The 52700-nt window shown below is 57.0% G+C and carries 44 protein-coding genes and 1 tRNA gene (1 of these 45 cut by a window edge); 27 read left to right on the forward strand and 18 right to left on the reverse strand.

Translation table 11 applies throughout. The features are described 5' to 3' along the window. The 6 genes from VO84_RS16070 to VO84_RS16095 all read right to left on the reverse strand — a co-directional run. Window positions 1-964: the 5' portion of a hypothetical protein gene (locus tag VO84_RS16070; RefSeq protein ID WP_058188572.1), read on the reverse strand. The gene continues 815 nt to the left of window position 1, outside the view; 964 of the gene's 1779 nt are visible here — the first part of the coding sequence; its start codon is at window positions 962-964; its stop codon lies off the left edge, out of view. Window positions 965-1064: 100 nt separating this feature from the next. Next, window positions 1065-1466: a type II toxin-antitoxin system death-on-curing family toxin gene (locus VO84_RS16075; protein ID WP_058188573.1), complete on the reverse strand. Its 402-nt coding sequence runs from the start codon at window positions 1464-1466 to the stop codon at window positions 1065-1067. Further along, window positions 1463-1687 carry an AbrB/MazE/SpoVT family DNA-binding domain-containing protein gene (locus VO84_RS16080; protein ID WP_058188574.1) on the reverse strand — a complete coding sequence of 75 codons (225 nt, stop codon included), beginning with the start codon at window positions 1685-1687 and terminating at the stop codon, window positions 1463-1465. Before VO84_RS16080 ends, VO84_RS16075 begins: the two co-directional genes overlap by 4 nt. A gap of 82 nt (window positions 1688-1769) precedes the next feature. Next, window positions 1770-2450: a zf-HC2 domain-containing protein gene (locus tag VO84_RS16085; RefSeq protein ID WP_058188575.1), complete on the reverse strand. Its 681-nt coding sequence runs from the start codon at window positions 2448-2450 to the stop codon at window positions 1770-1772. Continuing rightward, window positions 2447-3166 (reverse strand): RNA polymerase sigma factor, encoded by a 720-nt coding sequence (locus tag VO84_RS16090; protein WP_231737990.1) that lies wholly within the window; start codon window positions 3164-3166, stop codon window positions 2447-2449. The genes VO84_RS16085 and VO84_RS16090 overlap by 4 nt, the downstream gene beginning before the upstream one ends. 116 nt (window positions 3167-3282) lie before the next feature. Next, window positions 3283-4233, reverse strand: a complete 951-nt coding sequence (locus VO84_RS16095) for a quinone oxidoreductase family protein (RefSeq protein ID WP_058188576.1) — start codon at window positions 4231-4233, stop codon at window positions 3283-3285. A gap of 69 nt (window positions 4234-4302) precedes the next feature. Between VO84_RS16095 and VO84_RS16100 the strand changes: the two genes are divergently transcribed. After that, window positions 4303-4956 (forward strand): TetR/AcrR family transcriptional regulator C-terminal domain-containing protein, encoded by a 654-nt coding sequence (locus VO84_RS16100; RefSeq protein ID WP_058188577.1) that lies wholly within the window; start codon window positions 4303-4305, stop codon window positions 4954-4956. Window positions 4957-5006: 50 nt separating this feature from the next. After that, a tRNA-Ala gene (locus VO84_RS16105) sits at window positions 5007-5082 on the forward strand. Window positions 5083-5236: 154 nt separating this feature from the next. Here VO84_RS16105 and VO84_RS16110 read toward each other — a convergent pair. Together VO84_RS16110 and VO84_RS16115 are read right to left on the reverse strand one after the other, a co-directional pair. Beyond that, window positions 5237-6481, reverse strand: coding sequence for a tyrosine-type recombinase/integrase (locus VO84_RS16110; protein WP_058188578.1), 1245 nt, complete (start codon window positions 6479-6481; stop codon window positions 5237-5239). A 124-nt stretch (window positions 6482-6605) separates the two neighbouring features. Then, complete coding sequence (locus VO84_RS16115; protein WP_058188579.1) at window positions 6606-6926, reverse strand: helix-turn-helix transcriptional regulator; 321 nt, start codon at window positions 6924-6926, stop codon at window positions 6606-6608. A 264-nt stretch (window positions 6927-7190) separates the two neighbouring features. On the opposite strand from VO84_RS16115, the gene VO84_RS16120 reads away from it, so the two are divergent. The 18 genes from VO84_RS16120 to mobF all read left to right on the forward strand — a co-directional run bounded on the left by VO84_RS16120 (window position 7191) and on the right by mobF (window position 26131). Further along, window positions 7191-8141 (forward strand): LysR family transcriptional regulator, encoded by a 951-nt coding sequence (locus VO84_RS16120; protein WP_058188580.1) that lies wholly within the window; start codon window positions 7191-7193, stop codon window positions 8139-8141. Between the two features lie 121 nt (window positions 8142-8262). Further along, window positions 8263-8607 (forward strand): hypothetical protein, encoded by a 345-nt coding sequence (locus tag VO84_RS16125; protein ID WP_058188581.1) that lies wholly within the window; start codon window positions 8263-8265, stop codon window positions 8605-8607. A 9-nt stretch (window positions 8608-8616) separates the two neighbouring features. After that, window positions 8617-8880, forward strand: coding sequence for a VirB3 family type IV secretion system protein (locus tag VO84_RS16130; protein ID WP_058188582.1), 264 nt, complete (start codon window positions 8617-8619; stop codon window positions 8878-8880). Next, the gene (locus tag VO84_RS16135) at window positions 8861-11230 is read left to right on the forward strand and encodes a VirB4 family type IV secretion system protein (protein ID WP_058188583.1); all 2370 of its coding nucleotides are present in this window, start codon (window positions 8861-8863) and stop codon (window positions 11228-11230) included. The genes VO84_RS16130 and VO84_RS16135 overlap by 20 nt, the downstream gene beginning before the upstream one ends. Window positions 11231-11259: 29 nt before the next feature. Continuing rightward, the gene (locus tag VO84_RS16140; RefSeq protein WP_058188584.1) at window positions 11260-12090 is read left to right on the forward strand and encodes a TrbG/VirB9 family P-type conjugative transfer protein; all 831 of its coding nucleotides are present in this window, start codon (window positions 11260-11262) and stop codon (window positions 12088-12090) included. Window positions 12091-12092: 2 nt separating this feature from the next. Continuing rightward, complete coding sequence (locus tag VO84_RS16145) at window positions 12093-13430, forward strand: TrbI/VirB10 family protein (RefSeq protein ID WP_058188585.1); 1338 nt, start codon at window positions 12093-12095, stop codon at window positions 13428-13430. Window positions 13431-13456: 26 nt separating this feature from the next. Then, window positions 13457-13687, forward strand: coding sequence for a hypothetical protein (locus VO84_RS16150; RefSeq protein ID WP_058188586.1), 231 nt, complete (start codon window positions 13457-13459; stop codon window positions 13685-13687). 23 nt (window positions 13688-13710) lie between these two features. Further along, entirely contained in the window at window positions 13711-14496 is a 786-nt protein-coding gene (locus VO84_RS16155; RefSeq protein WP_058188587.1) for a hypothetical protein, read from the forward strand. Between the two features lie 12 nt (window positions 14497-14508). Continuing rightward, on the forward strand, window positions 14509-14757 hold the full coding sequence (locus VO84_RS16160) for a hypothetical protein (protein ID WP_058188588.1): 249 nt from the start codon (window positions 14509-14511) through the stop codon (window positions 14755-14757). 17 nt (window positions 14758-14774) lie between these two features. Beyond that, complete coding sequence (locus VO84_RS16165; RefSeq protein ID WP_058188589.1) at window positions 14775-15692, forward strand: type IV secretion system protein; 918 nt, start codon at window positions 14775-14777, stop codon at window positions 15690-15692. 164 nt (window positions 15693-15856) lie between these two features. Next, entirely contained in the window at window positions 15857-16663 is an 807-nt protein-coding gene (locus tag VO84_RS16170; protein ID WP_058188590.1) for a VirB8/TrbF family protein, read from the forward strand. Next, window positions 16660-17628: a CpaF family protein gene (locus VO84_RS16175; RefSeq protein WP_058188591.1), complete on the forward strand. Its 969-nt coding sequence runs from the start codon at window positions 16660-16662 to the stop codon at window positions 17626-17628. The genes VO84_RS16170 and VO84_RS16175 overlap by 4 nt, the downstream gene beginning before the upstream one ends. A gap of 531 nt (window positions 17629-18159) precedes the next feature. Then, window positions 18160-18534 carry a single-stranded DNA-binding protein gene (locus VO84_RS16180; RefSeq protein ID WP_058188592.1) on the forward strand — a complete coding sequence of 125 codons (375 nt, stop codon included), beginning with the start codon at window positions 18160-18162 and terminating at the stop codon, window positions 18532-18534. 104 nt (window positions 18535-18638) lie between these two features. Next, window positions 18639-19583: a DNA-primase RepB domain-containing protein gene (locus VO84_RS16185; protein WP_058188593.1), complete on the forward strand. Its 945-nt coding sequence runs from the start codon at window positions 18639-18641 to the stop codon at window positions 19581-19583. Window positions 19584-19608: 25 nt separating this feature from the next. Beyond that, on the forward strand, window positions 19609-19935 hold the full coding sequence (locus VO84_RS16190; protein ID WP_058188594.1) for a hypothetical protein: 327 nt from the start codon (window positions 19609-19611) through the stop codon (window positions 19933-19935). A 197-nt stretch (window positions 19936-20132) separates the two neighbouring features. Further along, window positions 20133-20525, forward strand: coding sequence for a hypothetical protein (locus tag VO84_RS16195; RefSeq protein ID WP_058188595.1), 393 nt, complete (start codon window positions 20133-20135; stop codon window positions 20523-20525). After that, window positions 20522-22570, forward strand: a complete 2049-nt coding sequence (locus VO84_RS16200) for a type IV secretion system DNA-binding domain-containing protein (protein WP_058188596.1) — start codon at window positions 20522-20524, stop codon at window positions 22568-22570. The genes VO84_RS16195 and VO84_RS16200 overlap by 4 nt, the downstream gene beginning before the upstream one ends. 6 nt (window positions 22571-22576) lie before the next feature. Further along, entirely contained in the window at window positions 22577-26131 is a 3555-nt protein-coding gene (gene mobF / locus VO84_RS16205; RefSeq protein ID WP_058188597.1) for a MobF family relaxase, read from the forward strand. 204 nt (window positions 26132-26335) lie between these two features. Here mobF and VO84_RS16210 read toward each other — a convergent pair whose 3' ends face one another. The 4 genes from VO84_RS16210 to VO84_RS16225 all read right to left on the reverse strand — a co-directional run bounded on the left by VO84_RS16210 (window position 26336) and on the right by VO84_RS16225 (window position 30845). After that, on the reverse strand, window positions 26336-27787 hold the full coding sequence (locus tag VO84_RS16210) for a hypothetical protein (protein ID WP_058188598.1): 1452 nt from the start codon (window positions 27785-27787) through the stop codon (window positions 26336-26338). After that, on the reverse strand, window positions 27784-29427 hold the full coding sequence (locus VO84_RS16215) for a VPA1262 family N-terminal domain-containing protein (protein WP_058188599.1): 1644 nt from the start codon (window positions 29425-29427) through the stop codon (window positions 27784-27786). Before VO84_RS16215 ends, VO84_RS16210 begins: the two co-directional genes overlap by 4 nt. 96 nt (window positions 29428-29523) lie before the next feature. Further along, complete coding sequence (locus VO84_RS16220) at window positions 29524-30141, reverse strand: RES family NAD+ phosphorylase (protein WP_058188600.1); 618 nt, start codon at window positions 30139-30141, stop codon at window positions 29524-29526. Next, window positions 30138-30845, reverse strand: coding sequence for a hypothetical protein (locus VO84_RS16225; protein ID WP_157439923.1), 708 nt, complete (start codon window positions 30843-30845; stop codon window positions 30138-30140). The genes VO84_RS16220 and VO84_RS16225 overlap by 4 nt, the downstream gene beginning before the upstream one ends. Before the next feature lie 365 nt (window positions 30846-31210). On the opposite strand from VO84_RS16225, the gene VO84_RS16230 reads away from it, so the two are divergent. After that, the gene (locus VO84_RS16230) at window positions 31211-32125 is read left to right on the forward strand and encodes a hypothetical protein (protein ID WP_058188602.1); all 915 of its coding nucleotides are present in this window, start codon (window positions 31211-31213) and stop codon (window positions 32123-32125) included. Window positions 32126-32198: 73 nt separating this feature from the next. Here VO84_RS16230 and VO84_RS16235 read toward each other — a convergent pair whose 3' ends face one another. Then, window positions 32199-33602, reverse strand: coding sequence for a hypothetical protein (locus tag VO84_RS16235; protein ID WP_058188603.1), 1404 nt, complete (start codon window positions 33600-33602; stop codon window positions 32199-32201). A gap of 272 nt (window positions 33603-33874) precedes the next feature. Between VO84_RS16235 and VO84_RS16240 the strand changes: the two genes are divergently transcribed. Next, the gene (locus VO84_RS16240; protein WP_058188604.1) at window positions 33875-38971 is read left to right on the forward strand and encodes an NACHT domain-containing protein; all 5097 of its coding nucleotides are present in this window, start codon (window positions 33875-33877) and stop codon (window positions 38969-38971) included. 231 nt (window positions 38972-39202) lie between these two features. On the opposite strand, the gene VO84_RS16245 is transcribed toward VO84_RS16240, so the two are convergent. Further along, a complete protein-coding gene (locus VO84_RS16245) occupies window positions 39203-39469 on the reverse strand; it encodes a DUF3108 domain-containing protein (RefSeq protein ID WP_058188605.1) in 267 nt (88 codons plus the stop codon). 496 nt (window positions 39470-39965) lie between these two features. Between VO84_RS16245 and VO84_RS16250 the strand changes: the two genes are divergently transcribed. Further along, a complete protein-coding gene (locus VO84_RS16250; protein WP_150132874.1) occupies window positions 39966-40829 on the forward strand; it encodes a hypothetical protein in 864 nt (287 codons plus the stop codon). A 117-nt stretch (window positions 40830-40946) separates the two neighbouring features. Here VO84_RS16250 and VO84_RS16255 read toward each other — a convergent pair whose 3' ends face one another. After that, window positions 40947-42689, reverse strand: coding sequence for a hypothetical protein (locus VO84_RS16255; protein ID WP_058188607.1), 1743 nt, complete (start codon window positions 42687-42689; stop codon window positions 40947-40949). Window positions 42690-42863: 174 nt separating this feature from the next. Between VO84_RS16255 and VO84_RS16260 the strand changes: the two genes are divergently transcribed. Continuing rightward, window positions 42864-43133 (forward strand): hypothetical protein, encoded by a 270-nt coding sequence (locus tag VO84_RS16260; protein ID WP_157439924.1) that lies wholly within the window; start codon window positions 42864-42866, stop codon window positions 43131-43133. Between the two features lie 285 nt (window positions 43134-43418). On the opposite strand, the gene VO84_RS16265 is transcribed toward VO84_RS16260, so the two are convergent. Both VO84_RS16265 and VO84_RS16270 read right to left on the reverse strand, forming a co-directional pair. Continuing rightward, window positions 43419-45164 (reverse strand): S8/S53 family peptidase, encoded by a 1746-nt coding sequence (locus VO84_RS16265; protein WP_157439925.1) that lies wholly within the window; start codon window positions 45162-45164, stop codon window positions 43419-43421. Between the two features lie 2 nt (window positions 45165-45166). Next, window positions 45167-45844 (reverse strand): hypothetical protein, encoded by a 678-nt coding sequence (locus tag VO84_RS16270; protein ID WP_197414060.1) that lies wholly within the window; start codon window positions 45842-45844, stop codon window positions 45167-45169. Window positions 45845-46200: 356 nt separating this feature from the next. Between VO84_RS16270 and VO84_RS16275 the strand changes: the two genes are divergently transcribed. The 3 genes from VO84_RS16275 to VO84_RS16285 all read left to right on the forward strand — a co-directional run bounded on the left by VO84_RS16275 (window position 46201) and on the right by VO84_RS16285 (window position 50463). Next, entirely contained in the window at window positions 46201-47019 is an 819-nt protein-coding gene (locus tag VO84_RS16275; RefSeq protein WP_150132876.1) for a hypothetical protein, read from the forward strand. Between the two features lie 24 nt (window positions 47020-47043). Continuing rightward, window positions 47044-48213, forward strand: coding sequence for an AlbA family DNA-binding domain-containing protein (locus tag VO84_RS16280; RefSeq protein ID WP_058188612.1), 1170 nt, complete (start codon window positions 47044-47046; stop codon window positions 48211-48213). Window positions 48214-48351: 138 nt separating this feature from the next. Continuing rightward, window positions 48352-50463, forward strand: a complete 2112-nt coding sequence (locus VO84_RS16285) for an RNA-directed DNA polymerase (RefSeq protein WP_058188613.1) — start codon at window positions 48352-48354, stop codon at window positions 50461-50463. Between the two features lie 518 nt (window positions 50464-50981). On the opposite strand, the gene VO84_RS16290 is transcribed toward VO84_RS16285, so the two are convergent. After that, entirely contained in the window at window positions 50982-52103 is a 1122-nt protein-coding gene (locus VO84_RS16290; protein WP_058188614.1) for a hypothetical protein, read from the reverse strand. Between the last annotated feature and the right edge of the window lie 597 nt (window positions 52104-52700).

A 52700-nucleotide genomic window follows, 5' to 3' on the forward strand; every position in this document is an offset into this window, starting at 1 on the left:
TATCCATGGTGCGGGCTTCGATGGCCTTGATGAGGCACTCGATGGTCAGTGCGACGGTGTCAGAGCGATAGCGGAACTCGAGCGGCGCGTCACGGATGACTTTAAGAATGGGCTGGGAGCGCTCCATCGCGTTGGTGCGCGAGTAGAGCAGCGGGTCAATCATGTAATGCAGGTAGGTGTGGCGGACATCGTTCATGCGAATCTTGCCGTTGACGGCCGAGGTGACCACAACATAATCGGGACCGTAAATGCGCGCGTTGACGGTGCGCGGCGAGAGCATGGGCTCCATGACGACGACGAAGCGGCGGCCATCGTAGGTGGATGCCGGCATCTTGAGATAGAGGTTGGTGCCGACGATCATCTGTGAGAGTGGATCGTGGATGGTGTTGATTTCGTCATCGTAGGAGCGGTGCAGAGTGAGCCAGATTCCATGCAGATCGACGGCGGCTGAGAAATCCCTGAGGAGCGGCACGAATTCCGCGACCTGCGTGGCATCGGGCGGCATCTCAGTGAGCTCGACGGTGGTTTCAAGCTCGGGGGGCGGGCTGAGATAGAGTGCCAGCGAGATGTACTGCGAGATGTCGCGCTCTGAACCGGTCATGCGGTGCTGGGCGATGTAGAGGCAGGCGGCGTCGCGCTTCTTGCGGGCGTCTTCGCTGATGGCGAGCGCGCCGTTGATCTCGTCGCGGACCTTCTTGCGGACGGGAGAGCTTTCTTCGAGACCTTCATCGTAGCCGCAGGCGTTGAGCGCGGAGGCCATGACGAAGACCGGCTCAGAGCTGATGAGCGAGACGGTGGGGCCTGCAGGATCGACGAGCGAGGGAGCCTTTTCACGCTGGAGCGGGGGCCCGGAAGACGAGCTTTGCTGAGAGCTGGATGATTGCGCGTGCGAGAAAACGGGAACGGCAATGAGCGAGAGAGCGAAGGCGAGCGCAGCGGAGAGCGAAGACGGACTAGAAAGCATGAATGATCCCTGCCTGAAGTGTATATTTAGACGCTCCAAGGGGGTCAAGCGGGAGGATTCTGGCGTAGGACTGCATCGACTTGTGGGGGGATTCATCCGGTCAGTTGTCTTCCAGGGGCTGAATCCACCTTCGGAACCAGGCTGCCAGTTCGGCTTCGGCCATGCTTCCATCTGCCACGCACAGCATGGTTGTTACACCTTCCGCATCGCCTGCAGTCAGCTCATAGCCATTCTTGAGCAGGAAGGTTTCCGCGACCACCCATGCTGTGCGCTTGTTGCCATCGAAGAAAGGGTGATTGCGCGCTATTCCGACGGCGTAAGACGCGGCAAGATCCGCTATGTCCGGCTCGCCGTAGATTGCAAGGTTTTGGGGGCGTGCCAGCGCAGACAGTAGCAGCGATGTCTCACGGACCCCTGCCAGGCCGCCGTGCTCGGCAATTTGCTCATCGTGCATAGCAAAGACCGAATTTTCCGCAATCCAGCGCCAGGTCGGAGCGGTCATTTTGCCAGTTCCCGCAAGAGATTGCGCCGCTTGCGCATTACTTTGCGGGCCAGCGCCATGTCTTCTTCAAATTCCGCGTCGTAGGGGGTAATGCGATAGCCGTCCGGCGCTTCGGTCAGAAAGATAGTGTCGCCCTTGGCTACCTTAAGCCTGGACAGCACTTCCTTCGGGAAGACGACTCCGGTGGAACTGCCAATTGTGGTCAATTTCAGCTTCTGCATAGCTCCCTCTCAATGCCGAAATTATAACATTGATTATAATGGAAGCTTAGCTGCGCACTGAATCTATGGGTAGCTTTTCCGCTTATCCGCGGACGGAGACGCCTGAGAAGGAAAGCACGGCGAGGCCGCGGACGGGTTGGCCGAAGAAGCGGGCGGGCTCGAACTTGCTGACCAGCAGGAGGTTCTGCACGGCGGCGCGGGTCTGGGAATCGTTGGGGCCGGAGACGATGCGGAAGTCGTAGACGGAGCCCTGTCCGTTGACATAGGCTTCCACGACCACCGGGCCGGAGAGCGCGGCAATGTCGTTGTTTCCTGAACCACCGATTGAGTAAAGCAGGCGCGGTGCGGTGGAGTTGCCGAGCGGCTCGTCACCCGCCTGCGCCATGGGCGGATTGCTGACGATGCCGACCATGACGGCCACTGTGCCGAGCAGCAGCACAGCGGAGGCGAAGCCCGCTGATGCCTGCAACAGGAATGGTCCAACTGTGTTCTTCCAGGTGAGCGAGAGCCATTGGAAGCGGCTCTGACGGCTGCGCGCGCGCTCCTGGCTGACGGCTACGCGGATGCGGAGCAGGAGATCGTCCGGTTCCTGCATGGAGCCGAGCGCCGAGAGCGAAGACTGGAGGTTGCGCAGTGAGGTCCACTCTGCGCTGCAGTGGAGGCACTGATCCAGATGAGAGGAGATGCGCTGCATCTCGACGCCGGTGAGACGGCCGTCGAGATACTCGGAAAACTTTGCCTGCATGGCAGAGCAGCCGTTCATTGCGCCTCCTCTCGTAGATTCAACTGAAAGCTTGCGGCGTGGGTTGGAACATTAGACCGGGTCAGGATCTGCTTGAGACAAGCGCGTCCGCGGACCAGCCGGGATTTGACGGTGCCGAGGTTCACTCCCTGCATCTCGGCTACTTCCTCGTACACAAAGCCTTCAATGTCGCGAAGGATGAGCGTGGTGCGATACGGCTCGGGAACCTGGGCCAGCGCGGCTTCTACGCGGGCGCGAGTTTCTGCGTGCAGGACAGCGTCAAAGGGCGACTCCGCCGGGTCGACGAGCATTTCTTTCAACCGGATGGGCGCGGAGGAGTCGCTTTCGTAAATCTCCTGCTCGATGGGTACTTCCTGCTGCTTGTGCCGCATCCACCAGCGGCGCTGGTTGGAGGCTTCACGCAGGGCAATGCGGTAGATCCAGGTGCGGAGCGACGATTCACCGTGAAAATTGGAGACTCCACGGAAGACCTTGACGAAGACTTCCTGCGCGAGATCGGCAGCATCCGCGCGATCCTGCACGGTGCGCGCCAGCAGCGAATAGATGGGCTGGTGGTAACGCGAAATGAGCCACGCAAAGGCCTCGTCCGAGCCGGCTTGCAGCTCAGCTACGAGAGCTGCTTCATCAGAATGGAGCGCCAATGCGCTGGCCAGATTGCCCATGGTGAGGTCCGTCTGCAAATCCAGTTTCCTCCACATTACTACAGCAATCTGCATGTTCTGCAGGAATCAGTTTGTGCTCTATGGCACATTTTTTTAACTTCCTGATTCCTTAGACACCGCAGCGGAGGAAAGTGTTCCTGAGGGTTTGACGACGGACCGGGCGCAAGGTTTCATACCGTAAGAACGATGCGGCGACCCTTGTCGGCGCGGCTCCAGGCCGCTTCCACGTCGGAGAGTGGAATGGGATCGACGTCAATTTTGAGCGCTCCGCTGGCTGCCAGAGCGAAAAGCTCCGGGATCGCGGCGAAGATGCGATCAATGGATACCGCGCCGAATCCGCTACCGAGGATGGTGAGATCGATACTGCGAAGGATGGCGGCAGGCAGAGTGATGTTGGGTCCGGCGCTTGCGCCGACTTCCACGAGGCGGGTGCGGTGCGTGGCGGTGGCTTTGAATCCCTTGGCGAGAGCTTCCAGGAGCAGCTCAGTTGGCCGACCCCAGAGATAATCAATGACCACATCGATGCCGGCGACGGCCTCTGCGATGAAGGCCTTACGAAGGTCGTCTTCGGGCTGGTTGAGCGCAATGATTTCATCGAGGCCTGCGTCGCGGAGTGCATCTATATTGCGGCCTGCGCCTACGATCCGCTTGGCTCCCATCTGGCGGGCGACTTGGATGGCAAGCTGGCCGGCCACGCCGGTGGCGCCGAGAATGAGAACGGTTTCACCGGGAAGAAGGCCGGCGCGATCTTTGAGCGCGACCCAGCCAGACATGCCTGGATTGGCAATGGCCGCGGCGGTGACGTCGTCGATTTCATCGGGGAGAGGAATGTACATGGACCGCGTGACGGCGGCGCGCTCGGCCATGGTTCCCCAGGGTTTGCGGGCTCCGCCAAAATAGACGCGTGTTCCATCTTCGAGCGTACCGACGCCATCGATGCCGGGAATCATGGGGCCTGATCCGCTGGCGGAATAATGCGCGCCGGAAGCGATGGATTTCACGACAGGATGTACGCCTGCGGCGCGAACGCGGACGAGAACTTCGCCTTCCTGCACGGTGGGCTCATCGAAGCCCTGATATTTGGGCATTTCACCGGGGGTATTTACGACAGCAGCTTTCATGGGAAAACTCTCCTTAACATTGTTAAGTTAAATTTAACACCGTTAAATAAAAAATGCTAGACTCTTTTTATGCCACTTGATCGACAGCTTATTTTGCACCATGCCTTCGGAGTATTAAATGAAGGCGGGCTGGAGGGGTTGACGCTGCGAAAGCTGGCGGCGCGGCTGGAAGTGCAGGCACCTGCGATTTATTGGCATTTCAAAAGCAAACAGGACCTGCTCGATGAGATGGGAACTCAAGTTTTACTGAAAGCGATTGAGGACGAGCCGAAGTGGCGCGAACTTGAAACCTGGCAGGAACTGGCGTTTGTGTATTGCACAAGCCTGAGAAGAACGTTTTTGCGTCATCGCGATGGGGCAAAGATGGCCAGTGGAACTTATTTGACCGATACGAAGATGTACGAGGCGATGGAGATGAGCCTGCAGAGATTTACTTCGGCGGGCTTTTCACTGCGGCAGGCTGTGGTGGCGCTGACCACGCTTTACAGCTACACGGTGGGGTTTGTGATTGAGGAGCAGGCGACGCAGATTGCACCGGGAATGCCGAATGAGCAATATGCCTTGAATGCGCGGGACCAACGCGTGAACAAGGATCTCTACCCGCTTGCGGCCGCGGCCGGGGCAGAGATGTTTACCAATCACGATTCCCGATTTGAAGAAGGGGTAAGGTTGATTGTGGCGGGAATTGCATCGGCTCTGTCGCTTGCAAGCAAGGCCGATTGACGAATCGAGTGCGAACAGCGAAAATAGAAAAGTTGCATCCTTCCTAATGTGGGCCTGTGGCGCAGCTGGGAGCGCGCTTCCATGGCATGGAAGAGGTCATCGGTTCGATCCCGATCAGGTCCACCAAATATCTCAACAACTTAGCGGAACCCCTCCCAAACGTTTGGCAGCAAATTGGCAGCAAATTTCAAACTGCCGTGCAGCCAAGCCATGTCAGTCGTCTCCATCTCCTCTCTGAAGCGCCACGCTTCGGCTGACTTTCTCTCTAAATTCCTATCCATCAATGCACCATCGCCACAGATTCGGCAATGGCTGGCGGCCGCATCTTGCCCTTCGCCCCGAGCTTCTTCATCGTGCCCTGCAGCTCCCGGTGAATGGAGTCCACAGTGGCGCGAACACCTTCCGGCATCTCCTGCATATAGACGTCGGTAGTCGTCGCCACACGCGAGTGCCGCATCATCCCCTGCACGTCCTTCACTGTGCCCTTCTTCTGGGCCAGCGTTGCGATCGTGCGTCGGATGACCTGGAACGTGAGCTTCGGTAGACCGAGCTCCGTTGCCAGCTTGTGAAGGACCCGCTTGCGGTAGTTGCTTGGGTCCATGAAGGAGCCATCCCGATTCGGAAACAGAAACGCTTCCTCATCCTCAGGCGGCAGGCCATGCTTCTTCTTTTTCTTGTCGTACTGCTCCTGACTGACTTGCCTCCAGGCAACGAGATCGTCGGAGAGGTCCTTCGCAATCGGCACCTCGGTGAGACTTCCTTTTGTCTTTCCGTAGGACCGGATCTTCCCCTTGTAGATCGTCTCCACAATGGTGAGCGAGACCGCTTCCACGCGATGACACTTCCACCTGAACGCGAACAGCTCGCTCGGTCGAAGTGCATTCGTCATATCGAGCTTGAGCAGAATCCGGTCACGCAGACCGAGCCTGGCCAAGGCCGCTGCGAGTTGTTCCCAACTCAGCACCGTCTTGTCCGTCTCCCGCAGGTTCGCGGGAGTCTTCAGCGTGCGCGCAGGATCTTTCGGGAGAAAATCCTGATCGACCGCTTCAGCGAAGATCGCCTTGATGTATGCCCGAATCTGCAAGACTCTGTCTCTCGACCGCGTCTTGGCCAGCTTGTTGAGGTGAGTCTGAAGCGTGAACTTGTCAAAGTTTTCGAGCCGCACATCCCCGAACTCGTCAACGAGATCAGCCTGGATGAGGTGCTTCTTCACTTTGGCAGTTTCATCGCGCCAGTCCGCCTCTTTCAGCGGCAAGTAGCGGTGCAGTACGAACCATCCGAAGGTGACAGCTCCATTGACCATGGACTTATCACCGTTGAGTGGCTGTTTCCCCAGCTTGGCAATCTCGCCTTCCAGCTTCTCTCTGGCCTGCGATTTCGACATCTCGCTCTTGAATCCAAGAATCACTTGAGCGACAGCCGGTTTGGGTTCACTGGTAGATGGATCGATCTCCATGCGTCGGAAGTATCCGTACCACTTCTTTCCGCGTAGCCTGACCCACCCCTTCTGATACGAGGTTCCCATGTATTCCTCAATTTCTGTGGGCGGAATAACGGGCTAGGCCCATTTTATCCTTTGTTTACGCGGATATTCGACAAGATTAACTGCCCTTGGGGATCGCGGCGGGGAGTGCTTGTGAAGCGTGCAACTATGCTCTACGACGCAATGCCGATCTGCGTTCCTGTTCATCCACGAACGCCTCAATCCCGCTGGGCCGGTAGCGCAAGGTACCGTCTCCCATCCGTATGACCGGCAAGAGCGGCTTGCGACGGGAGGAATGATCCCACACCCAATCCGTGCTGACATTGAGGCGCTTGGCTACCTCATCTGCTGTTAACAGGGGTTCGACTTCTGCGACACTCCGCGGCGGTTTGCGAAGGCCGAGAGCGAGCTGAGTTTCGATGGACTCATTTCTTACACCCGCTGCAGAATGATTGGCGGTAAGAACGGTTTCGGACGAGCTATTCATAAGCACCTCACGCGAACGATTCAGAGTTGAGCGTGAAGCGGGAGCGAGTTTCAGTCCAACACTTTTTTCCGATTTCGCCACAGTTTTTGTCTATGGCTCCAGCGAAGCTGAATCTGCAGATGGTTACCTTGAGGAGGCCGGCCACCGCGCGGAGCCTAATTGACATTTGCGATTTGTTACCAACAATGGATTTAAGCGCAGGTTTTCCACAGCCGATGCTTGGGCCTGTGGGATCGACGAAAGCCAAGTGGAGTACCAAGGCCGATGTCAGATTCCCTTACATTCCGTCTCCTCCGATACATCAAGGCGGCCGCAGAGACGCTGAACTTTACCCGTGCCGCCGAGCAAGTCTTCGTTGCACAATCGTCACTCAGTTCTCAAATCGGAAAGTTCGAAGACACCGTTGAGCTTCTGCTGTTCGCCCGTTTGCAGAATGGTCTTAAGCTCACCTCGGCGGGCCGCATCGTTGCGACCTTTGCAGAGAACACGCTGAAAGAGTGGGACCAAACTCTGGCAATGGCCCTCGCTGTCCAGCGCAATGAGGTGCCACCGTTGCGCCTCGGCTTCTCCTCTTTCATCAATGCGAAGCTCCTTGAGAGATTTCGAGAGAACTATGAAGGGATGTTCCCCGGATGCGCCATTCAACTGTGGAGCGGCGATCCTCTGCTGTGCCTGCAACGACTCGATGCCAGGGCGCTCGACTGTGCGATTATTCCCCTGCCAGTGGATGCGACTCTCTACAACGTTCAGCAGATCGCTCAGTCTCCCTTAGTGGTTTGCATGCGGTCCGATGATGTACTCGCTGATCGCGCGCAACTCGACATTCATGAAGTAGCGGAACGCATCACAATATTCCGCGACCCAGAGCTGCATCCCTCGGCACATACACGACTGGTAGAAATGTTCAAGGAAGTAGGCATCCCGATTCATTTAGCCTGCGCCGCTCGCACTCCCTCAGAGATTCAATGGATGGTGAAAGAGCGCTACGGTCTTGCGCTGATCGACCAGCTAACGCCTCTTGATCCTGGCTTAATTACGCGACCGATTGCAGGTGTCAATTGGACGGCAGATACCGCCTTTGTTCATGCGAGCCACATGGATCATGTTGCGCTCCCATTCATCGAACGATTCTTTCAGCAGACCTGGTCAGCTTCGAGGAGAAGCAAGCGTCCGTCGAAGACGCGACATCCCGAGCAACTAGAGTTGCTCGGTTGAGCCCGTGACCGTAGCCATAGACAAAATGTGTGGCGAAATAGATAGGAACTGTTGGACGAGGAGATGAAGCGGCTTTAGGTTTCACTCATGGCGAAGCGAATACGCCATCAGGAGAATGCCAATGCCACTTCGTTCATGCTTCCGAACACACAATCTTCATCGAAAACTACTCCACGCAGCGCGTGTGATGGGGCCAACGCTTGTCGCGTGCGCCTTCGCAGGTGTTGCTCACGCCCAGGGAACGATGGACTTCTCAGGAGCGCAAACGCTCATGGGAACGTTTAAGACCTTTGCAATTTATGCGGGTGCCGTTATCTGTTTCGGCGGTCTGATTTTCGCCGGAATCCGCATGATGTCTGGGCGGTTTCAGGATGCGATTCCTGGGCTCTTCGGCGCGCTGTTTGGTGCTGGTGTCCTGGGATGGGGTGCGGGCTGGATCGGCAGTTTAACCGGACAGTCCATGTGAGGTGCGCCCATGACCAAGCGGGGAGAGCCGTTACCAATCAATCAAGCGCTGAATCGACCGAGGGCCAAGCTTGGTCTCGATCTTACAGCATGGATGGCGATCGTATTCGTCTGCGTAACGGTTTTCCTCGTTGGTTTCCGCCTGTTGGCGATGTTGGCCTTCCCGACGCTTGCGGTCGGCGCATGGCTCATCGTCCGTAAACACCCGAAGATGTTCCAACTGTGGGGCCTCAGCCTCAACCAGAAGAGCTATTATGACCCGCGTAAACACTGAGCAGCTCAAACATACTCCGTGGTTCGCCAAGGCAGGAGCGGCGTGCAGCATCGTTCCGATTGCGCGCTTTGTCGGGCCAGACATCTTCGCCCTCAAGGGCGGCGGTTACGGATGCCTGTTCGCTCTCACCGGCATCGACGAAGAGGGCTTGACCGACCAGGAGCTTGAGTCGCGAATGCGCTCCATCGAAGGCTCGTTGCGCGGCCTGCCCGAAGGCTCGTGCCTTTATCAATACACCCGTGTGATGTCGGGGTTCGATCTTCCGCGTCAGGCCAAGTACGCGAACCCCGCCACGGAGGTGTTCGCGAGCGACCGTCTCACGTTCCTTGAGAACACTGCGGGCTTCCGCCGTATCGACCTGCACTGGTGTCTCACGCTGGAGCCGTCGAAGGTGAAAGCCTTCGAGCGCAAACCGCAGGAGAATGCCGCCGACACGTCGCGAATGCTAGCAGACCTTGAAAAGACCGCAACCATTCTTCAGAGTCATCTTGGCAGCGCCATTGGCTTGCGGCTTCTGGGTAAGGACGAAACCTTCCAGTTCTTCAGCTATTTGTTCAACCTTGAGGAGTGGGCAGAGCGTGACCAACTGCGCAGCGATACTGGCGTGGACCGGCAGATCGTGAAGACTCCGGTTGCATGGCATAGCGATTACCTCCAGATAGGCAAGCGCCATGTGCAGATGTTCTCGCTGAAGACCACACCGGAGGCGTCGAGGCCGTGCCTCTTCTCCGGTCTGCTGAGGCTCGATTGCGATAGTGTTCTGTGCTCGACATGGAGGGTGAAGTCTACCTCTTCCGCCCGCAGCGAGATCGACGCGCAAGAGAAGTTCATCTCGTTCTTCAAAGTCGGCGTACTGACCCGCGTGATGAGCGGGCGCGACACCGCGTCGCTCGAAACCGGCGCTGGCGCGAAGGCCGCCAACAACAATGTCGATGACCTGAGCGAAGTCATCCGCTCGCTCGATAAGAAGGCCCAAGGGGAATACTCGCTGCGGCTCCTGCTGGCAGCCCGCAACCAGGAGCAGCTTCGCAACACCGTCCCCGCCGTGCATCGCATCTTCGTCGATGCACGAGCGCAGGTGATGGAAGAGACACTGGGCACTCTCTCAGCCTTCTACGCGATGTTCCCCGGCAATCACAAGTTCAATGTCTTTCCGCTGTGGCTCGCGGAGGACCATCACGCGCGACTCTCTTCTGTGTTCGCTCCGCACATCGGCCATCCCCACTCGGAAGACCTCGACAACGAGTACCTCAATATCTTCGAGACCCGCACCCGAACGCCGTTCTTCCAGGACGTTTATGTGGACGGCGTGAGGGTCATGCTCATCATCGGTCCTACAGGGTCAGGAAAAAGTGTGGTGGGTAACGCCACCGTCGCACTGGAACAGAAATACGGCGGGTTTACCTACATCTTCGACATCGGCGGCAGCTATGAAAGCGTGGTGGAGCTGTACGGCGGCAAGGTTGATCGTGTGGGCAAAGACGGGCCGCGAGTGAATCCGTTCGCCCTGGAGCCGACCGAAAGCAATATCAAGTTTCTCTACTCGTTTATCAAACTCCTGCTCACCAATGGCGGCGCGGAGCTGGAGCCGGAAGACGACGATGTGATCCATAAGGCCGTGCAGGATATGTACCTGCTCGACCCAGAGAACCGCCGTCTGTCCAATCTGTTTCTGCCGAAGAAACTCGACCGTTATCTGTCGAAGTGGGTTGGGAAAGGCATCTATAACGCCGTCTTCGACAACGTCGAAGACAGCCTCTCGCTGTCGCGTCTGCAATGCTTCGACTTCCAGGGCGTGAACAACGAGCAGTATGCCGACCTGATCGAGCCGCTGATGGTATGGCTCCTCCGGCGTATCAATGACGTTCTCTACAACCCCGCCAATCTGGGCGTTCCCAAACACATCCTCATCGAAGAGATCTTCTCTTCGATGAAGAACAAGCAATTGCTTGACGGGGCGCTTGCTTCGATCAAGACCGTTCGCAAGAACCTTGGCGGCGTCACTATGATCGGTCAGTCCGCCGACGACCTGGGTGCCAACGCCGACAGCATCGTCAATTCCTGCACATCGTTCCTGTTCCTGAAAGACGCGACGTTCAACCGGAAGCGGTATGCCGAGCTGTTCAAGATGAACGAACAGCAGATTGCGCTATTCGAGAGCTTGCAGGACCGCGAGGCGCTGTATATGCGGCGCGACGGCATTATCAAGGTCGTGACGTTGAACCTCGATAAGCGTAGCTACGCCACGTTCTCCACCAAGCCGAAGGACCGGGTGCGCCGGTCGAAGCTGATCGAAAAGTATGGACTCACCGAGGGCATCGATCGCTTTGCCCAGGGAGAGTCTGTGTAACCGATTCCCAAACCAGAAAGGCCAGTGCTATGAAACCACTTATCCCCATCGTCGTCTCCGCCGGACTCGCGCTGGCCTCTGCCCAGTGCCATGCCGCCGATCCCTATCCTCTCCAACCGAATGCGCCTCGCACCGTCACCGTGTCCGAGGCGGACACGCCTCCTGTGATTCGCGCCGGCCTGCTGCAATCGACACTGATCGTCCTTCCCGCAGAGGAGAAGGTCGCCAATGTCTTTGCCGGTGACACTGTCGATTGGGTCTTTGACGGAGGCCATGTGGCCAGCCGCTTTATCAGCGTCAAGCCAAAGGTTGCCAACGCATCGACGGACATTCACATCGTCTCCGACCACGGGAACGAGTACACCTTGCAGCTCCATGAAATCTCCAGCGAGCCTGACACTCACTTCGATTCCAAGGTCTTCATCGCTCCCGGCGACCAGGCGGCAAGAGATAGGCTGACACAACTTCCAGTGTTTGTACCTGCCGCAGAACTGGATAAGGCCAAGCAGGAGGCCGCTACCGCCAAAGCTGCCCAGGCAGCAGAGCTGAAGGCCGAAGAGACGAAGGCCGAGCAATATCGGAGCCAATATCCCAGCAACCTCCACTTTGATTACACATGGGATCAATCGAAGGGTAAGGCTCTTGGCCTCCAGCAGATATGGCGCGACGAGAAATTCACCTACCTGCGCGGTCAGTTCCAGGAGACGCCTGCCTTGTATGAAGTCAAGGACAAGAAGGGCTCGCTCATCAACTTCGATTTCAGCAATGGCCTGTACACCGTACCGAAGCAGTTGGACAACGGCTATCTCGCCATCGGTAAACAGAAGGTGGACTTTCACCGCGTGGGAGGGGCGAACTAGCCATGACTGACCCTAATCAGAACCCGCCCGCAACCGTCCCTGAGCAGCCGGAAGCGAAGTCACCACTCAAGAAGGGTATGCCGGTGGTGATCGTCCTCGTAGTCATCATTGCTCTCATTGGCGTTGCTAATGTGTCGAGCCTGTTGAGCGGCAACAAGAAAGCAGCACCTGCAAGCGCGATGACCATGCGCCCAGCTTCACCGAATGCTCAACAAGTAAACAGTTTTTCGACGCAGCAGCAGGTGCAGGCACAACGGGACGCCGAGGAGCGGCAGCATCAGCAGGAGTTGGCCGCTGCCATGCAGCAGCTCCGGGCCGAACAGAGTATCCCCGGTCCAGAGGCAGCAGGCACACAGCCAATGACGGCAGCGCAACGCGATGCGATCTATGGCAATAGCCCGAATGCACCGCAACACACCTCGAACATCTCGCAGGCTCAAGCGGAGGCCAAGCAAAAACAGTTAGCGAAGGAAAAACAAGCGCAGGACGCTATCAATAGCGATACGGTCGCTATCGACTTCGCCCATGCGGACGCAGCGCCCGGTGCCGGTGCCGCCGTCCCGTCCCAGACGGCAACGGCTGTATTGGGGGAGCGTGAGGAGGCCCATCCCCAGGCGGTCACGGAGATTTCCAGCAGTCCATCTCCCAGTGGCGCGAGTGACAAGCCCGGTGTTGCGCAGGTTCCCTCCGCGCAACAGGCCAAAGCTGCTTCCAAGACCGACGCGATGGCCGGATACGACTTCGATAGCTATCAAGGCCGTCTCTATCGCGTCTTCGAGGGCACAGTATTTGAAGGAGTAGTCACCAACCACATCGACGGTGGGCTGAGCGGCCCGATCCTGGTCATGCTCACCACGGACTACTACTCGCACGACCATCAGCAGCTTCTGATGCCGCAGGGTACTCGCCTGATAGGCACAGTGCAGAGCGTGGGCAATGCTCAGCAGCGCAAGATGTTCGTCACCTTCCATCGCGCCGTTTGTCCCGATGGGTTCTCGCTTGACTTCGATAAGTACATTGGCCTTGATCCCCTTGGCACGACCGGCCTCGCAACGAAGGTAGACCACGGCTACCTGATGGCGTTTGGCGCGGCGGCTGCCGTGGGCGGTTTAGGTGGCTTGGCGCAGATCGGAAACAACGGAAGTGTCCTTACAGCGTCATCGCAGATACGCAGTGGAATTTCCGAGCAGTCGGCCACCGAGGGTGAGCAGGTGTTGAACCACTTCCTGAATCGCCTGCCTGTCATCACGCTCAAGGAGGGTTCCCGTGCCCGCGTATACGTTGGGCGCGACATCCTCATCCCGTCCTACGCAGAGCATCGCGTTGATCCAACGATGTAAACGCTCTTTTGAGAGAGGGGAGCCGTATGACCATACTCACGACTAAGACACACAGCCGGTCGATCTTGCCAGTTGTTACATCCATCCTGGCTGTCACTCTTCTCCTCTCGCCTGTCGGACGTAGCTCTATAGCCAGCACCTTCGATTGGTTTATCCAGACCGTTGAGACCGTGACGGAGTTTCCTTGCAAGATCGTGACTGACATCCGTCACTTTTCCATGGACAGGTTGGACCCCACCTGCCCGCAGTGCTTCTAGCTTTTTGACCTAAAGGAGGCTGTATGAAACTCGTGATGACCAAACGCAACAAGTATCTTCTAACCGGCGGTCTGCTCCTGTTGACCGCGACGCCCAGTTTCGCTCTGTTCGGGATCGGCGACATCGTCTTCGACCCGACCAGCTACGCCAGTCTCGTCTCGCAGCTCACGACGCTGGAGACGCAATACAAGATGCTCAAGAACAACGTGACGCACTTCTCGCTCAAGCAGCAGTGGCAGACAACCTTGAACGCTATGAAGAACGCCAACGTCGCGAATATGTTTGGCGAGACGAGCGGCATGAGCATCGCGCTCAATACGAACTCGCCCAGCGCATCGTCCACGGCCTGGACTGCCGGAACGATCAAGGTAGGCGGGAACACGACCACCTACCTTCAAGGACAGACGCCGGGGAGCGCACAGCTCTCGCAACTTGCCATGATCGAGGCGTCGGACTCCATCTCTCCCGATTGCCTTACCGCAGTCGGCCAGTACAGGGGCGCGAGGACACAGAACGTTACCGCAAACAACACGCTCGCCTCGCAGCAGCTCGACGGCAGCGATGGCACCAACACTGAAGTCGAGCAGCTCAACCTCCTGAATGCTGCCGAAGCCCAGAAGATGTCGGAGATGCAGTCGCAGGGTGTCTTGCAAGCCTGCCTTGCTTCTCAGATGACCGTCACGAACATGGAACGCAGGAACGCTGCGGCGCAAGATCTCAACACCGCCGCGTTCGTTCAGCAGCAACGTTCGACCAACAACGTGAGTGCGGCGAACGAAAGCAACACTTGGCAGACCTATCTTCCCTGACTCGGAGACGCGATGCTGAAAGCGATCAACACCAAGATCCTACTTGCCATCCTTGCGGCGCTGACGGCCATCGGCAGCGCCGTGATTTACCAGAGTCACGAGGCTCACAAGGCCGCCGCCATCCTTCAACGGCAACAGCACGATGCAGAGGAGAGCGCGCGGCAGGATGAAGCATTTCGCAACAAGGTAGAGCAGGACAAGAAGCGGCATAATTCCGCCGCTGGTAACGAAGGCAAGACCTGGAAGAGCTATATCCCCTGATTTCACCGGAGACCGATATGAGCATCGCCGTCCTCGCACAAGCACTGCCGTCCGCATCGTCGGGCATGGACTGGCTCAACCAGTTCACCAACAATCTAACCAACCTCACCACGCAGAATGGCGGCGCGTTGACCCAGTTCGGTTGGACGGAGCTGAGCTGCATCTCTCTCTTCACCCTTGTGAACATGGTCATCAACTGGAACACCAGCACGATGACGTTCCGGCTGCATCACCATCCCGTGCGTGCGGGCGACCTTACCCACTTTCTGCTCAAGCTCATCGTGTGCAGCTTGCTGCTGAACTATTGGGTGAATCCGTTTCCCGGTGCCAGCTTCGGCATCAATCACTTCTTTAGCTACATCGCACAGGCGATGGTCGCGGCCTTCGATCAGCACTCGCTTGACCAGTTGCTTCAGCTTCTCAAAAACGCTGGCGATGGAACGTCGATGCCGTCCTTCACCGCACCCGTTCAGATCCTCTGCTATGTCCTCGTACAGATCATGCTCGGTTTGGCATCGGCCATCTTGTTCGTCATCAATTGCAGCGCCTTCATCCTCTACGGTGTGACAGCACTCTTTGGCCCTGTCTTTGTGCCGTTGCTCATGACACAGACCTTCAAGGCGAAGTTCTTTCACTTCCTTGATGTGCTCATCAGCTTCGCCATGATTCGCGCTGTTGCAGCCGCTTTCATCTATGTGTGGGCCGGATTCATGAACGGATTCCTTCAGCAGACCTTCAACGGCAATTATTCGATGGATATGTGGATTGCCAATTTGATCCCTTGCTTAATGGTCTTCGTCGCTTTCATCATTAATATGCTGTTCATTCCGAGCATGACGCAAGCCATCTTTGGCGGCGCGGCAGGACTGGCATCGAGGGCTTCGGACGTTGCCGGAGGACTCGCCACAATCGCAGTTCGAGCAGGAGGCGCATAAGAATATGTGGGACTTTCTCTTCGGTTATTTCTTCGGTAGAGCTACAGGCATTTGGCGCATCGTTCGACCCCTCCTGTGGCTTTTCTTGATAGGCGTGATCGTCTGCGGATTCATCTACGCCTATGTCGTCTTCCACGCCGTCTCGGAAAGGAGTCAAGATCCTCATGTCCACACACACAGCACCCATTGATAGCGCGCTCACGCCGGAGCAAGCCCTGCTCACCGACCATATCGGGAATGAGGTCTATGCCTCACACTATGCGGAGCGCAAAGCCCACCGTCTTGTCATCGGTTGCGGAACGGTTGTGTTGCTTGGTTCGATGTGGCTGAACTTCTCTCTGGCACACCGTCCGATTGCGAATCGCTACATCCGCATCGACGAGATGGGCCGCGCCCAGGCCATCCAATACAGCGACCTCAACTACAGTCCGCGCGAAGGCGAGGTGCGGACGTACCTCACGGATTGGGCCAATTACCGCTACACCATTGGCCGGGACACGATCGCGAAGAAGTACCCGCTCAACTACTACTTTCTGTCCCAGACGCTGGCCTCGCAATTGATGACCGCAGACAACGCGAATCATCTTGTCTCACAGGTGGTGGCCGGCCAGGTCGAGACAAGCGATGTGCAGGTGAAGAACGTCACCATCACGTCGATGTCAGATGAGACTGTTCAGGGTACCCGAATCGCCCGTGGAACGGCCCTTGTAGCCATTGACAGGTTCTACTCTGCGCAGAACTCCCGTGAGCCCCGGACAGAGCATTGGATGCTGAGTATTACCTATTATCTGAACCCCAAGCAGGTGAGCGACCAGGCCCGCATCTTCCCGCAGTTCGAGACGATCAACCCGCTCGGATTGACCATCACGGAGTTCCACGAGAATCGTCTTTCCGTCGATCCCGTTGGGCCAGGAGTGAATGCGGCGTTGCCGGCACTCCCGACAATACCTGCGACAGGGGGGACGCGATGAGCTACCACCTCATTCTTCCGTTCTTCCCCGAGGAGTTGCGTGCGCTTTTGCTTGACCCTTCCATCTCCGATCTGATGGTCAATGGCACGACTGGCGTCTATGCGGATCGGAACGGCGTCATCGAGCGTATTCCTCTTTCAACGCCATATACCAATGACCGGCTGCAGGCGGCGATCGAGCGTGTGGCGCGCATCCTTGGACAAGATCTCACGGCGCAAAATCCGATTCTGAATACACGCTTGCCGGACGGCTCGCGTGTCGCGGTTGTGGGTGCTCCATCCTCCATCAATGGGCCGACACTCACCATCCGCAAATTCAACCGCTGGTACACCTCCGATGAGTTGATCGCCGCTGGCAGTTTGCCAGAGCCGGTTCGCGACAAAGTAATCGGCTTTATCAATGAACGAAAGAACGGGATCATCAGCGGTGGAACCAGTTCGGGGAAGACGACCTTAATGAAGGCGCTGCTTGACCATGTTCCGCAGCATGAACGTCTCGTGGTCATCGAGCAGCCAGCCGAATTGAAAGTGAATCACGCCAACGCGGTTCGCTGGGAGGCTGTTGAGGCGATTCCGGGTCAGGTTGCCATCACACCGAGCCAGCTTCTCGCCGCCGCTTTGCGTCATCGTCCCGACCGCATCATCATGGGAGAGATACGTGATGAGTGCGGCTATGACCTGCTGCAAGCCATGAACACCGGGCATGGTGGAACCCTATCTACCATCCATGCAAAGTCGGCATGGGACGCCCTGAATAGGCTGTCGGATTTGGCCCTGAGTGCGCGGGCCAATTTGAATCACGCGTTCATTCGCTCGGAGACAGCGGAGGCCATTGACTTCGTTCTGTACTGCGAGCGCGATGCCACGGGCCGTCGCCGGGTGCGCGAGCTGATTAGCGTCACCGGATACACCCACGCGGACCAGAGCTTCCAGACGGAGGACATCTATCGTGCTTCCGCCGCCTGATCGACAGGCATACAGCTAGAGAACCGAACCCGAATCGAGGTCACTTCGATGTACCGTCATGCTGCCAAATTGGCTGCACAGCCCAACTCGTCTCTAAAAGCGCCCAGCGTGGCGTTCCGGCGTAGCCGAGAGCGCAAGGGAGGGTGCTCTGGGCTGTCCTTCTATGGAGTCTTTGCCGCTCGGAATAGAACTGCGGTTTGGGCGAACATCCACCGCCGAGATCGAGAGTTTGACTTCGGTGCATCGGGGAGCCTTCCGCCTCGTATCCCGTCCTCTGCTCGGGGTCACGCTTCGGGGCCAAACCGGCGCCCTGCGGCTCGGCGTCGTTCTGCTTCGACTATGTCGCCCCTGCGGGGTCTCGGTTCCTCCCAAAAGAAGTTTGAGAGCCGCGGCAAAAGACACCGCGCAAACTTCTTTCGGGCCCCACCAAGAAAGCACTCCTTGGCACTTGGGAGCCGGGCCCACTCGCTGGCTTTGCCAAGTGTGACCCGAGCAGGATACGGGAAATTCAACGAAACGGAGATCACCACCATGTACTCAAACAAAGTCACCCTCATCGGATTCACCGGCGCTGATGCAGAAGTTCGCACCAACAACGACCGCAGCCTTACCACTCTCTCGCTGGCAACCAAGTCCTCCTACAAGAAGGACGGCAAGTACATCGAGCACACCGAATGGCACCGTTGCGTAGTCTTCGGCAAGCTCGGAGAGTTCGCCGCCACGCTCAAGAAGGGCGCTCATATCCAGGTCGAGGGCGAGCTGCGCAGCCGCAAGTACGACAGCACGAAGACCGGCACGGAAGTGACGGTCTGGGAGATTCGGGTCAACTCGATTCTCAAGCTGGACCGTGCCGCCAAAGCGGCAGCGGAAGACGAGGACGAATCCACCGAGGAAGAGGCCGCATAGGCCCTTCCTTCTCTCCGAAGAGTCCGGCATCCAGCCGGGCTTCTTCGGCTGCTAAAGGCCCGTGGCATCGCGCTCGCAGTGCAGGTCGGATTGGAGGTATCGAGATGAATGGAACAGCTCAGGACTTTCTTACCCGTTGCTTCGCTCCGGGTGACACGATCGCTCTCTTGCTTCGCAACGAGAGCACCGCAAAGACACAGCAACGCATTGTTCCTTTGGAACGTGCGCTCGCGCCCCGTTACCGTGGATGGCTCGCTCATGAAAACCACTATGGAGCGAATATCTATGTGGCGGCCAATCCGCTGCTCTACGGCAGCCGGAAGCGCACCAAGGACTGCATCGCTTCCATTCGCCACCTGTACATCGACATCGACGTGAACGGAGAAGCCCGGCTCGCTGCGCTCCGGGCTTCCGAGCTCGTGCCGGAGCCGAATGTGATCGTCTCCACATCGGCAGCCAAATACCAGGTCTTGTGGCGCGTGGAGGAATTCGACTTCTACACGCAGGAGATGACACTCAAACTCCTCGCGATGGCATTCCACGGCGACATCTCCTGCACCGACTGCAACCGGGTTCTTCGTATCCCCGGATTCAAGAATTGCAAGTACGATCCCGCGCAGCTCATCACCGTCGAGTACCTCTCCGATGCGACCTACCAGCCGGATGACTTTCACCTGTATGTCCTTCGCGAAGCCTGCTTGATTCCGCCGATCCCGAAACAGCCCGTACGCCGCGATATGCAGACCAACTCCGAGCATGATTGGGCTTGGATCGTGCGCGACCTTGCCCACGGCAAAGACGCCGTGACGCTCACTCTGGAGCTGGCTTCGCGGCGCTCCGACAAGCCCAATCCCACCTATTATGCCCAGCGCACCGTGGACATGGCTTCGGCCCGTCTCTGGCTGATGGAAGGCAGATCCATCGCGGACGTGATCGCCATGCTAGAGAGGCGCAGACAGCCTGAGATTCCCGCAGCACTTTGCTCCGCTCGTGCGCGGGAGATTGCGGCCACGGCCCAGCGCATGATTGCACGCAGCAAGGTCGCCTGACTTTATCACCCAAAGGAGAGCAACAATGCCACTACTCGAAGTTATCCAAACCCGCCAGGTCAGCGCCTCTATCAGGCTCACTGACTCAACCGCTACGCAGGTCGATCAGTACGCCGCTTTCATCCACGCATCTGCGGATGATGTCGTGGAGCAGGCGCTTGCCTATGTCTTCTCGAAAGATCGGGACTTTCAGGACTTCCTGAAGACGCCACAAGCCAAGCAGGCTTCTTCGACGCTTCGCATCCGAAGAGCGCCTGCCACCGATGCAGCGGAGCCGCCCGCAAAGAAGCCGGTATCCGCTGCATCATCGCCAGCACAAGCACCTGCATTCGTGGCGGGATCGAAGGCATGATCCCACTGCTAAAGCAGTGGCAGAGCCACTACGGTGCTGCGCACCGGAAGAAGATTGACACTCCATCCCTTCCAGGGTGTCGCGAAATGAGCAATAGGGAGCCTATAGGCGACCTCTCTGCAAACAAGCAAGTTACATAAATCTGGTTGCTTATAGGAGACCGCAAGGCTCCTATAAGCAACTTCGGAGTAGACGGCATGGAAGCGGAAACCCAAGGTTCCCATCTCAATTTAGAGACGCGGATTCGCCGGTCCAAAGGCAGGACCGGTCGGACGATCAGTGCCACAGCCAAGGTCACGCGCGACGAGCAGAACGAGATGGAAGCGGCGGCCATGCAAAGAGGTCAGAGCCTCAGCGAGTGGTGCCGTGAGGTGCTTCTAGCAGCGGCCAGAGGCGAGACCATCACGCCGATCTTTACTGAGATCGTGGCTATCCGTCAGCTCCTCAACTCAACTTTGCGGAATGTGGCTTGCGGCGAGGTGATGACACCGCAGGCGTTCCAGACCGAGTTGCAAGGCATTCGTTCCAGCAAGCACAAGGCCGCAGTTGAAGTCATGCAACAGTACGCCAGAACGGAGGTAGCACAATGAATAGCAATCAGCAGTGGGGTCGCAAAGAGACCATTGTTTGGCCGCCGCACGCTCCTGTCTATACCTTCAGCGCGTTGGCGTTGGGTGTTTTCGCAACGCTGTTTTTCGTGTGGCAGTTTCTCCGCTTCACGGAGACGCCGTTGCGCCGGACATATACCCCGACCTATATACAGTCGCTCATCGGTGCGACGTTCAAGCAGCATGGCAAGTATCGACTGCTGTATGTCGGGGGCGGCAAAGCCGCTCCCCGACTGGCCCTGCCAGCCGACTTCGTTCCCGGCGAAACCAAGCTGCCCACCGGTGCTGTCTTTCCTGCTGAATTGTCGGAGGCAACACGGAATCAGGGGTACACGGTTTTCTATCGAGGGCCGGAGAAGGACTACAACGACGTCGCGCTGAGCCGGTGGCTTCGCAGCGTGTATTTTGATGGGCAAGGGTTGCTCGATATCTACGCAACCTCGTTAGGAGAAGGTCTTCTGGTCCTGGTGGTCGCTCTCGCGTTCGCCGGACGCGCCGATGTGAAACGGTTCCGCGAGTTGAAGTACGGACGCCACCTGAAGGGGCCGGTGATGGTTTCCCCGTCCGAGTTCAACAAAGCGCTGAAGGCCGATGGCTTGGCCATTGAGACTTCTAAAAGGCCGTGGTATCTCCGCAAGCCAATACAGCTCCGCATCCCCAGAAGCGCGGAAGCGAAGCACATTCAGATCATGGGCGACACCGGGACCGGCAAGTCCACACTGATAAAACAGCTCCTCCAGCAGGTCGCCGACCGGGGTGAAATTGCCATCGTCTATGACCCGGCAGGCGAGTTCACGGAGAGCTTTTACAGAGAGAGCAGGAAGGACCTGATTCTGAATCCGCTGGACTCACGGGCGCCTTATTGGACGCCATCGAGCGAACTGCGGAACCCCGCCGAGGCGCGGACTATCGCGGCTTCCATGTACCAGCCGCGAGAGGACAAGCGGGGCGAGTTCTTTACGGATACGCCGCAGAAGATCTTCGCCCATCTCCTGAAGTACAAGCCTTCACCCGAAGAATTGGTTGCGTGGATGTCGGACGAGGATGAGATCGATCGGCGTTTGAAAGGCACCGAGCTTGCGAACTTCGCTCCCAAGGATGCGCCCCAGCAGCGGAGTGGTGTACTTGGCTCGCTCGGCCTTGTGGCCGACAGCTTGCGTCTCCTGCCTACCCGCGAAGAAGCCCAGGGCCGGGAGTGGTGCGCGACGGAATGGGCCGAAAAGCGTGAGGGCTGGATCTTCCTCACATCCACGGAAGCCGAGCAGGAGGCGCTTCGTCCATTGCATTCGCTCTGGATTGATCTGCTTGTGTTGCGTCTTCTGACCAAGCCGAAGCCGGAACAGAAAAAGGTATGGCTGGTGATCGACGAGCTGGCCAGCCTCCAGCGTCTTCCGCAGTTCCATACGGCGCTGACCAAGGGCCGTAAGAGCGATAACCCTATCGTCTTTGGCTACCAGGGCAAGGCACAGCTTGAAACCATCTACGGTCATCTTGCCGAGGTGATGCTTTCGCAACCGACTACCAAATTCATCCTCCGCACCGCCGAGCCGAACGCGGCGAAGTGGGCAGCGGAAATGATCGGCGAGGTCGAGATCGAGCGCGTCCGAGAGACGGTTGCGGATGGCAAGCGCCAGGGCAAGAGCTTCACCCTTGACCGGCAGATCGAGCCGCTGGTGATGAAGTCTGAGGTGGAAGGTCTGCCCGACCTCCATACCTTCGTGAAGATCAACAACTACGTCTCACGCTTTTCATTCCCGCCCATGAGCCTCCCCAAGGTGGCAGAGGCCCTAATCCCGCGCGTGATTCCTCCCCACAAGATGTGGTTCAACCCTCTCGCGCCGGTACCCGTGGCCGGTCCACCTGCCGCGCATTCGACCGCGGAGTCCGGCAGCGACCCCGGGAATGCCGCATCAAGCAAAGGCGCTCCGATCAAAGAAGCCGAGGCAATGGTTCCAAAGCTGGAGCTTCCCAAGGCCGTGGTTCCTTCGGCGCAGGCCCAGACTTCCTCCATCTCGCACAACTTGTAGGCTGCCATGCTGACCATTTCGAAAGCCATCAGCTCCGCCCAGGCGCAGACGTATCACAAGCTCGAATACACCAGCGATGCGCAGAGCTATTACAAGCAGGACGACACGGTAAAAGGAGAGTGGCAGGGCAAACTTGCCGCTTCCCTTGGCCTCTCCGGTGAGGTCGCACCGTTGGAGTTCTCCCGTCTGACGGAAGGCATACACCCGCAGACGGAGGCGCAGATGGTGCGGCACCGGGAAGGACAGGAATACACAAACGCGGATGGTTCGGTGACCAAACCCGTCGAGCACAGGGCCGGGTGGGACGCGACCTTCTCCGCTCCCAAATCCGTTTCGCTGACTGCCCTCGTTGGCGGTGACGAGCGCGTGACAAAGGCACACCGAGCTGCCGTGACGACCGCCCTTGATGAGTTGGAGAAGTACACGCATGCGCGGATCGGCGGCAACAATCCCGCCGAGGTGACCGGGAAGTTCGTCGCTGCAAAGTTCGAACATGACACGGCGAGGCCTGTGAACGGCTACGCCGCGCCGCAGCTCCATACCCACGCCATCATCTTTAATGTCACGGAACGCGAAGATGGTTCCACCCGTGCCATCCAGGAACGGACATTCTTCGAGTCGCAAAACTATGCGACCGCCGTGTACCAATCGGTGCTGACGCATCAGCTACGCAAGCTGGGCTATGAGATCGAGCCGGGACAGAGCGGCGCACCCGAAATTCTGGGCTTCACACAGGCATACCTTGACGCCTCCAGCCCTCGTTCTCGGCAGATCAAAGAACAGATGGAACGGACGGGTTTCCAGGGACCAGAGGCGGCGCAGATCGCCGCCCACGCGACCCGTGACCGGAAGCAAACCCTCACGGCGTCCGAAGTGTTGGCGGCGCACAAGGAGATGGCCAAAGACTTCGGTGACCAGCCGGAACGGGTGATCGCCGCCGCGCGCGAACGTGCCCTGAGACAGGCACAGGAACCCAGTGTGCAGCCGGATTTTCGTGGGGCGGTAGCCTTCGCGAAGGAGAAGGTTTTCGAACGAGAGGCCGTGGCCGATGAACGTGTCATCATGCGGGAAGCACTACGCAGGGGCATGGGCGAGGTCAGCTTTTCGGAGGTGCAGACGGAGTTCCAGCGGCGGCGGGAGGAAGGCGAATTCCGTTCCGTCCAAGGTCAAAAATACAGCTCTGGCCGCAGCTTCACAACACCTGAGACGATTGCCGACGAGCGAGCAAACGTGCAGCATGTCCTTAACGGACAGGGCGCATCGGCTCCAATGCTGTCCACAGCCGCCGCAGAGCGGCAGGCCACGTTCCGCGAGTTTCTGAACGAGGCGCAGCAAACGGCCATCCGCGAGGTGCTGGCCAGCACCGACCGCGTACACGGATTCCAGGGATTAGCCGGAACCGGGAAGACGAGCACGCTGGCCGCCATCCGTGAGGGTGCGGAGCAGGGCGGCTATAAGGTCGAAGGCTTCGCCCCGACCTCGAAAGCCGCAGGCCAGCTTCGCGAAGCAGGGATCGAGGCCAACACGCTTCAGAGTTTCCTTGCCCGGCAGAAGGACCCCGATTCCAGCAGACATCTCTATATGCTGGACGAATCCAGTCTCGCCAGCACCAAACAGATGCGGGCCTTTCTCGAAAAGATACACCCGCAGGATCGTGTTCTGGTCATTGGCGACACGCGCCAGCATCAGGGCGTCGATGCTGGCCGCCCCTTCCAGCAGATGCAGGAGGCGGGGATGCAGACCTCCAAGCTCGACACGATCATGCGGCAGAAAGACCCGGAGTTGCTACGTGCTGTGCAGCACCTTGCCACCAACGAAACAGAGATGGGGATCGCTCTGCTCGCCCAGCAGGGCCGTGTCACCGAGTTTGCCAGTGCGCCGGAGCGCATCGCCGCTATCGCACGGGATTACGCCGCCAGGCCGGAGAACACTCTCATCGTTTCGCCGGACAATCGCAGCCGCCAGCAGATCAATGAAGCCGTGCGCGGCGAGTTGCTGAAGGCTGGCACGCTGGCCGAGGACGGTCGGCAGTTCCTCACGCTATCCCATCGTTCCGATATGACCGGCCCCGACCGCACCTGGGCGGCGATGTACCGCCCCGGCGATGTCGTTCAGTACGAACGCGGCAGCAAAGCCGAGGGGATCGAGCGCGGCAGCTTCGGCGTGGTGCGATCGAGCGATGCGGCTACGAATCGTTTGACCGTGGAGTTCTCCCATGGCTCCAGTGTCGAGTACGACCCCAAGCGGGTCTATGGCGTGAACGTCTATCGCGAGACCAGCCGGGAATTCGCCACCGGCGACCGGCTCCAGTTCTCGGCTATTTATAAGGATCTGGGGATTTCGAACCGCGACATGGGAACTATTACTAGAATGGAGCCGGACCGACTCACCGTACTCATGGATGGGAAGGAACAGCGTTCTGTCAGCTTCAATCCCACTGAGTTTCGGCAGTTTGACCACGGCTACGCTGTCACATCCCACAGCTCTCAGGGACTAACCGCAGATCGCGTGATCGCCAATATCGATACCGAGTCCAGCCGCAGCCTCATCAACAACCGGCTCGCCTATGTCGCCATCTCTCGCGCCTCCGAAGACGCGAGGATTTATACGAACGACGCTGCAACGTTGGGCCAGCGGCTCGCTACCGATGTGACCAAGACTACGGCTCTGGACTTTACAGCCAAGCCCGAGCCGCCCGCAGCGCAGGAGGTTTCGAAGTCGCAGACCCTTGCGGTGCATGAGTACAGCAAGCCGGATTCACGGCTCGCAGCCGTCGCTAGCGAGTACGCCAGCCGCCCGCAACATTCCGTCATCGTCGCGCCCGATCGCCGAGAGCGCGCCGAGCTGACACAGCTAATTCGGGCCGACCTCTACGCGCAAGGCAAACTCGGCCGCGACGCCCAGGCTGTAACAGTTCTCATCGAGAAAGAGACTGGGAGCAAGATGCGTGTTGAAAGCTACCAGCTCGGTGACAAAATCCAGTACAAGACCGGCAGCCCCGGCCTCGACGGTATCCCTCATGACAGCCAGGGCACGGTTGTTTCCACGACCTCGCGCGGCAATCTCCTCTCTGTTCGCTTCGACGCGACCCGCGAAGAAGTTACCTACGATCCCGCGCAGCTCCGAACTCAAACGCGCGAGAGCAGAGTCTTCCAGGAAGAGACTCGCGCAATCTCCCAGGGTGAGCGCGTACGCTTCGGCACCTACGATAAGGAGATGGGCGTGCGCTCCGGTGACCTCGGGACTGTCACCCGCATCGGCGAGGACCACGCCATGACCGTGAAGATGGATTCCGGCAAGATCGCCGAAGTTCCTCCTGAGAAGGCACAGCACATCGACTACGGTTACGTCGTCGATTCTTTGAAGAACGTTCGCGCAGAACGTGTGATCGCAACTGGCGATGGACTCACCCAACAGGCGTTCCAGGCAGCGTCCGCCAAAGCGGATCTCGCTCTATACACCAGCCCGCCGCAGCAAGAATTTGCTTCTTCCAAGGAAATCGCAGTAACAGAATTCGCCCAGCCCACCAAGCAGCAGAATGATTTCGGAATCGGCTTCTAGTCTAAGGATTTCTTTCCAAAGAGGGGCCCTTCCACCGGATGCACGCTTAGGGAAATTCTGCGGGTCCTGGTTGCATTCGAAAAGTAATAGGACTTCCTGATCCCAACCTCCTCAATGAGCGCATTGGCGATGTATCACTCATCGAGGAGGTTGGGCGAGCTGAACGATAGAAACAGGGGGCTTGGACATGTGACGGTAGCCCCGTCACAAACCACCGCGAATGCTGAACAGAAGAGCTGCATATAAGAGTTCGCCCCCGGCCGGGTGATACCAAGTGCTCTCAGCCAGCCAGTTGTCTTCGCTCGAAGGATCAAGCGCATGAGCAAATGGCTGCAGGCGTGAGAGAAGCCGATTTCTAAAGGTATAGAGCTCTGTGATGCTTCGGAACCAGTTTTGTTCAACGTTCTTGATTTCCGATTCAATCATCGACAGCTGAGCTTGCGCCTCACTTCCGACGATACATTCCTTCAAATACCCGATGATGGCGTAGTCCATCTCGGAAAATGTTGGCTCAAGAAGCTCTCTTCCCGCCCCATCAAAGTGCCAGGAACTCCAGCGCTGAAACGCCTTCTCCCACAGGAACCATCGGCTCGGTTCGTTCGCTTCGTTGCGAAACCTAGCTAAGCAGACGGAGACCGCCTGCCGGTTTGGCAAATTGCACGGAGCGGACAGCCGTACGCTCTCTACATAGGCGATCAACGCGCTTTCGGTTGCTACGGCCAGTGCGGATCCTATTAACGCCTGCAACGACGGATAAGCGGAAGGATATTCGTAGAAGAGAGCAAGGAAGGTCGACCATGTCCCTTCATTCGTCAGGATGCTGTTCAACAAGTCTGAGAGAGAGCGTTGCTGCTCACCCGACAGTACTTGCCGTAGACGTCGGTCCTCGAAAGCTGTTTCGAGGGCCATCAGCTGAATCAAGCCGTTATCGGTCTGGCTCGCGAAGCGGAACCCCTGTTCTACCGTCAACGCACCGACGATTTGTTGAACGAGAGATGCATCCTGGATTTCTGATGTGCCTGCCACAAGCGCCGAAGGACTGTGTCTATACAAGTAGCGAACCGCCTGGATAATCAGCAGGTTGGGGAACATCAGGTTCGTCATACGCCTTCGACTGATCAAGAGCGTTTTCCAATCCTTGATCTCTCCCGCCGCTCTGAGTTGAGCTACTGACTCATCATCTGCTCTACCATCGCCGCCCAAGGATTGAACCTTGATCGTGACCTTTGTGGAGGAAAGCATAGCCTTGAGTCTCTCAGTCAGTTCCGCGTTGAAGAGCAAGTTGTCGTCCAGTGAAAACCACGCCACGCTATCCCATGGGCACGACTGGATGACTACGACGGACGCCACGAAGCGCTCAAGCTCTGGGTCTCGAAGAGCAGACCATTCCCGTAGTTGTTCGATCAACCAACGCAGGACTCCGATCCCTCGCGCCTGATCTTCATCCGACAGCGGTATTTTATTGGGAAGTGGCTGTCGAAAGAACGGGAACTCTTTGTGGAGCGAAGCGAACAGACGGTTGCTACGATCCATATTCGACAGCGCCTGACGCGGTTCACCCTCGTTTGTGAGGGTCTGCAGAAGACCCGCAGGGGTAATTACGTCGCCAGGTTCCAAAGCTTTAGATATGGCTTCCTGCCATTCCACCAATTTCACGGAACCCTCCAGACCAGGTGTTCCGGTTCGGTGAGTTTGTTCCAGAGTTCGAGGAAGGCATCCATGATGGCCTGTCCGTTATCCACCAGCTGCAGAATGTGGTGCTCTTTGCCCACACCGTTGATCGAAGTCCCGAGTGACCAAACGAGCGTTTCACGATGTAACGTGCGCGGAAAGATAAGGAAGCGGTCATGGAACGAGGAACCGTATTGGCCGTATTTCCTCCTGAATTCGAGTCGAAGGCCCTCCAGATTGCTTTCTGCCTCCTGGAAGACACGGCGCTGCAGGGCAACGAAGTCATCTTCGGGAGTGCTGAACAACCTGCCTTCAGGAGATTCTTTGCCTGATGTCAATGCGCGGAGGTCGGCATTGCGCCGATGGCAGAAGAAGAGGGTGTCCAGAATATCTTTCGCGGTTAAGAACGGATCCCACAACCAGGCGCCAGCCTCGCAATGTTGGTTGATTAGCCTCCGGATGTCAGAAAGTGCTCGCTCTCTCTCAAGCCGGAGATCGGTCAGTTCCTTGGCATATTGAACAAACTCTCGTCGTTCCAGAAGACCCGAAATCTCTTCGGCGTATAGGCGGCTCTGAGTAAACCCTCCGTTTGGGTCCACGTAGGGCGTTCCCACCAACAGGCTCTGATGTGTGATCACGCCAACCTCATGCTTCGTTTCCGCGCCAAAGGTGTTCCGAAGGACGAACGTGCGAGTGTGGTTCGTCAGAGCGTGCATATTGATCGGAACAGAATCGAAGAAATCAAACTCTCCTGTAGCAGAAAGAAGTGTCCCTCCGTTGGGTTCCCATATCGAGGCACGATAGGGTCCGTCCCGGGAGGCAAGTGGGATGGGTGTCTCCTCGCCGGTAACCTTCACCGCGACGAAGGCCGAGACGAACCCGTCTGAGTTGCGTTCGCAGGTCACCATGAGCTCACGCGGGGTCGCTTTTGGATGCCAGCCCATCTTGAGCGTAAGCGCATGGCCGATTGTCGCCTCGCTGAACTTCGCTGCCATAACGTTCACCGCTAACTGCAGCATGACATTGCCCAGGCGGTCCGAGAGCGCCCCGATCTCGATAGGTACGAATCGTCCGATTCGATCCGACAGATCCTGAAGCCTTGTAGGGTCTTCAAAAAACGGGCGCAACTGCTCCTTTTTCGGATCGACCCATTCGAACACATGTGACCCGCTCCAGAAATTATTCTTAAGAACCCGGTTGAGAGGGACCGCATTACGACCGTCATGGGGAACGAACTTCGGTGAGAGAGCCGTCATTTTGCCGAGTCTGAGGTCTTTGCCGGAGCCGCGCCAAACCTGGCGAGAAGTGATATCAGAGACGAGCTGTTCCAGTTCGCAAATGGGGAGACGGTAGCGTACGACTCCGAACTTCCACTCTTTGAGCTTTGCCAGCTCGATTCGGCCTGGGTTCAGGAACTGGGGCGAGACAGTCGCTTCAACGTCGCCCTCGCCCGCAACGATGATGGTAAAAATATTGACCGGCTTGGTAGGGTCGTCGACAAAGCCAACAATTTCCGTCACTTCAATGTGGTCGTAAAAGCCGATCGCACCAGGTGTCAGCAGCCTCGATAGTTCTTGCATATGCCCCAACCGGCGAATCTCCGTGTCCTGCGGCGCGGGTTGCATACGGTCCTTTCATGATTGCGTCTTTCAGCCAAATCCCATCCTGGTCGATGGTGTTTATACGTGTCGGAAGTGGTCATAGGCTCGTTCTCTACCGAATCAGATCAGATCGACGTTGTAATCGCGCAGCAGTTCATTCAGCAGCCCCCTGTTCGCATAGGCGGTCAGCGATCCCATCGAACTTACGTTGAACGTCGAGTGTGGTCGCGTGAAGATCGCATAGGCGATACGCGTCGGATCATGTCGTGAGCGGTACCGTAGCCCGTCAGGCTTCGCAGGATGCAGCCTAAGAGCGGCAGACCAACGTTGTGCGACTTTGTAGGATCCCGTGAAAAGACGCCCATCAGCGCCCACATGAGTCAGTCCGCCGGAGCTAGCCAGATCGATGAACCGGAGTTCTTCGGTCAGCTCAAGCTTCGCGATCGAACGTGCATCGAGGTATGCGCCTGACACTGCGGGAACGCCCGTCGTTGAACCGCATGACTCAATGAAACAACAGTGGGGATCTTCACCAGCGTAGAGAACTCCAAACGTCGCGCCTGTGGCGCAGTCCGGATCGTCGAACCGGTTGAGCCCGGAGGTTCCGAAGTGGATAGGATCGTTGACGGTCTGGTGGTGACGGTAGAGGACCTCCCCGACCTTGATCGTGAATATAAGCGGCGTCTGCGTAGGGAGCTCTGGATGGGGAAGGGGATGCTCTCCCGGCAGATCGATCATAGAGAACCCTGCTCCCCGTAACCGCTGGCTGCGTCTGCGACCTCTTCGACCAACCCCTCCTGTAGCCCCTCAATCGGCGTGGTTCCCCCGAGTCGTTCATTGGGCGAGGTGAAGAAGGCCATCCGCATCCACGGATCGAGATTCGCCAGATGCCCAAGCGCCCGCTCGAGGCCTCGAATCGTGTTACCGTCCTCAAATTGGAAGCTCGGGTAGCTGTAGCCACGCCTGCCTTGGGTGAGTGCGAGGAGTTGGTTTGCTGACCGCCGCTTGTCGACGGCTTGCCTGGAGATGCTGAGGACCTCCGCGACTTGGCCCGAAGAGAGAGCGCCGCCGGCAATCTCCAGCATCTGTCTCTTCCGCTTCAGCCCCCTGATCTTGGCGGCGAGAAGTGGATCGTCCGCGATGAGTTGGGCCGTCCCCGGAGCCGAACTCAGGGCTTCGAGTGCCACCAGAAAGTCAGTAGGTGCTCCCGTCGCCTCCTCAATGGTGGAGCTTGGCAGGTCCTCCTCCAGATGGAGGAAGGCTCTCAGGATTCGGGATTGAAACGCGGGATGCTTAGTCTCCGCTATGTCCTGCAGAACCCAGCTCAGAACACGGTGCTCCGACTCAGGCTCCTGCTCGATATTCAGGCACACTCGTTCGCCTTCAATCGCTGTGGTGACCAAGAACTTATCGAGATTGAGCTTAAGGCGGCTGTGCTTCATCTCAAACAGAACCCACTCCCGAGCCGTGCTAAGTTTGACGTCTTGAGTGCTATGCGACACAAGGCAAAGGAGATCGGCCGGACCGTCGCCCCGAGAGAAGGTGAAAGGCAAGACGCCTTCGGAGGACTTTCCCAGCCAACGTTGAATACTCTGTTGAACCTCATCAAGGGTCCTAGGATGTTCAGAAACGATGAGCATGACGGCCTCCAGTTGACTAAGTAATGTTAGTCTTATTGGTTACACTTCGTCAACTATGCGAAGATGCACCTGCATTTATTGGAGCATTTGCCGATAAATCAATGTTCACGACTATTGCTCTCTGATATGTAGTTCGAATTCGTGAAGGCTATAAGGGAGAAGTAAAGATGAAAACTGTCGGGAACAATATCTGGGAAGAGTTGGGCCGCCGCGAGGCGATGATCCGGAACGAGTATGCCAAGAAACGGATCGCCCTGAAGCCGGGACAAGGCTTGGCCCTAGCACTCGAGGAGTCAAACGCCCTCGCTGCAAATCTGAAGTCGACAAAGTCTGCGTCGGACGCCGCAGTCCAGGAAGCCGTTCAGGCGCTTCATGTGATTTATTCAATCGCGGACAGCATCGAGCTTTGTCTCAATTCGGGGTTGGACATCACCCGTCAGCTCTCCCAGATGGCTACCGGCACAACGGATTTTGGTACACCTACCCGAAAGAACAGTCGCATCTACTTCAAAGACTTTGAGTACGAGTTGTTTATCGCCTCGTGTCTCATCCGGCGAGGTCTGAAGCCTGAGTTTCTCGAAGACCGGAGTGATCCAATAGGAGAGATGAGCGTCGAGGGCATCTTGATCGAGTGCAAGCATCCGAACTCGACCGGGCAGATTGAAGACAACATCTCCAAATTCGCCCGGAATCTGCGAGCGGCCGGCAAGTTCGGCATCTTCGCGATCGCCGTAGAGGATGCACATCACTTGGGCGACCACGGGACTTTCGCGACGGTGCTGGACCATCACGTTTGGCTAGAGGCAAAAAGAGACGAGATGGAATCTGTCGGATTGGGGATAGTCACGTTCGCCTCGAAGTTCGAGAACATACTTGGACTGATCCTCACTCAGAGCATTGTGCAGATAGTTGGCGGTAACACTGGCATGTCGCGTCTTGGTAATTCGCTGCTCTTTGAGCGGCCGGCGCAGGATCTGACGACGGCGAGGATGATTGCCGAGGTATTTAATCCGCATCCCGTCATTTATTCGCAGGAGGACGCGGGCTTGATCGGCCATGGACCCCCGGCCACCCAAGTGTGAAAGGGCTGAGGGTGGCAGCGTGTCCGCTACCACGGTTCACCGCAGTAATTGCGACGGCTGGGAAGCCCTCGCTCTATTTTGATCCCTTGCCGCTATGGTTGAGGTTTCTCCGCAAGCGCTCAATCAGCGATGGGAGTGACATTCGAAGATCAGACACAATCATCTCAAGAGCCGCGCTGCCGATGTTTGGGCTCAGCCCTGAGGCCACCATATCAGCCCAGCTGCTGATCCGGTTGTATGTGGTCTTCAGGTCGGACAGAAGATCCGAGGGCAATGAAAGTTTGTTGCGATTTTCCAACCATTCTCTGCTTGATGGGCGGCGATAGGTATCTCCAGTCCTGGGTCGAGACGCGCAGTCGAAGTTGTCCTCAAGCTCCGAAATCAGATCCGCCAGCATGAGCGAACTCGGTGACTGCGGCTCTACGGTCGGTTGAGTTACGGTGGAGCGTGAACCGATCTGGCCCCGGACATCGGCAACGATCTTGGGCAGATGCCTCGTCAGGTGATTCCGAAGTGCGGTGGCGTCCTCGAAGTCGAAATACAGAGTGTCTTTTTGTCGATCCACTTTGTAACGGGCGAGTGCTGCGAGCTGGTCTCGGTCTGCGCTACGCGGCACATCGGCAGTCGAAAAGTAGAGCGCAACATACTTGCCGGCCGCTCGAAACTCTTCGATCTCTTCGATCGTTCCCGACTGGGCCTTGTCGGTGGGTGTACCTAGTTTGTAGCCGAAAATTCCTATAAGGATGTCGCCGGAATCTACGATCTGCCGATTGATAAGGGATTGTGGATGATCACCTGATGCAGGATAGGCATGGCTCTCCCACCGAACTGGGTGCAACATCACTCCCGTGCTCGCCAAATGAGAGGCGTTCCAGTCTAGGATGACTCTTTCAACCACGTCCCTCTCTTCCACAACATCTGATGGCGACGCGATGAGAATGTTTAATAATTCAGCGGAACGTCTCGTAAGCTTGCCCTCCATATCGATTCGCGTGGAACCGTCTCTGGTCTTAGCTTCGTTTGAAAATGCTTCATGCTCGCGAACCATGATATTTAACTCGCGTCGCGCGTTGGCTGCAGCCGCCGTCATCCGTAGGTCGGCCTCTTGCGCCAGAACATTGACGACGGCTCCTGCTCGTTGCTGGTGGAATGCTGTACGCAGATTCCGGACCTGAGATTGCGCAAGCCCTTCAACCTTGGGCAGAATGAATCCGATGTCTTTCTGATCGAGGTGCCCTTTGGAGCGCTTCACTAGATCGACCCAAATCTCAAAAAAGCGTTGAACTAACCGCTCCGCACCCTCCATTTGTGCCCGACCGATCGCAGCTTCTTGCTGGCCACTCCGGCCCCCTGAGGCACCGGAGCGGGCTGCACATTCGTTTTGCATCTCTCGAACGCGGTCACGAGTCTGGACCGAGATAGACTCCATCTCTTTGCCGAACTTCAGCGTCGCAATCTTATCGAGGTCTTCGTACATTGCAAGTGCAGGCTGACTTGATCTCCGTCATCTCATTGTAAGTTGTAACTGTGTTGTCTTGGTCATTTCCAGCCGTCCAACGGCAGTTTGAGCTTGCCCGGGTGGACGTATTCCAATCAACCGACGCGGAAGCTATGAAGCTATATTCGGCGCGGTGAGCCAATACCTCTGAGGATAAATCGATCCCGGCGATAAATCCTTTCGGTCACTTTCCCGGGGCACAGAGTCGCTCTGGACTCAACCTTTACGGTCGTGATTGAGATAATCAATATATGACCAGCCCAGCATCCAGCGGACCTGCGGGTTCACTTTTCGAGGGACAGGTAGGAGGAAGTTACCTCCTGTCGCTGCTGCTAGACGTTGATGCTCGGGGTGTACCGGGCTGCAGGATTCATCAGATCCAGTTTCAACGTGCGGACGAGAGCAATCCGCTCGACGATGTCATCGTCAAAGCTCACGATAAAGCGGGCCGCGCGGCGACACTCGAAGTACAGGTTAAACGGAGCATTACTTTTGCTCCCAAAGATCCAGTGTTTCGCAAAGTCACGGGGCAGATCAAGGAGGCCACAGATGAGCCAGGGTTCTGGAGCAGTAATCATCAGCTTGCAATCGCAATAGCGCGCACGACAGAAAGGATTGAAAAATCCTATCAGGACGTTCTGACTTGGGCCCGCAACTTCGAATCATCAGCTGCGTTCCATGCACGTCTGGCTCGTCCTGGCGCGGGCAACGACCCCATGAGCACGTTCGTCGAAACCTTCCGCAACAACCTCCGGGAGTGCGGCGGGGATAGCGATGACGAGTTCATCTGGCAGCTGCTCCGGAGACTCCAGATTCTGGTCTTCGACTTCACAGCCATTGGATCTGCCTCGGTCGAGCTGATGCAGGAACGCGCGGTCCGAGCGCTCCATCCTTCCCATGCGGATCAAGCAGGCAATCTCTGGACGACTCTGACCAAACTCTCGCTCGAGACCGCGGCCAGTGGCGGCGAGATCTCTCGAGAGGCACTGGTCGAGGAGTTGCAGAAGAACTACTCTCTCGCCGCTCGACGCGTGAATTTCCAGGCATTGGACAAATTGGCCGAAGACTCTGAATTGGCCCTCAGCGACATCGAGGATCGCGTCTCAGGTGTCAGGTTGCAGCGTGAGAAACGGGTAGAAGCAGTACGCAATGCTCTCGAGTCAAAGCGCTATGTTGAGATCCGCGGCGACTCCGGTGTGGGTAAATCTGGGATCCTGCGGCACTTAGCGGAGGAACTCGGGGCCGAGGCCCCCGTTCTTATCTTCAGTCCTATTCGGACCACTCCTGGCGGCTGGGGGAAGTTTCGGGACTCGATCGGCTACGACGGAACCTGCCGGGAACTACTGACAGATCTGTCGCTGAGTGGTTCTGCGGTGCTTTTCATCGACAATCTGGACTTCTTCAGCCCGGAGGCAAAGTCCACCGTCAACGATTTCGTGCGCATCGCCGCATCCATTGCCGGGATCAGCGTCATCGCCACAGCCCGCACGGAATTTGGGCTTGTCGAGCCAAATTGGCTATCAAAAGAAAGCCTCGCCGCCCTTGGACAAGCACCAACCGTGTTTATCCCCGACCTCGACGAAGCCGAAGTGGATGAACTGCGTGCAGGAGCGAATCGACTTTCGCAACTGCTCTCCGATTCCCACCCTGCGAAACCAATCGTGCGCAATCTGTTCAGGTTGTCACGGCTTGTGAATCGCGACGAAGCTCAACCGTGGCCCGCAACCGAAGCCGAGATGGCAAGACAGTGGTGGAGCGATGGGGATGGGCGAGCGGACAGCTTGCTGCGGGACCGGCGCCGCGTGCTTTACCGCATGGCCGAGCACTATCTCGTGTCGATCGAACCTTATCACTCACGAAGCGAGCTCGCTGCCGCACTCGATAGTCTCATCAAGAGTGGGACTCTCCGCGAGTTGCGGCTTGACAGCGTAACGTTTCGACACGATGTCTTGCGGGAATGGGCGGTAGGCAGCCTGCTATCGGAGTCACCGGAGCTGATCCCGAAGCTGCCCCTTGAAAAGAGAGCTCCGTTGGATCTCGACCGTGGTGTGGAACTCGCCGCTCGGCTGGCGATCGAGAACGCCTCGGATGCGGCAGCCTGGCTAGCGATCCTCGGCCCGGTGAGTCAACGTCCAACTCACCAAACTTGGCGCCGAGCTGTGCTTCTTTCCCTCGTGCGATCGGAGATCTCGATCCGCCTGATACGGACTTCAGCCGCTGTTCTTCTCGCTGAAGATGCCTTCCTGCTCCGTGACCTAATCCGTTACGTCCTGGCCGTGGAGTTCGAGTCGTTCGGCAGGCGCGCCAAGGCGCGCGGTCTCGAGGTACCCGCAGGCGCCTCGCAGCTCCGGGTACCTCGCAACTCATCTCCGATGTATCTCATCATGGGCCTGCTGGTGATCCATCAGTACATACCGGCCATCGCCATCCCGGAAGTCGCTAAACTCTATAGCTCGTACTTGATGGGAACATGGGGTGGCGACGGTCTTGCACCACTGATCCTGCCCAAGATCTACGAGTGGCTACTGGCGATCGATCAAGAAAACGAAGCGAATCCATATGGCTTCGTCAATCGCATCTTTGACGGCAAACTGCAGGAGCATCAGCTCAAAGTTCTCGAGGGTGAGCTGCGCACATCCCTCGTTTTCTTTTGTGACAGGACCCCGCAGCTCGCAGCCGACTATCTCACGTCGTTTCATGGTCGAGTTCGCTCTCGTGACACCAGGCGTTCCATCTTGGAATTCCGCGGTAAGCTGGCGGAGGTTGCTCCCAAAGAACTTGTCGACTTTACGATCGAGACCCTCATCCCACCGACTCCACGCCGGAGAGACCGAAGCGGTCTATTTCCAGAGAGACCATTCGAGAACGCGGATATCGGGTTTCAGCCAGCGTCACCAGCCCAGGGCCCCTTCTTGGAGCTGTTGGTTGCGTCTCCTGAACAAGGCCTGAGACTCGTCCGTCATCTCGTCGAATACGAAGTCCGCTTCTACCGGGCCAACACACAAGATGCGCACGCGATTCCGATCCTCTTTAGCGAGCAAAACAATACCTTCCCCTGGCAGGATTTCTACTACTGGTCACGAGACTACGGAAACGCATCTGCAACGATTGTCTCAGCATTGATGGCGCTCGAGGCCTGGGCGCACAAACGCATCGATGAAGGGGAGACGGTGGAAGACGTCCTGGCGGATATTCTTGCGACACCCTCCATGTCATGCGCTGTGTTGCTGGTGGCGATCGACGTAGTGCTTTCGCACTGGCCAGAGTCTGCCGAGGCCGCGATACCACTGTTCGCGAGTCCGGAACTATTGTGCCTGGAGATGACGCGGGACCGCCATGACAATACCGTGGTTCCGGATTTTCTGGGCCTTAAGGAGATCCAGAAAGAACCGATCGGCCGTGCCACTCTTGAGAGCCTCAAGCAGAGAACTTCGCGTCGGACAAATCTATACAAAGTGCTCTCGCAATATACCTTCGGCCCGAAGGAAGCCAATCTAAGATTGCGGTCGTTACTGCAGCGAGCCGCCGAGCGCCTTGGGCCACCAGAAGTAAAGTCGGATCTTGGGGATCCTCGCCAGATGGTCCGGCATGCGCTGAACACCCTTAGCTCCGAAAACTGGGCCAATGCGTCGTTGCCCCAGCCCAACGGCGAAGACCGTCCCGTCATCGTCTACCAGGAGCCTCCCGCTGAGGCTGCCCAGATGGAGCCCATTCGCAGCAAGGCGAGACCTAGGCTTGCCGAAAGCTCCCTCTGCATAGAGATTCAAGCCAAGCTGGCGAGCACTACTCCCTGCACACCCGAGTTCATCGAGCAGGCTATAGCCTGGGCCGATCGGCACGTTTCTGTACTGGACCGGATCGACGAATTCGACACGAGCGGGGAACGCTCCTCCACCACGGAGTCCGTCGTGGTCACAGCGTGGCTCATCGCGCGGGACGGCACGAACGATCTCATCAGGGAACGCGGGGACTGGATGCGCACCGTCTTTATAAAAGCGTTTGCGGGCAACGACGAGCCGAGCTTCATGATGCGGAGTGGTTTGTCGATGAACCCTCGGGCCATCGCATTCGTCGGCCAGACCCTACTCCTATATAAAGACAAGCGCGATGGCGATTTCAGGCTTCTTCTTCACTTCGTCGTTCGCAGCGGATACGCTGCCGCGCACGGCTTTGGAGTCACCATCCATGCGCTCACAACGATCCATGAGCACTTTGTGCCCGCCATCCTCCGCTGCGCCTTCCTGTCTGCTGTAATGCTCGACTACGGATGGCGTTTGACGGACGAACAGAAACAAGTGCGCGCGAGAGAGCATCAAGCAGTTCTGGATGCGGGAGTGAACGAAATCGCTAATTGGCTGGAAGGATCGTCGTCCGAGCCCGCGTGGCCGGTCTTTCCGCTTGGGCGTAAAGATGAATCCGACGATCAGGAGGAAGAGGCACCGCGTCCGGCAGTCCATGTGAATTGGCAGTCCGCAGCTCTTTGGTTGAAGCAGGCAAAGCCGCAGTTTGATCCATCAAAGTTTGGTTGGCCGACTGAGATTGTGGCGACCTATCGCAACTGGACCCGCGATGAGAATGGCGCAGGCACTGACGACAAAGATAACAGCGACAAGTCGCCCCAAGAGTGGAACGAAGTGTACTTCGACCTTGAATCACGTTGCCTCAGCGAACAGAGTCCCATGCAGCTGGACACCACGCTTGAAAGTCTTCTCTCTCGTCTGCCGGACAACACACTTTGCTCCTGCGTCTCCGAACTCCTGGTGAGCGTAGACCGTGCCTACTTCGAGCGAAACGCTTTGACAGCAGCTCAAGCCGCACATATCCGCGCCAATCTGATTCAACGCGTGCAGACCACAAAGCTTTACGGTTGGAACAAGGATCGCGACGAGCTCAGCGTCACCATGTACCTTGCGCCCGCACTGGCGACAATCGCGTTCAACGATCGCGGCTTCAGACAGTCGAAGTGCTATCTGCCGACCTCCTTCATCGAGAAGGCAGACGTCTTTCTACCGATTCTTGAGACCTTCTTGCGAGACTGCACCTCGCCCTACCTCGGACTCATGTACCTCAACTTCATGGAGGTCGCTCCTCGACCCGAGCACGCATCGTTCATCGCGACCTGTTCCGGTATCTGGTTAGACCGTTTCCCTGACAGCGATCGTTTTTGGATTGAGTGGCAGTTTGGTGTAAGAATTTGCACGCTCTTGATCTCGATCTTCCAGCAAGCACCCGAGGCGTTCAACGATACGGTCATACCCGAGGTCGAACGTATCCTGAGCAAGCTCGTGAGTCTCGGAGTTCCACAGGCCTACGAACTGGAGCAGATGATCTACTATGGTCAGATCTGAGCATCGGGATTTGGAGGAACGCCGCTTGTGCCTACTGAACTCCGCTACAATCCCCGCCGATATGCTGCGAAGATGGGCCTGCACTGTAAGAAATCTCAAGCCCCGGACGTACTGAAACGATGTACTCGACGTGCTCAGTGCGGCTCAGTCCAGCCTTGATGCTCCAAGCCTGAACCTCGCCTGCTGGGGTACTCTCTCGATGCTGGTCGATGACATTGATGTAGAACGCACCTAGGCCGAATCGTACTGGTAGGTGGGCAGAGTTAGATCCGTACCTGCTGTGAGCGGCAACGACGCAAGCGTCAGACCCCAAAGATTACCGTCCCAGACAGGTCCACTCAGTTCAACCTCGATCGGCTTCTTCGTCGCTCCGACCGTCTTCCAACCGGAGATGTGCCGATCGCTATACTTCAGATGAACATGTGGAGAACCATCGCGATCCGTGTCCAGTTGAATGGGGCGTAGATCGTGTGGGCGTAGAAGAAAGCGATCCCGCATGTCGAACTTGCGGCGATCGTATGTGGTATCGCGAAGTCGGCTTCTCGGCAGTAATTCGCCTAGTCGTTCTCAACTGGTGACAACAGGCCAATGCACGTTTCCAGCCCCATCTGCCTCAACGAGTGACTCGACGATTTATCACACATTCGAAATAGGCACGGCAGCGTTAGGAGATTGCACCCCCTCTGTCGTGACAGTTACGCTAACTGGTTGTATCTAAATGATTTCATGGGCGTTGATGGCTAACGACAGCACCCTTGAGCACTCAAAAACACTCGGAAAACAGCAGTTTCAGAATTTCAGCACCCTCGCCAGCACCCTCATTCCGTTGCGCCTCAGAGATGCCTCACCTCTGCCCCTGGAGGGCAAAGGTCTGCAAGTCCACGACCTAGTGCCGCCCGAGCGCAATCTGGATCATAGAATGTTTGAACAGACTCCCGAGCCGCCTACCCGCGGCGCATTCAGAGGGGGATGCCATGGACGGTGACAAGACATCATGACCGTGTGTATCGGGGCGCTTTCCTTAACAGGCCCATCTATCGTTCTCGCGGCAGACACTCGGGTCACCCACGGGACATCACCCGTTGATCCCAATGATCAGGCGGGCAAACAGTACCCTCTGCCACCATACAACTGCGCCACAGCGATTGCTGGATCAGTCTCCGAATGCCATGAGTTCGTGGGTCGGCTCGTGCAACAGATGGAGCTGCTAGCAAAGACAGACAGGGATCCATACCGCGAAGAAGTGATGGAAGCGATCAACGAAGCTCGCTTCCAGGTCTTCCGACCAAAGATCGACTGGGAACTCCGGAGGAGCCTGGGAATCACGCTCAAAGAGTTCCATGATCGATTCCTTCCTCCCGCCGACTTCGACATCATGGCGGAAAAGTTTGGGATGCAGGCGATTCGCGGCACTCCTCTAAATATTTCTTGCATCGTCGGTGGATTTACCGCAGAAAACACGATGTTCTTTTGCGCAAAGGGGATTGAACACATCCAGTCCGAATCGAGTCCGGGTGTGCATGCGATTGGCAGTGGGTCGATCCTCGGAATGAGTCAGCTGAACAAACGTGGACAGAACCTGGCTTTCGGCCTCGCGCGGACCGTATTCCATATCCATGAGGCAATGCTCGAGGCGCAGAAAGAGAAGACCGTAGGCCCTCCAACGAATTACCTTGTGGTGATGAAATCGCAACCGATGATGTACGTGCCAAAGGAAAGCCCCTTACTGGCACGCTGGGTTGATTTCTATCACGACCGGGAGACGGGCGGGCTGGATAGTGAAGAATCGAACTTCGCCATACAGCGAGAGATGTTGCCTGCGCAGATGCCTCCATACGACAAAGAATTCCCAGGATGACAGGTCGCAAACCGCCGTCTCGAAGCGCCAGTTTCTTTGACCCGCCAACCGAGAGCGAAGTTCTCAGGAGTCTGCCTTGGGTATTCGGAGCGGGTCTATGGCGCTTATCGCTACCTCTCAGAACGGCCGACGGGGGCAGATCGTTGACGCGCGAACCTCTTGCTCCCTGACTGTGGCATCTCGATTCACATTCAGGAATTCGGCAAGGATGTCTCGTAACTCATCGTTCATCGCCCGTAGAAGCGTGGGTGGACGATCCGGCCCCTTCGACCGAAGTGCGCGATTTGGTTTCAAAAAGAAGGGCGTCAGAAGGAGCGGGTCCATCATGTAACGCTCCGCTAAGATCTCCGCAAGTCTCGTGTCGCAGAGATAAGGTGATAGCTTCTCAATCGTGTCTACCGACATTGAAAACAGCCTCGAACAATAGACAGGAGAAATCTCCGAGAAGAGATTCAGTTCGCGCTTGGCCTTGGTGAACTGTCCATCGAGGTAAGAGTTTATGAAGAAGCCGTCTCCGATGTCGTCGCGTGTGAGGAGGACGGGCATGACGGTTCGTATGTCGCTAAGATCGACGCCTTGGATCAACGGTCTTTGCGATTGCCGGAGGGCCTTGGTGATCGATCGCGCCACCTGATAAACGCCCTGGGGCTTTATATATTTCTTTCCGAGTTCCGCTCGGAGGGCAGACGGGTCGCCGCCGTACTTCGCCGACCCGAGCATGACCCCGCCTTTACATTCGATGAACAAAGCCGTCGTGCCGCAAATAATGATGAAATCGCAGACTTCTTCGTTGTTCTCTACGTACCGAGGAGAGGCATAAAAGCGGTTCAGCTTCTGGTCGACGGAGTTTGAAAAAAGCCAGGAAATGTAGTCTTCAAAGATCTTTCCCCAAAAGCTTGAGAAGTTCTGGCGCTCTCGATTCGGTAACGACTTGTAAATGGTCCAGAAGACCGATGACTCAAACTTCTCCATGCAAAATAAGGTGTCGAGCGGGATAAGGACCTGCTCGGTTCTGAGAAAAGGGAATTCCTTCAGCGCGGTGAAATCGCTGAGCATCCCCGGCCTGCTCGTTAAACGTGTTCGGAGTTCCTCGGGGGTACTGCTCAAAAGTCGAAGGAATGCGTCTCGGTGTGCAGGTGACAATCTTGATTGCTCGTAAAAATCAACGTGAACGCCATAATGCGGAGATCTCATAGTGAGATCGGCCGCGCTTTGCATGATCCTCGGCAGCACTCCGATCATCAGGGCTTCGAAAAGCTTGAGCGGTAAACCCGAAGCTTTTTCAAAGAAGGCTCCTACATCGAAGTACGCCGGCTGAGTGACGCGAGCCGGAGCGAGGTAATTGACGATCTTATGCATTCGAGGGACGGATGCGAAGTCGAATCTCAGCTCGTTTGCCTCAGTGATCGGAATGAAGTCACAGATCATCTGTTCCAGCCACGCCTCGCTCCACGGCTCCAGGCTCGATGCCCGCGACGGGTTAGAGTCGTGTTCGTTGGACATGAGAGCCAATGTCCCGATTCTGTGCGATATCTCTCGCGTCATGACCATGTCGGGAACATCGGGACAGCATCGAGCGGCTTCGCGCAGGATAAAAAGACATTGGTGACGATGGAAGACCGGCAGGCCACTCTCTTCGAGCCGTTTGACGGTTGCGGAATCGAATAACTCCCGAATGATGCCGACCTGAGCCCTCTGATCTCGGGGAAGACCGCGTCTTGAACACAAGACATTTATAGCGGCGAAGGTGCGAAGAACTAGGCCAAGATCCAGTGAACGCAGCGCCGCTTCGAATTGTTCAAAGGTGGACGGCGTTCCAAAGACGTCCTGGTAGCGTAAATACGTCTCCACACGGGTCATAGGTCTCGTTCTCTACCGAATTAGATCAGATTCGAGGATGTAATCGCGCAGCAGTTGATTCAGTAGCGCCCTGTTTGCAAAGGCGGTCAGCAGCCCATCGAACTTACGTTGAACGTCGAGTGTGGTCGCGCGCAGATCGCATATGCGATCTGCCTGGCTGCGTAGAATAAATGAATGGTAGAACCTACAGAAATCACGATATGGCAGGTATTGGAGAACGGAAAGTCTATAGGGTCGATGTCTTCACTCAGTGATGCGGCTGCGCTCTATCTCGAAAATGTCAATAGCCGCTTGCTTCATGAGATCAAGTGTGAAGGCAAAGGCACTTGGGATTTTGTTCGGGCAATTCCGGAGGACGAAGCCAGGAAGATTGACGAGTATGCCAAAGAGCGGAAGCGCAAGCGCGACATCCGACTCGACGCGGTCCGCCAATCACCACGGTGATCGTGCATTCGACCAAATCGATCCGATCTCCCTCTCACCCGCTCTTGCCGCGCGAGTTTGCTTTCCGCGACTGAAAGCGACGTTTTTAGCGATTCAGGCCCCGGCGTTGTTGGGTCCGACCTTGCGCTCGACTACCTCGTAAATCTCTTCCACCAACTGAATATGACGCGGCCGTTTGAGTGGCGTACTGTGCCCTTCATGCCTATTCGGCGGGATATAGGAGCCTGGAGAAAGCATAGTGAGCCCGCATCGCGGTGGTCTCGGACGGGACGAACGATTGACTGCCTAAGCGATTACCTTGTGATACCCGCTTCTTCGGTTCCAAGTGAGCGCGCTGCGCGTGAGGTTGTAGGTCTCACAGATGAGGTCGGTAGCGTCTGAACAATTTTGGAGCTTCAGAGGGTCGGCTATGGTTTGGAGAAAATCCCCGCAGGCCCGAGGGCTAGCGAAGCTTGTACCGGCTTCGGCACCCCGGAAAGCCAGATGCGACATCAGAGGAGCAGGATCGACTTGGCTATTGCCGTATTCAGCGGAAGGGCCACGCGACGAATTGATCCACATGTTCCCGTTCGGATCATTTCCAGCGATGCTCACAACGTTGTTGGCGGTGGCGGGAACTCGGACAGTTCCATCGGCGTCACCTTGGATGAAAGCCGTTTCCGGGTCTTGTTCACATAAGACGATCCACGCATTGACGGTAGCGTCCGCGGTACTTTCCAGCGCGAACTCGACCTCTAAAGTCGGCAACTGCGTAGTCAAGCGGCTCAACGAGAATGCGACACAACTAAGGTCGTTGCGGCACTTCGAATGAAAAAGTGCCTGCGCCGTAAACATTGACGGGAAACCCAGGTGACCAGAACTCAAAGTCTGATGGGTCTTGCCCGAGCGGAGCCGCGTTGCTCCTACTTGGCGTCTCCCTCCCGTATTCCTTCGTTCAAAAAGATCGACCTCGATTACGAGGTTGGAATTTGCCGGTTCGTACCACCAGAACTCCACGAGCAGGTCAACGCACCGAGGGCCAGTGCGAAGTTTGAGGTATTCGCGCGATCCTCCCACCAGTTCTCGCTTTGCCGCGAGTCCAGTCCCGCCATCGTTTCCGGCCGAAACGACAACAAAGCGCTCTCCACGGCGTGCAAGTTTTGTTGAGATGTACTCCTCCAATGGCGAATCGCCATTGTGAGGACCGACATGCGTGCCTAGCGAAATGTTGATGGCAGCTGGCTTGTTGTCGGCGTTTAGTTGGGGCTCCAACGCCTTCACCGCATCTAGCAATTCCACAGTAGTTGCCTGGTCGAAGCAGCTTGTCCCGGATGTGATCGCCTGAGCGGGCGGGCGGACGAGTGCGCAACTGACGGTGGTATCAGAAAGGAGTGGCCCGATTCGTTCGAGGAGGGTTACTAGAACCTTCTTGGCATGATCCGAAAGCTCAATGTTGCCCGTAACGGCGTGGCGCAGATTTCCGCTGTAGTCATTCGGATCGTGCTGTGCGCTCTCGCCCAAGTCGATGATCGCAGCCCCGCAGCGCGCCGAAGAAGCATCGGTCGCTTGCTTCAACAAGTCGTCGATGTCCGTATCTAATGTTCCTGTGCCCGTTCCAGCGTGGAGCGGTGTGCCCAGATCCAGGTAAATCTTCTCGGGCGGAATATTTGCAAAGTCTCCAAGACTATTGAGCAAAACAGGAATGGGAACGCGGCCCCAAAAGAATAGGGAGTTTTCGGTACTGTCGAATGTGATGTACTCCGTCAACCTTCCCAGTTCCGCGTTGGGAGCTGCCTGCCCGACGATCGGAAGCCGGAGATGATCGAAAAGCAGTCTTCCGAAGTCCGCCATGGAATTCAGTCTTTTATAAAACAGACGAAGCCATTCCAGGTCTCCTTCAAACGTCCATGGCCGAGAGAGCCGGTAATAGACCTCGAAGGGTTGATGCAGGAATGAGGCTCCTCCATATTTGTGAGCCTTGCTGATTTCGGAATGAAGAACGCCTTGCAGAAGGCTTTGGTACATCGTCGCTGCTAGGCTCGGGCTGATCACGATTACCCTCCGGTTTCGGACTTCACACCAACTACGAAATTGATTGATTTAAACATCAGCTTGCCAGAGACAGGTTCGTCGAAGATGAAGCCCAAGTCCCGCAATTTTGCCAAGCTCAACACGAACCAATCTTCGTCGCCTATCGCCTCCTTCGCTTCGCTGAGGCGTCCTTTGCTCATGCCCAGGTGCCAAGCGTATTCGTGCGACTTCGGATCATTCAGGAAGTCCTTCACCTTTGCTTCCAAAGCGTTTGGCTTAATGCCTGCGGGTATGTGCTCGGAAAGCACAACCGCGGTGACGTACTGGATCGCGCTCATCCTTTGAACGAGAGACTCGAATACGGACATTAGAGCCGCACCAGCCTCAGCGCCACACTCCACCCAAGACCAAATTTCGAAGGGACTATGGAACGCCTTGCCGAACGAAACCACAGCCTTTGCCGTTTCGAGGGCAGCCTTCATGGCATGTCCAAGGTGAAACCGGAAGTTTACGCCTTCGAACAGCGCCTGTGGCGTGGTGTTGCTCACCGAAATGGTCTGATCTTGTGCCTCACGCCAAAGGGACGCCAGCCGTTCTTTTTGATCAGAGTTGATCGAGATGTCGTCGCCCATGTCGCCGGTTTGCATTGCAAATTCCTCAACGAATAAATTGGATTTAACGGATGGACGGGGGAAAACCACGCGCCAATTCTAACATCCGTATTTTTCGCTATTTCGGCAGAAGAGATGCCTCCGCCGAACCTCGATACAGGTCGGCGTTCCTCCATAGGAGTCGCCAGACGTCGTCATTCCGATTAATGAGGGCGTTGACCAACACTAGCGGCCGTAAGAACAACTGGCGTCAGCGCCTGCTAAGCTGATCCCTGTCAGCATTCAGAACCAGGAGAGGTGAGGCTTCGCGAGTGTCGAGCGTCCGAAAAGCCTATCTACCTCTGTGGCTCCATCTTCAGCTGCCTGACATGAGGTTCCGAAACGGTGTCTCGATCCGATCGCTTTCGGAAGCTGAGAAACCGGATGTAGGCAGTTGGGGTCAGTTCATGAGCCCCAATGAGATAGCGAGAGTTTCTCAGTTCAGCCGATGGATGTGTTTGGACTTCGAGGTCGAGCACCCTCACCAAGGCGGCGGTACACCGATCGAGGCGAAGGCGAGCAGGACGCTGGCGAATACGATGCTGGCGCTGCAAGTAGTGGCACCTGTAGGCTGCTACATATTCGACATCTTCATCCAGTCCGGCGATACGTCGCTCAACCTCTACCAGATTGATCACAACCAGGTCCTGACATCGGCGGGCTGCGCCCGAATGAGCGGCGCAGGCGCGCTCAGCCCTGGGGAAATAGAGAAGGTCGTGGACGGTGTCCTTGCGCTTATAGAGACCGAACAGCCGCGCTTGAATACCCCGCTCGGGCTCCTCCTAAACGGTATGTCAGGCGGAGACATATACGTGAAAACATTGCTGTGGGTGGCCGCGATGGACTCTATCTTGATGGCGGAAAAAGCGAAGGTCTTCAAGCAACGGCTCTGCAAGATTCTCGGCCCAGAGACTGAAGTGTTCCCTGGGCTGGAAGCTCAAGGAGTACCTCCCTACAGCGTGGACGATTTAGCATCCGACATCTACATCCTTCGAAATCAGATCGCTCACGGCGGGGTCATTCTTTCAAGATTTCTTGAGCTGCCACCGGTCAGTTCCGCGCGCAATATTAATGCTTCCTGTCCCGGTCTATTGACTTACGCGAATGTTCTACATGAAGCATCCATCATGCTGCTATGTCGCCTGCTACGACACATCATCCTGCAGGACATGCTCCCAGTCTTCACCGATCTGAAACAATGGGAGCGCCTTCTGAAGGTCAAATAGGATGTCGGTAGAGAAGACAGGCCCATGATCCCGAAACCACTGAATACCGTCACCGAAGAAGACCTGGTCTCCCTGGTCACTAATGGCGTCGCCGAGGGGCGCACAATCGACTACAAGCGCGATCTGCCAGGCAACGGCGATGGCGATAAAAAGGAGCTTCTGGCCGACGTCTCCTCGTTCGCGAACACTGGCGGCGGCGACCTGGTGTTCGGTATGGACGAGGCCGGCGGCCTGCCGACACTGATCACGGGAACAGGCGCCGCGGACCTGGATCTCGAGGTGCGACGCCTCGACAGCATCATCGCTGCGGGCCTGAGCCCCAGAATCCGCCACTCCATAAGGTCGGTGACGACAGCGGCGGGGCCGAGCGTCTTGATCATCAGGGTTGAGCGCAGCTGGGCCGGCCCGCACCGGGTCATCTATGGCAGCCATGACAAGTTCTATGGCCGGAACTCCGGCGGCAAATATCCGCTAGATGTTAACGAATTGCGCGCCGCTTTCACGCTTTCAAACACTGCTACCGAGAAGATACGCGCCTTCCGAACGGACCGAATCATAGCGCTCACGAACGCGGAGACGCCGATCCCGTTCATGGGTTCGCCGAAGGTCATCATCCATTTCATTCCATTGGAGGCGTTCGCGGGCGGCCCCACCTATGATGTGCGGCCGATCTATGACAACCCTCAACTGATTGCCCCCATGGGAACCACAGTGTGGGGCCATCGCCTCAACCTGGATGGCGTCGTCGCTTTCGGAAACCGACAGCCATGCGAGACCTATACGCAGCTATTTAGAAATGGTGTTCTGGAGGTCGTCCAGGGCAGGATATTGGCAAGCCAACATGAAGGGCGTCTCGTGATCCCGAGCGTGGCGTTCGAGGAATACATCGTGCGGTATCTACCGCAATGTTTCCGGCTATTGGAGACCATCGGAGCAGGGCTGCCCATCGTTGTAGCGATGACGCTGACCAACACGAAGGATCTCTGGATGGGTGTCGACACGTTCCTCCGAGACGAGGCTGGCTATCCGATCGACGCCGAAACAATCATCCTTCCCGAAACAATCGTGGAAACCTTTGCGACGCCTGCGCAACTAATCCTGAAGCCGATGTTCGATCTGATCTGGAACGCATGCGGCTTCCCAGCATCACAGAACTTCGATGCGGACGGTAACTGGGTCACGCGTCGGCGGTGACGGGCCGATCACAATTTCGATTCTTCGACTGCCCAGTTGAGCGGAGGAAGTCGGCACCTTAGCAGAATTTGGGTTGCTGTTCAATGAAGAAGCTTCGAGTGACGTAGAATCGTTTCGCTGCGCCGCAGGCAATCTTCTATGAATAAAGCCTCACTGATTTCCATCCGAAATCTCGATCTCGCCTGGGCGCGCATAACCACGGCGACGAATATGCAGCACAAGCGGATGTTCCGGCACCTGTACCAGGCTTACGAGCCGGGTCGGAAGCCGAACCTTGGGTTGTTACATGAGAAGTTGCATGGCGCATGGAAACCGACGAGTCCCATTCGGCTCTATATGCCGAAGGCTTCAAAGCTTCTCCGCCCGCTTTCCCTCCTCTCCCTGGACGACCAGATCGTCCTTCAAGCGATTGCCAATGAGGTCGCCGAGCAGATGGCAGCGCGGCGTACCGCTGTCGAACGAAATGTCGTCTTCAGTAACTGCCTGAACCCTGATCCGAGGTCGATCTTCTTCCTTCAGGACTGGCGCCGCACCTATGGCGGGTTCTCGACGCGCCTCGGTCGTCACCTCATGGCCGGGAACCACTGGATCGCACATTTTGACTTGGCTGCGTTCTATGAGACTATCTCTCACCGTGCGCTGCAAAGCATCGTGGCTCCATCTGGTGGGAGCAGCGAAGTTTGGAAACTCATCCGGGACTGGCTGTGCGTTTGGACCTCTGGCGCCGGCGGCATCCCCGTGGATCATGGCATCCCGCAAGGGCCAGTGGCTTCGGACTTCCTCGCGGAGGTATTTCTTCTTCCACTCGACGAAGCGATGGTGAAGGCTGGAATCCCGTATATCCGCTACGTCGACGACATCCGCGTTCTAGCTCGCACCGAGGAGCAAGTTCGCAAGGCCGCAATCATTCTCGAGATGGAGTGCCGGCGCTGGAGCCTTATACCGCAGAGTTCGAAGTTTAGTGTGATGTACGCGGCGACGCTTGCAGATGCGCTAGGCACGCTTCCCAGCATCGCCGAATCAACGGGCAAGACGGACGACGAGGCCGAGCTTGACGATGATTCGGCGGTCGCAGTGTTCAACGACGCGGTTGGGGGCCGGCCGCTGCGAGTGAAGGACAAGAGCCGTCTTCGTTTCGTCCTCTACCGAGCGGGTGCATCACGGAAAATACTCGCCACGACCTTGAAACTTCTTCCTTCGCACCCAGAGCATATCGATGCCTTCGCGGCGTATTTCCAGAACTATTCCAGGTCGCGGCCGATCATGACCAAGGTTCAAGCGATGCTGACCCAAGGAGTTCTGTACGACTATGTCGAAGGCGAACTCTGGCTCTTGGCTGCTCGCTTGGGGAAGCCCAGCGATCTTACAGCGTTGCTGCCGATCGCCCGTCGGCGCGCCAGAACCGGACACCTCTCGTTTCCCATCCAGCGTGCACTTCTTGCTTTCTTCCTGACGTGCAGGAATGCTGGCGTCGTTCCCGCGACCCGCGTCCTCAACAAGCTTCGTACCAGTACCGCATATGTTCAGTCGCTCGTTATACCGCACCTCGCGGATGACGACTACGAGCGCGGCGGTGTGGTCGCTGACCTTATTGAACAGCACGCACCGGCTGCGGGGATGGTGCTGGCTGAAGAGTTAGTGCAGCGCGATATTTCTACGCAGAATTTGAGGTTACGAGTTAATCGGATCCCACCCGAGACCAAGAACGTCTTCAAGGGACTGGGTTTGATCGGCGCCACTCGCAATACGAGATTTGACCAGATTGGCGACGTGATCCGCACAAGATTCGGGCTGCGCTATTGGCGAGGCTGGAAGCCACTTCTCGATGCGAATTTTCAGCACGCGCTCAACCTGCTCCTGAACGCCGACAGCAAGTTCTATTCGGATAGGTCCGGCTGGCTCGCATCCCAGAACTCGTTCAACGATGCCGTCTTTCGCGCCTTCCAGAAGTATCTGGCGGACAACAACCTGGCTGGTGCCATGCCGTTGGTGGATGGGAGCGGGCAAAAACTCAGGACGTTCGGTCAGCTCCTGGACGCTAACGCCGCCTTCGCGCGCGAGTTTACCGCGATCGCGACGGCGCTCAGAGCTGCAAACGATCGCCGTAATCGTATTCCTGACAGCCATCCATTCGAAACCAAGGGTGGCAAGCAGACGAAGCACCTTCAATCGCGGGAGCGGAACGCATTGAAGGCACAGTTGGCAACTGCGTACAACGGCATCATGGATTTTCTCGATGCGCAGCCATAATGCGGCCCGAGGTTCGGTAGACCTCTGATTACGGCGTGACTTTGTGGATGCCGCTGTTGCAGCGTCCTCTGTCCGGCCGTTTCTCCAACTCATAATTGTTCTTGCTGTACTGCAATGGTTTCTGGAGAAGAGAGGCATACAGGTCTCCTTCATTCAACTGGGATAGGGCTGGGACGCCCTCCTATTAGTTGCACTGATCGTAATCTTCATGTTCTGCTTGGTTTCCCTATCTGGCATGGAGGATAGAGGGATCAAGGAAGCCCCGCTGGTCGTGATTGCCTTCTACTTCGGCTCCGCGAAAAAGAAGTGATCCACAATTCAGCACCCTTCTGCACCCATAGCGATTGAACTGCGAGTGCCTTGATCATTCGTTTCTGTGGGTTGCGAAATGGCCTGTTACAGACCTCTGCCGAACCCCGGCAGAGGTCGTAGACAGGCACTTCCTGCTCCGATTTCGATTGACGAGAACAGGCCAAGTCGCTCCTTGAGCAGTTTGAAGCAACCCTAGGAATAGATCGTTATTGTTCACGTGACTCCGACTGCTTGGTCCATCCTTCCAAAGCCTTTCTGGCCTCTTCGACGGCCTCGGGCTCCTCGTACATGAAGATTCGCCATTCCTCTTCATGTCTGGCAAAGACCAGTCCGCACTGGGCCATCATCTCGCAGATCAGATCGTAGATAGGCGCAAACACTTCGATGGAGTCCCAAGCAAATTCCCGTAGCCAGAGTTCATGCAGGATACGTTCAAGCCGGGTCATTAGGTCTTTGACGGACGGTTTCTTTCGGAAGATCTCCTCGAGGTGCGGCGTGCGATCCTTTAGATTCCGTTCTATTCCGTGGACGTGGCCGAGCAGGTAACCGGCGCAGATAAAAACATCACCGAAGATTTGCTGAAGTTCGCGAAACACATCGCCGGCGCCGCGCCCTTCGCGATGTGCCTTGATCTGTTCCAATGCCGCTGCAGAGCTGTCTTCGATTGCTCGGCAGAGAATCCCTTCAAACTCCTCCACCGCTTCCGGGCGAAACATCGCCGAGGACCGGCACGCAGCATATTCGCTCCAGACATCCATCGCCTTCAAGAAGGTCTGGCGCGAACGGTTGCCGCACTCCAGCGGCTTTCCATAGCTGTCGGGAAACATCCGGTAGAGATGGCTCTCGTGTTCCACATGCGCGGCTTCGTGGGCGATGCAGCCCAGCGCCAACCGCTGCATCGCCGGCTCCGGAGAAAGCGTCGATAACGCCAGGCCACGGCGTAACACGATGTGGAAACGCAGGTCTCCCTCGCGGCGTACAGCAGCCGTCCGTGCCATCTCCATGACCTCCGGTTGGGGGTTCATTTCTAACGGCACCTGGCCTTGGGGAAGGTCTTGCAGGGCGCACGCAGCCGCACGGCAGTCCGACGTGACTGTCACGCCGTCCAACGCCTGCAGCTCGATCCCGGAAAACGTGACGACGTAGAGTATTTCTTCGATAGCGACGGCCAGTGCGTCTTGTACCTTGGGTTCTTCAAAGCAGGAGAGATCGAGACTGCATCGGTCAGGCAGCGGCAACCGCCCTCCACCTTTCGGCGCGAAGGTCAGTTCGCGAATGGCGCTCATCGCGGACACCCCGTCGTTCTCGCACATGGAATTGTCGTACATACAAAGCCGTGCCTCCATCGCCTATCTAAGGGCAACACAAATACGCGTTCCCTGGAGACCAGCACGAACCATTTGCGGGAAACAATATGCGGGATCAGCATAACTCCTCAATCGGATGGGGAGGCGAAAACGTCTGCGGTGCGCCCCCGCAAACAGCCCTATAACCCGAGGTCGGGGAGTTCGAAAGCCGATAGACAGGCTCCTGTGGCCTTTAGCTTTAGGGGCCTGGACATACGCCACAGGCTCCCCGACGCCAAAAGGTCTAGGGAGTTGCTCAGAGCGCCCGGCGGCGCTCTTTGTCTATCGGGGTTTCGACACCCCAGGACGGTGCGTACCCGTCCCACCTCCATCATCGGTCATACCCAATGCCTATGGCAATCCGCCATCCACGGGAGGGGTTTCCTCCCGCGCTGCGACTGCTGCGCATTCTCCGCTTCCCACCACAGCGGCCTGTTCCTGCCGCAACGCGACCCTATGATTCATGTGCGCTGACGCGCACGGATAGGGAAACCAAACCTTGCTGAGGTGAGCGAAGCGGGACAGTGTTTACGTTTTAGACCGGGGGAGATGGTTTACAAGCCCCTTGCGGAGGAAGTG

It is taken from the genome of Occallatibacter gabretensis (assembly GCF_001449115.1).
GTDB lineage: Bacteria > Acidobacteriota > Terriglobia > Terriglobales > Acidobacteriaceae > Telmatobacter > Telmatobacter gabretensis.

Bases quoted from the DNA above. Each gene is read 5' to 3' on its own strand.
- mobF (WP_058188597.1), top strand. From the start codon at position 22,577: ATGCTGACCATTTCGAAAGCCATCAGCTCCGCCCAGGCGCAGACGTAT.
- VO84_RS16160 (WP_058188588.1), top strand. From the start codon at position 14,509: ATGCTGAAAGCGATCAACACCAAGATCCTACTTGCCATCCTTGCGGCG.
- VO84_RS16125 (WP_058188581.1), top strand. From the start codon at position 8,263: ATGCCACTTCGTTCATGCTTCCGAACACACAATCTTCATCGAAAACTA.
- VO84_RS16150 (WP_058188586.1), top strand. From the start codon at position 13,457: ATGACCATACTCACGACTAAGACACACAGCCGGTCGATCTTGCCAGTT.
- VO84_RS16095 (WP_058188576.1), bottom strand. From the start codon at position 4,233: ATGAAAGCTGCTGTCGTAAATACCCCCGGTGAAATGCCCAAATATCAG.
- VO84_RS16220 (WP_058188600.1), bottom strand. From the start codon at position 30,141: ATGATCGATCTGCCGGGAGAGCATCCCCTTCCCCATCCAGAGCTCCCT.
- VO84_RS16100 (WP_058188577.1), top strand. From the start codon at position 4,303: ATGCCACTTGATCGACAGCTTATTTTGCACCATGCCTTCGGAGTATTA.
- VO84_RS16140 (WP_058188584.1), top strand. From the start codon at position 11,260: ATGAAACCACTTATCCCCATCGTCGTCTCCGCCGGACTCGCGCTGGCC.
- VO84_RS16135 (WP_058188583.1), top strand. From the start codon at position 8,861: ATGACCCGCGTAAACACTGAGCAGCTCAAACATACTCCGTGGTTCGCC.
- VO84_RS16235 (WP_058188603.1), bottom strand. From the start codon at position 33,602: ATGTACGAAGACCTCGATAAGATTGCGACGCTGAAGTTCGGCAAAGAG.
- VO84_RS16195 (WP_058188595.1), top strand. From the start codon at position 20,133: ATGGAAGCGGAAACCCAAGGTTCCCATCTCAATTTAGAGACGCGGATT.
- VO84_RS16185 (WP_058188593.1), top strand. From the start codon at position 18,639: ATGAATGGAACAGCTCAGGACTTTCTTACCCGTTGCTTCGCTCCGGGT.
- VO84_RS16255 (WP_058188607.1), bottom strand. From the start codon at position 42,689: ATGACCCGTGTGGAGACGTATTTACGCTACCAGGACGTCTTTGGAACG.
- VO84_RS16110 (WP_058188578.1), bottom strand. From the start codon at position 6,481: ATGGGAACCTCGTATCAGAAGGGGTGGGTCAGGCTACGCGGAAAGAAG.
- VO84_RS16145 (WP_058188585.1), top strand. From the start codon at position 12,093: ATGACTGACCCTAATCAGAACCCGCCCGCAACCGTCCCTGAGCAGCCG.
- VO84_RS16230 (WP_058188602.1), top strand. From the start codon at position 31,211: ATGAAAACTGTCGGGAACAATATCTGGGAAGAGTTGGGCCGCCGCGAG.
- VO84_RS16080 (WP_058188574.1), bottom strand. From the start codon at position 1,687: ATGCAGAAGCTGAAATTGACCACAATTGGCAGTTCCACCGGAGTCGTC.
- VO84_RS16155 (WP_058188587.1), top strand. From the start codon at position 13,711: ATGAAACTCGTGATGACCAAACGCAACAAGTATCTTCTAACCGGCGGT.
- VO84_RS16115 (WP_058188579.1), bottom strand. From the start codon at position 6,926: ATGAATAGCTCGTCCGAAACCGTTCTTACCGCCAATCATTCTGCAGCG.
- VO84_RS16165 (WP_058188589.1), top strand. From the start codon at position 14,775: ATGAGCATCGCCGTCCTCGCACAAGCACTGCCGTCCGCATCGTCGGGC.
- VO84_RS16275 (WP_150132876.1), top strand. From the start codon at position 46,201: ATGAGCCCCAATGAGATAGCGAGAGTTTCTCAGTTCAGCCGATGGATG.
- VO84_RS16180 (WP_058188592.1), top strand. From the start codon at position 18,160: ATGTACTCAAACAAAGTCACCCTCATCGGATTCACCGGCGCTGATGCA.
- VO84_RS16190 (WP_058188594.1), top strand. From the start codon at position 19,609: ATGCCACTACTCGAAGTTATCCAAACCCGCCAGGTCAGCGCCTCTATC.
- VO84_RS16260 (WP_157439924.1), top strand. From the start codon at position 42,864: ATGGTAGAACCTACAGAAATCACGATATGGCAGGTATTGGAGAACGGA.
- VO84_RS16130 (WP_058188582.1), top strand. From the start codon at position 8,617: ATGACCAAGCGGGGAGAGCCGTTACCAATCAATCAAGCGCTGAATCGA.
- VO84_RS16075 (WP_058188573.1), bottom strand. From the start codon at position 1,466: ATGACCGCTCCGACCTGGCGCTGGATTGCGGAAAATTCGGTCTTTGCT.
- VO84_RS16225 (WP_157439923.1), bottom strand. From the start codon at position 30,845: ATGAAGCACAGCCGCCTTAAGCTCAATCTCGATAAGTTCTTGGTCACC.
- VO84_RS16250 (WP_150132874.1), top strand. From the start codon at position 39,966: ATGACCGTGTGTATCGGGGCGCTTTCCTTAACAGGCCCATCTATCGTT.
- VO84_RS16245 (WP_058188605.1), bottom strand. From the start codon at position 39,469: ATGCGGGATCGCTTTCTTCTACGCCCACACGATCTACGCCCCATTCAA.
- VO84_RS16170 (WP_058188590.1), top strand. From the start codon at position 15,857: ATGTCCACACACACAGCACCCATTGATAGCGCGCTCACGCCGGAGCAA.
- VO84_RS16085 (WP_058188575.1), bottom strand. From the start codon at position 2,450: ATGAACGGCTGCTCTGCCATGCAGGCAAAGTTTTCCGAGTATCTCGAC.
- VO84_RS16290 (WP_058188614.1), bottom strand. From the start codon at position 52,103: ATGTACGACAATTCCATGTGCGAGAACGACGGGGTGTCCGCGATGAGC.
- VO84_RS16175 (WP_058188591.1), top strand. From the start codon at position 16,660: ATGAGCTACCACCTCATTCTTCCGTTCTTCCCCGAGGAGTTGCGTGCG.
- VO84_RS16090 (WP_231737990.1), bottom strand. From the start codon at position 3,166: ATGCAGATTGCTGTAGTAATGTGGAGGAAACTGGATTTGCAGACGGAC.
- VO84_RS16240 (WP_058188604.1), top strand. From the start codon at position 33,875: ATGACCAGCCCAGCATCCAGCGGACCTGCGGGTTCACTTTTCGAGGGA.
- VO84_RS16280 (WP_058188612.1), top strand. From the start codon at position 47,044: ATGATCCCGAAACCACTGAATACCGTCACCGAAGAAGACCTGGTCTCC.
- VO84_RS16200 (WP_058188596.1), top strand. From the start codon at position 20,522: ATGAATAGCAATCAGCAGTGGGGTCGCAAAGAGACCATTGTTTGGCCG.
- VO84_RS16215 (WP_058188599.1), bottom strand. From the start codon at position 29,427: ATGCAACCCGCGCCGCAGGACACGGAGATTCGCCGGTTGGGGCATATG.
- VO84_RS16120 (WP_058188580.1), top strand. From the start codon at position 7,191: ATGTCAGATTCCCTTACATTCCGTCTCCTCCGATACATCAAGGCGGCC.
- VO84_RS16285 (WP_058188613.1), top strand. From the start codon at position 48,352: ATGAATAAAGCCTCACTGATTTCCATCCGAAATCTCGATCTCGCCTGG.